43 protein-coding genes, 1 pseudogene and 1 riboswitch are annotated in these 48,341 nt (G+C 58.0%); of the genes and pseudogenes, 27 read left to right on the forward strand and 17 right to left on the reverse strand.

Annotated elements, in window-relative coordinates; genetic code table 11:
- Positions 1–560, reverse strand: a pseudogene (locus tag ACIQ0Q_RS02790) (hypothetical protein); the annotation flags it as partial.
- Between the two features lie 8 nt (positions 561–568).
- On the reverse strand, positions 569–2,173 hold the full coding sequence (locus tag ACIQ0Q_RS02795; protein WP_395771426.1) for a 4Fe-4S dicluster domain-containing protein: 1,605 nt from the start codon (positions 2,171–2,173) through the stop codon (positions 569–571).
- A gap of 64 nt (positions 2,174–2,237) precedes the next feature.
- Here ACIQ0Q_RS02795 and ACIQ0Q_RS02800 point away from each other — a divergent pair, with 64 nt between their 5' ends.
- Entirely contained in the window at positions 2,238–2,843 is a 606-nt protein-coding gene (locus ACIQ0Q_RS02800; RefSeq protein WP_395771427.1) for an alpha-ketoglutarate-dependent dioxygenase AlkB family protein, read from the forward strand.
- Between the two features lie 15 nt (positions 2,844–2,858).
- On the opposite strand, the gene ACIQ0Q_RS02805 is transcribed toward ACIQ0Q_RS02800, so the two are convergent.
- From ACIQ0Q_RS02805 to ACIQ0Q_RS02820, 4 genes are read right to left on the reverse strand one after another with little or no spacing between them, the layout of a single operon-like run.
- Entirely contained in the window at positions 2,859–3,485 is a 627-nt protein-coding gene (locus ACIQ0Q_RS02805; protein WP_395771428.1) for an ABC-type transport auxiliary lipoprotein family protein, read from the reverse strand.
- Positions 3,482–4,426 (reverse strand): MlaD family protein, encoded by a 945-nt coding sequence (locus ACIQ0Q_RS02810; protein WP_395771429.1) that lies wholly within the window; start codon positions 4,424–4,426, stop codon positions 3,482–3,484. Before ACIQ0Q_RS02810 ends, ACIQ0Q_RS02805 begins: the two co-directional genes overlap by 4 nt.
- The gene (locus tag ACIQ0Q_RS02815) at positions 4,426–5,202 is read right to left on the reverse strand and encodes an ABC transporter ATP-binding protein (RefSeq protein WP_395771430.1); all 777 of its coding nucleotides are present in this window, start codon (positions 5,200–5,202) and stop codon (positions 4,426–4,428) included. Before ACIQ0Q_RS02815 ends, ACIQ0Q_RS02810 begins: the two co-directional genes overlap by 1 nt.
- Positions 5,199–6,323, reverse strand: a complete 1,125-nt coding sequence (locus ACIQ0Q_RS02820; protein WP_395771463.1) for an MlaE family ABC transporter permease — start codon at positions 6,321–6,323, stop codon at positions 5,199–5,201. The genes ACIQ0Q_RS02815 and ACIQ0Q_RS02820 overlap by 4 nt, the downstream gene beginning before the upstream one ends.
- A gap of 101 nt (positions 6,324–6,424) precedes the next feature.
- Between ACIQ0Q_RS02820 and ACIQ0Q_RS02825 the strand changes: the two genes are divergently transcribed.
- Positions 6,425–7,684 carry a threonine/serine exporter ThrE family protein gene (locus ACIQ0Q_RS02825; protein WP_395771431.1) on the forward strand — a complete coding sequence of 420 codons (1,260 nt, stop codon included), beginning with the start codon at positions 6,425–6,427 and terminating at the stop codon, positions 7,682–7,684.
- 9 nt (positions 7,685–7,693) lie between these two features.
- Here ACIQ0Q_RS02825 and ACIQ0Q_RS02830 read toward each other — a convergent pair whose 3' ends face one another.
- Positions 7,694–9,394 carry a proline--tRNA ligase gene (locus tag ACIQ0Q_RS02830; RefSeq protein ID WP_395771432.1) on the reverse strand — a complete coding sequence of 567 codons (1,701 nt, stop codon included), beginning with the start codon at positions 9,392–9,394 and terminating at the stop codon, positions 7,694–7,696.
- 101 nt (positions 9,395–9,495) lie between these two features.
- Between ACIQ0Q_RS02830 and pssA the strand changes: the two genes are divergently transcribed.
- The 3 genes from pssA to rimI are packed head-to-tail and all read left to right on the forward strand — an operon-like array spanning position 9,496 to position 11,014.
- Complete coding sequence (pssA, locus tag ACIQ0Q_RS02835) at positions 9,496–10,272, forward strand: CDP-diacylglycerol--serine O-phosphatidyltransferase (protein WP_395771433.1); 777 nt, start codon at positions 9,496–9,498, stop codon at positions 10,270–10,272.
- Positions 10,273–10,274: 2 nt separating this feature from the next.
- Positions 10,275–10,532, forward strand: a complete 258-nt coding sequence (locus ACIQ0Q_RS02840) for a hypothetical protein (protein ID WP_395771434.1) — start codon at positions 10,275–10,277, stop codon at positions 10,530–10,532.
- Positions 10,529–11,014: a ribosomal protein S18-alanine N-acetyltransferase gene (gene rimI / locus ACIQ0Q_RS02845; protein WP_395771435.1), complete on the forward strand. Its 486-nt coding sequence runs from the start codon at positions 10,529–10,531 to the stop codon at positions 11,012–11,014. Before ACIQ0Q_RS02840 ends, rimI begins: the two co-directional genes overlap by 4 nt.
- A gap of 26 nt (positions 11,015–11,040) precedes the next feature.
- Here rimI and ACIQ0Q_RS02850 read toward each other — a convergent pair whose 3' ends face one another.
- Positions 11,041–13,803 (reverse strand): valine--tRNA ligase, encoded by a 2,763-nt coding sequence (locus ACIQ0Q_RS02850; protein ID WP_395771436.1) that lies wholly within the window; start codon positions 13,801–13,803, stop codon positions 11,041–11,043.
- Between the two features lie 176 nt (positions 13,804–13,979).
- Here ACIQ0Q_RS02850 and ACIQ0Q_RS02855 point away from each other — a divergent pair, with 176 nt between their 5' ends.
- Complete coding sequence (locus ACIQ0Q_RS02855) at positions 13,980–15,524, forward strand: YdiU family protein (RefSeq protein WP_395771437.1); 1,545 nt, start codon at positions 13,980–13,982, stop codon at positions 15,522–15,524.
- Here ACIQ0Q_RS02855 and pepQ read toward each other — a convergent pair whose 3' ends face one another.
- The 6 genes from pepQ to rph form a co-directional block, all read right to left on the reverse strand.
- The gene (gene pepQ, locus ACIQ0Q_RS02860; protein ID WP_395771438.1) at positions 15,525–16,823 is read right to left on the reverse strand and encodes a Xaa-Pro dipeptidase; all 1,299 of its coding nucleotides are present in this window, start codon (positions 16,821–16,823) and stop codon (positions 15,525–15,527) included.
- A gap of 69 nt (positions 16,824–16,892) precedes the next feature.
- The gene (locus ACIQ0Q_RS02865) at positions 16,893–18,692 is read right to left on the reverse strand and encodes a TonB-dependent receptor domain-containing protein (RefSeq protein WP_395771439.1); all 1,800 of its coding nucleotides are present in this window, start codon (positions 18,690–18,692) and stop codon (positions 16,893–16,895) included.
- Positions 18,693–18,823: 131 nt separating this feature from the next.
- Positions 18,824–18,986: riboswitch (cobalamin riboswitch) on the reverse strand.
- A 32-nt stretch (positions 18,987–19,018) separates the two neighbouring features.
- Positions 19,019–20,176: a radical SAM family heme chaperone HemW gene (gene hemW / locus ACIQ0Q_RS02870; RefSeq protein WP_395771440.1), complete on the reverse strand. Its 1,158-nt coding sequence runs from the start codon at positions 20,174–20,176 to the stop codon at positions 19,019–19,021.
- The gene (gene rdgB, locus ACIQ0Q_RS02875; protein ID WP_395771441.1) at positions 20,169–20,762 is read right to left on the reverse strand and encodes an RdgB/HAM1 family non-canonical purine NTP pyrophosphatase; all 594 of its coding nucleotides are present in this window, start codon (positions 20,760–20,762) and stop codon (positions 20,169–20,171) included. The genes hemW and rdgB overlap by 8 nt, the downstream gene beginning before the upstream one ends.
- Positions 20,759–21,148 (reverse strand): VOC family protein, encoded by a 390-nt coding sequence (locus tag ACIQ0Q_RS02880; RefSeq protein WP_395771442.1) that lies wholly within the window; start codon positions 21,146–21,148, stop codon positions 20,759–20,761. The genes rdgB and ACIQ0Q_RS02880 overlap by 4 nt, the downstream gene beginning before the upstream one ends.
- A complete protein-coding gene (rph, locus tag ACIQ0Q_RS02885) occupies positions 21,145–21,864 on the reverse strand; it encodes a ribonuclease PH (protein ID WP_395771443.1) in 720 nt (239 codons plus the stop codon). Before rph ends, ACIQ0Q_RS02880 begins: the two co-directional genes overlap by 4 nt.
- A gap of 73 nt (positions 21,865–21,937) precedes the next feature.
- Between rph and ACIQ0Q_RS02890 the strand changes: the two genes are divergently transcribed.
- From ACIQ0Q_RS02890 to ACIQ0Q_RS02930, 9 genes are all read left to right on the forward strand, one after another.
- The gene (locus ACIQ0Q_RS02890; protein WP_395771444.1) at positions 21,938–22,801 is read left to right on the forward strand and encodes a YicC/YloC family endoribonuclease; all 864 of its coding nucleotides are present in this window, start codon (positions 21,938–21,940) and stop codon (positions 22,799–22,801) included.
- Entirely contained in the window at positions 22,801–23,415 is a 615-nt protein-coding gene (gene gmk, locus ACIQ0Q_RS02895; protein ID WP_395771464.1) for a guanylate kinase, read from the forward strand. Before ACIQ0Q_RS02890 ends, gmk begins: the two co-directional genes overlap by 1 nt.
- Positions 23,416–23,511: 96 nt before the next feature.
- On the forward strand, positions 23,512–23,814 hold the full coding sequence (rpoZ, locus tag ACIQ0Q_RS02900; RefSeq protein WP_395771445.1) for a DNA-directed RNA polymerase subunit omega: 303 nt from the start codon (positions 23,512–23,514) through the stop codon (positions 23,812–23,814).
- Between the two features lie 143 nt (positions 23,815–23,957).
- Positions 23,958–26,093, forward strand: coding sequence for a RelA/SpoT family protein (locus ACIQ0Q_RS02905; RefSeq protein WP_395771465.1), 2,136 nt, complete (start codon positions 23,958–23,960; stop codon positions 26,091–26,093).
- A gap of 16 nt (positions 26,094–26,109) precedes the next feature.
- Positions 26,110–26,493 carry a RidA family protein gene (locus tag ACIQ0Q_RS02910; protein WP_395771446.1) on the forward strand — a complete coding sequence of 128 codons (384 nt, stop codon included), beginning with the start codon at positions 26,110–26,112 and terminating at the stop codon, positions 26,491–26,493.
- 9 nt (positions 26,494–26,502) lie between these two features.
- Entirely contained in the window at positions 26,503–28,593 is a 2,091-nt protein-coding gene (recG, locus tag ACIQ0Q_RS02915) for an ATP-dependent DNA helicase RecG (protein ID WP_395771447.1), read from the forward strand.
- A 9-nt stretch (positions 28,594–28,602) separates the two neighbouring features.
- Entirely contained in the window at positions 28,603–29,541 is a 939-nt protein-coding gene (locus ACIQ0Q_RS02920; RefSeq protein ID WP_395771448.1) for a nucleoside hydrolase, read from the forward strand.
- Positions 29,542–29,625: 84 nt separating this feature from the next.
- Complete coding sequence (locus ACIQ0Q_RS02925; RefSeq protein ID WP_297799530.1) at positions 29,626–29,868, forward strand: type B 50S ribosomal protein L31; 243 nt, start codon at positions 29,626–29,628, stop codon at positions 29,866–29,868.
- A 129-nt stretch (positions 29,869–29,997) separates the two neighbouring features.
- Positions 29,998–31,284, forward strand: a complete 1,287-nt coding sequence (locus ACIQ0Q_RS02930) for a citrate synthase (RefSeq protein ID WP_395771449.1) — start codon at positions 29,998–30,000, stop codon at positions 31,282–31,284.
- 64 nt (positions 31,285–31,348) lie between these two features.
- Here the strand turns inward: ACIQ0Q_RS02930 and ACIQ0Q_RS02935 are convergent, their stop codons facing one another.
- Positions 31,349–33,742, reverse strand: a complete 2,394-nt coding sequence (locus ACIQ0Q_RS02935) for a penicillin-binding protein 1A (protein WP_395771450.1) — start codon at positions 33,740–33,742, stop codon at positions 31,349–31,351.
- A 197-nt stretch (positions 33,743–33,939) separates the two neighbouring features.
- Between ACIQ0Q_RS02935 and pilM the strand changes: the two genes are divergently transcribed.
- From pilM to tkt, 6 genes are all read left to right on the forward strand, one after another.
- The gene (gene pilM / locus ACIQ0Q_RS02940; protein ID WP_395771451.1) at positions 33,940–34,995 is read left to right on the forward strand and encodes a type IV pilus assembly protein PilM; all 1,056 of its coding nucleotides are present in this window, start codon (positions 33,940–33,942) and stop codon (positions 34,993–34,995) included.
- Positions 34,995–35,591, forward strand: coding sequence for a PilN domain-containing protein (locus ACIQ0Q_RS02945; RefSeq protein ID WP_395771452.1), 597 nt, complete (start codon positions 34,995–34,997; stop codon positions 35,589–35,591). The genes pilM and ACIQ0Q_RS02945 overlap by 1 nt, the downstream gene beginning before the upstream one ends.
- Positions 35,588–36,214: a type 4a pilus biogenesis protein PilO gene (locus tag ACIQ0Q_RS02950; protein WP_395771453.1), complete on the forward strand. Its 627-nt coding sequence runs from the start codon at positions 35,588–35,590 to the stop codon at positions 36,212–36,214. The genes ACIQ0Q_RS02945 and ACIQ0Q_RS02950 overlap by 4 nt, the downstream gene beginning before the upstream one ends.
- A 2-nt stretch (positions 36,215–36,216) precedes the next feature.
- Positions 36,217–36,750, forward strand: a complete 534-nt coding sequence (locus ACIQ0Q_RS02955) for a pilus assembly protein PilP (RefSeq protein WP_395771466.1) — start codon at positions 36,217–36,219, stop codon at positions 36,748–36,750.
- Positions 36,747–38,852 (forward strand): type IV pilus secretin PilQ, encoded by a 2,106-nt coding sequence (gene pilQ, locus ACIQ0Q_RS02960; RefSeq protein ID WP_395771454.1) that lies wholly within the window; start codon positions 36,747–36,749, stop codon positions 38,850–38,852. The genes ACIQ0Q_RS02955 and pilQ overlap by 4 nt, the downstream gene beginning before the upstream one ends.
- A gap of 116 nt (positions 38,853–38,968) precedes the next feature.
- Entirely contained in the window at positions 38,969–40,969 is a 2,001-nt protein-coding gene (gene tkt / locus ACIQ0Q_RS02965; protein WP_395771455.1) for a transketolase, read from the forward strand.
- Between the two features lie 25 nt (positions 40,970–40,994).
- Here tkt and ACIQ0Q_RS02970 read toward each other — a convergent pair whose 3' ends face one another.
- Complete coding sequence (locus tag ACIQ0Q_RS02970; protein ID WP_395771456.1) at positions 40,995–41,744, reverse strand: sulfite exporter TauE/SafE family protein; 750 nt, start codon at positions 41,742–41,744, stop codon at positions 40,995–40,997.
- A 116-nt stretch (positions 41,745–41,860) separates the two neighbouring features.
- Between ACIQ0Q_RS02970 and gap the strand changes: the two genes are divergently transcribed.
- Both gap and ACIQ0Q_RS02980 read left to right on the forward strand, forming a co-directional pair.
- A complete protein-coding gene (gene gap / locus ACIQ0Q_RS02975) occupies positions 41,861–42,874 on the forward strand; it encodes a type I glyceraldehyde-3-phosphate dehydrogenase (RefSeq protein WP_395771457.1) in 1,014 nt (337 codons plus the stop codon).
- 134 nt (positions 42,875–43,008) lie between these two features.
- Positions 43,009–43,662, forward strand: a complete 654-nt coding sequence (locus ACIQ0Q_RS02980) for a sulfotransferase family 2 domain-containing protein (RefSeq protein WP_395771458.1) — start codon at positions 43,009–43,011, stop codon at positions 43,660–43,662.
- A gap of 11 nt (positions 43,663–43,673) precedes the next feature.
- Here the strand turns inward: ACIQ0Q_RS02980 and ACIQ0Q_RS02985 are convergent, their stop codons facing one another.
- Entirely contained in the window at positions 43,674–44,630 is a 957-nt protein-coding gene (locus ACIQ0Q_RS02985) for an L-threonylcarbamoyladenylate synthase (RefSeq protein WP_395771459.1), read from the reverse strand.
- Between the two features lie 213 nt (positions 44,631–44,843).
- Here ACIQ0Q_RS02985 and ACIQ0Q_RS02990 point away from each other — a divergent pair, with 213 nt between their 5' ends.
- The 4 genes from ACIQ0Q_RS02990 to ACIQ0Q_RS03005 all read left to right on the forward strand — a co-directional run.
- Positions 44,844–46,019, forward strand: a complete 1,176-nt coding sequence (locus tag ACIQ0Q_RS02990) for a phosphoglycerate kinase (RefSeq protein ID WP_395771460.1) — start codon at positions 44,844–44,846, stop codon at positions 46,017–46,019.
- Between the two features lie 152 nt (positions 46,020–46,171).
- The gene (gene pyk / locus ACIQ0Q_RS02995; RefSeq protein ID WP_395771461.1) at positions 46,172–47,641 is read left to right on the forward strand and encodes a pyruvate kinase; all 1,470 of its coding nucleotides are present in this window, start codon (positions 46,172–46,174) and stop codon (positions 47,639–47,641) included.
- Positions 47,642–48,157 carry a methylated-DNA--[protein]-cysteine S-methyltransferase gene (locus ACIQ0Q_RS03000; RefSeq protein WP_395771462.1) on the forward strand — a complete coding sequence of 172 codons (516 nt, stop codon included), beginning with the start codon at positions 47,642–47,644 and terminating at the stop codon, positions 48,155–48,157.
- Between the two features lie 64 nt (positions 48,158–48,221).
- Positions 48,222–48,341, forward strand: a 120-nt coding sequence (locus ACIQ0Q_RS03005) for a class I fructose-bisphosphate aldolase (RefSeq protein ID WP_395771467.1), incomplete at its 3' end; no start/stop codon positions are given.

Consider the following 48,341-nt stretch of genomic DNA (forward strand, 5'->3'; position numbering starts at 1 on the left):
AGCAGGGCGGTTTCGCCCGCGTCATCGACTTTGCTTAAGTAAGGTTGCAGCAGGGTGCTGCGATTTTTCAGCTGCAGGCGTTTGATGTGCATCAGTGCCGCATCGACATCCTCACGGCCGTAACGTTGGGCGTCTTTCGATCCGGCACCGACCGTGGGCTTGACCACGAATTCGGGGTGTTCAAAGCTATCGAGGAAGTCATGCAGACCGTCCTCGGCATGTTGCTCGGGCTCGATGAAGCGGCTAGGCACGGTATGGATGCCGATCTTGGCGAGCGCGTCGAGATAATGTTTGTCGGTGTTGCTGGTGATGACCTGCAGCGGATTCAGCAATTCGGTCTGCGCCGACACGCGGGCGGCCCAGTCCAAGAACTCCGGCAGTTTTTCGATGTAATCCCAGGGTGAGCGGATCAGCACGGCGCGGTAATGCGACCAGTCCACCGCGGGCTCATCCCAGTTCACGATGCGGTGTGCGATGCCGGCGACGTCCAGTGCTGCCGACAACGGTAGCAGATCTTCATCCAGGGCATGGGCGGCGGCAACAGAGACGAGCGCGAGCATGGCGGGTCTCAGAGGTTCTGGTAGTTCGGACCAGCACCGCCTTCCGGCGTGATCCAGTTGATGATCTGGTACGGATCTTTGATGTCGCAGGTCTTGCAGTGCACGCAGTTGGCGGCGTTGATCTGTAGACGCTTACCGGCATCGTCCTGCGTAATTTCATACACACCGGCCGGGCAGAAGCGCGTGCAGGGGTTGCCGTATTCTTCCGCACATTTCGTGATACAGATATCGGTATTGGCAACCTGAAGGTGAATGGGTTGGTCTTCGTCATGTTCCGTGGCGGCGAAATACACGCCGGCCAATCGGTCACGCGGGGCCAAGGTGCGATCCACATAATCGCGCACCGGACTTTCGGCGTCGCTCAATTTCTTCAGGCTCGACCAGTCCGCTTTCACTTTCAGGGTCCACGGTGAAAGACCACCGGTCAGTGTTTCCCAGCCGGCATTGATCAGGCCGAATAGGCGTCCCTTCTTGAACGCGGGTTTGAAATTTCGGACTTTCTTCAGTTCCGCGACCACCGCCGAAGCGCGCAGTACGGCATCCCAGCCGGCCGGATTATTGTTATTTTCGGCCAGGTATTCGGCAGCCAGCATGCCTGAACGCAGGGCCTGATGCACGCCTTTGATTTTCGGAACATTCAGCAGACCGGCGGCGCAGCCGATCAGCAGTGCGCCCGGCATCTCGACTTTTGGCAGGCTCTGATAGCCGCCGGTGACGATGGCGCGGGCACCGGCCGAGAGAATGCTGCCACCTTCGAGCAAGGGCTTCACGCTCGGGTGGTTTTTCCACTGCTGGAAGGCTTCATACGGTTGGTAATTCGGGTCGGTATAGTCCAGGCCCGACACGTAGCCGAGCGCGATACGGTTGCCGTCCAGGTGATACAGAAAACTGCCGCCATAGGTGGCGCTGTCCGCCGGCCAGCCCATGCTGTGCACGATTTTCCCGGGTTCGCCGACGCCTTCGCGCACCTGCCAGAGTTCCTTGATACCGATGGAATAACTCTGCGGATCGCATGCGGCATCGAGTTTGTAGCGGGCGATCAGTTGCTTGCTCAGATGACCGCGCGCCCCTTCGCCGAGCACGGTAGTTTTGGCCCTGATGTCGATGCCTTGGGTGTAGGTCGGTTTGTGTGTACCGTCCTTGGCCACACCCATGTCACCGATGCGCACGCCACAGACGGCGCCGTCATCGTCATAAAGCATCTCCGCGGCGGCAAAGCCCGGATAGATTTCCACGCCGGCCGCCTCGCAGTGGCCAGCCAGCCAGGCACACAGAGCGCCGAGTGAGACAATGCTGTTGCCGTGGTTGTTCATCTGCGGCGGATTGATCGGTGCCTTGAAACCCCCGGTCTTGCTGAGGAACCAGAACTCGTCGTTTTTGGCCGGTACGCAGATCGGCGGGGGACTACTGCGCCATTCGGGAATCAGTTCATCCAGCGCTTCGGTTTCGATGACGGCGCCCGACAGCGCATGCGCGCCGACACTGGAGGCCTTTTCAATCACGCAGACGCTCAATGCCGGATTCTTCTGTTTCAGGCGCAGTGCGAAGGCCAGACCGGCCGGGCCGGCGCCTACGGTCAAGACGTCGTATTCCATTACATCGCGTTCGGACATGGCATCACCTCGAAAATATCGCTCTATTGTCGCGGTTTCATGCGCTTTGGGCAATAATCGTGGGATGTTCGAGCAATCCGACCCGTCCGCCCTGCGGACCTTACCGCTACCGAGCGCCGATATCGCCTACGCGACCGGGTTTCTGCGGCCAGAGCAAGCGGATGTGCTTTTTGCGCAGTTGCAGCAAGAAATACCATGGCGGCAACCGAAACTCTACATTCATGGCCGGCATGTGCTGACCCCGCGTCTGTGTTGCTGGATGGGTGATCCGGGAGCCGTTTATCGGTATTCCAATACGCGCTTCCTGCCCGAGCCCTGGACGGCAGCGGTGCAGGCATTGAAATCGGCTGTTGAAGCGATGACCGGTAACGCCTTTAACAGTGTGCTGCTGAATTATTACCGCGATGGCCGTGATGCCATGGGCTGGCACAGCGATGATGAACCCGAACTCGGCCCGCAGCCGGTAATCGCATCGGTTAGCATCGGCGGCGTGCGCCGTTTCCTGTTGCGCCCGCGTTCGGGAGGAGCATCATCGGGCATAGCCTTGGCGCATGGCAGTCTGCTGCTGATGCGCGGTGATACCCAGAAAAACTACCAGCACAGCCTGCCACGTACCAGCAAGCCGGTAGACGGACGCATCAATTTGACCTTCCGTAAAATCCATCAGTAATCCGGCTCTGCCGGGTTATCTGGATTTGCTGCGACCGTTGGTCAGGGTAAAGCTGATGATATCCGCGCTGAGGCTGTTTAGACCGCTTTCAAAAGCCTGCACGACATCTGGGATGTCCTTGCTGGCTGATGGCGCGATGACACTGAAGGTTTGAGCGGCGATAACGCGGTTGCTCGGATATTCCAAAACCTTCACATGCATCTGAATGACAGCATCGGGTATCTTCGCGTCCGGTGCGTATACGGATTCAAATTGACGGATATCAACCAACATCGCGACTTCCGCAGGCACGCCACTGTTCTGGCGCGATACCGATTTGATGCGGCCAGAATTTTCGAGCGCCTGCACCAGATTGGCCTGTACCAAATCCGGAAGCGACTCCGACCAGTTTGCACCTTTATAGACTTGCAGCACATTCGGTTCGGGTCGGACGGCAATGCGGTTGGAGTCGAGGAACGCCACGGCATTCGGACGGATGACCGTGAGCGACCAGTTCACGGCGGGTAGAGTGGTGCTATCCGGAAGCTGCGGACGCAGTGCATAGACCGCGATGGGATCAGGTTCCTTAATCAGCGAAATGCAACCGACCAGCGGCAACACCATAAGCAGTGACAGCAGGATGCGCATCGGATAGTTGTTCATGGCTTGAATTCCTCGGTGGTGCTTTTTCCGGAGACCAGGGCATTCGGCCGTTCTTCGATTTCGGCCGCTACTCGCCGCAGCTGTTTCAGCAGGGTGCGTAACTCGGCGATGGCTGGGCCGACCTGGGCCAGACCCTGTTGTGAAAAGTTGTCGATGGCGTCGCCGTTGCTTTCCAGCAGGCGGTTGGCATTACGGCCGAGTGCTTCATATTGAACTAATGTTGTTTCCAGTTTGGCAATTAGATCCGGCAACTGTTCGGCTACGCCGTTGTCAAGTTTTTTAGCGATGCTTTCGGTGCTGGCCAGGGTATTGTCGAGTTTAGTGATAGCCGCGCGGGTATCGCGGATAATTGCACCGATATCGTCGCGTTCGGTGGCAATCGAACTGGAGATCTTTTCGAGGCTGTCCAGGGTCTTGCTGATGTTCTTGATGTTTTCATCGCTGAAAGCCTGGTTCAGGCGCAGCATCACATTGGTGGCAGTGGTGGTGATATCGTCGGTAGAACTGAACAGTTTCGACAGTGCCGATTCCTTGGCATAAATGCGCGGTACCGGCGTATTTTCGCTTGGCACCAACACAGGGCTTTTGGCATTGTAGGATTTCAGTTGGATCTGGGTGATGCCAGTCAGGCCGACAAATGCCAGCTTGGCTTCGGTGTCGACTTTAATCGGCGTATCCGATTTGATCCGCACTCGGACCAGAACCTTGTTGGGGTCGGTCGGATCGATTTCCAGACGTCGGACCTCGCCGACCGAGATGCCGTTGAACTGAACCGCACCTCCAATGCCCAACCCAGTCACAGCCTCCGAAAACACCACATCGTATTCGTTCCAGCTGCTGTCAGAAGCGAATTTGGCGGCCCACAACGCGAACCCGATTAAAAGCGTCAGTACCACCAAGGTAAAGAACCCGATCAGGACATGATTGGCACGAGTTTCCATTACAGCTTCTCCTGGGCTTTTTTGGCGGCCCGTCCACGTGGACCATGGAAGTACTCCTGAATCCACGGATGGTCGAAGGCAGCGACTTCATTGATCGGCGCGTTGACCAGAACCCGGCGGTCAGCCAGCACCGCGACGCGGTCACAGATAGTGTACAAGGTATCCAAATCGTGCGTAATCAGGAATACGGTCAGTCCCAGTGCGCGCTGGATGGACAGAATCAGCTGGTCGAAGCTGGCTGCACCGATCGGATCGAGACCCGCGGTCGGCTCATCGAGGAAAAGCAGTGCAGGGTCGAGTGCCAATGCGCGTGCGATGCCGGCGCGCTTGCGCATACCACCGGACAGTTCGGCCGGCAGCTTCAATGCGGCATCAGCACTCAAACCAGCCAGCTGGATTTTCACCATGGCCAGATCGCGCATGACCGGCTCCGGAAGAGTGCTGTGTTCCTTCAGCGGCACCATGACGTTTTCGAGCACGGTAAGCGATGAAAAAAGCGCAGCATTCTGGAATAGTACCCCGGTGTTGCCTTCGATGAACTCCCGACTGATGGCATTGACCGCGAGTGCATCCCGGCCCAGTACCCGGATGCGGCCCGCCTGCGGTCGGTGTAACGCAAGAATGCTGCGCATGAGAACCGACTTTCCGGAACCGGATCCGCCGACCACACCGATGATTTCGCCCGGACGGACCTGCAGATCCAAGTTTTCGTGCACAACCGAGTCGCCGAAGCAGTTACTGAGCCCGTCGACTTCGATGATGCCGTCGGTACTCACAGGTCGAGCTCCATGAAAAACATGGCGGCCAAAGCATCGAGCAGAATCACTAATGAAATGGACTGTACCACGCTGGAGGTGGTGTGTTCACCGACCGACTGTGCATTGTTTTTCACCTTGAAACCCTCGAGACAGCCAATTAGGCCGATGACCATGGCAAAAATCGGTGCTTTGCTCATGCCGACCCAGAAGTGCCGTGGCGACAATTCATTCTGCAGGCGGCCGATGAACATTTCCGGTGAGATGTCGAGATGCCAGACGCAGACCGCCATGCCGCCGAGCAGCCCGGCGATGGTGGCTAGAAAGGTCAGCAGAGGCAGCGTCAGCAATAGCGCCTTCAGGCGTGGCAGCACCAACAATTCAATCGGATCCAGACCCATGGTGCGGATGGCGTCGAGCTCTTCGCCACTTTTCATCGAACCGATCTGCGCGGTGAACGCACTAGCGGTGCGGCCGGCCAATAGGATGGCGGTCAACAATACGCCGAATTCGCGGAAGAATGCGACACCGACGAGCTCCACGACCCAGAGCTGCGCCCCGAATTCGCTGAGAACCGTGGCGCCCAGAAACGCGACGACCGCACCGACCATGAAGCTGAGCAACATCACCAGCGGCACGGCATTCAAACCGACTGCCTGCATATGGAAGACGATGGAGGTTACCCGCCAATGCCGAGGATTAAAAAAGCTTTCCATCAGGCTGAGCAGGGTGCGGCCGAGGAAGTCCAGAAATACCAGGATATTCCAATATGCATTTACCACCCATCGGCCAATGCTTTCCAGAATCCGAACCATCGAATTTCCGGTCGCTGGTGTTGAGGGTAACGGAGCCCCGGCATTACGGACGGCTTCGATCAGAGTGGCATGTTCAGGCTTGGCAAGTAATGCCGGTGCTGGCAAGCCGAGCTGCGCCATCAGGTTCAGCAGCAGCTTTGATCCGCTCGCATCGAGACGTGTGACGGCACACGCATCCACGGCCTGGATACCTTTGCCGGCACCGGCTATCAGTGCCAACAGGTGCTCAGCTTGGCGGAAAGTCCAGTCACCTGAGGCCAGTAACCGTTCGGTCTGTTGTGGATCCGGACGCAGTCCGGGTTCGGTATTGTCGAGCCATGTGGCCATCGGCATCACGGACATCCTATGGGATGTGCCCAGTTTATCGCAGATGGGCAAACAATAGCAGTTGTCCTACAATGCACTCTGGCCCAGAGAAGCGAATAGGCATGACCAGCCGCATTATCCACGACCGATTCGGTGAGCGTGTCGATTTCGTAATCGAGCTGGCGCGGCACCTGCATACCTCCGGGACCTCGGTCAACCGGCTCGAGGGTGCGGTCGATCGGGTTTCAAGCAAACTCGGCCTGCAGGTCAGCATCTGGTCGAATCCGACCGGATTCATCATCAGTTTTCAGGATCCGATGCTCGGGCCACCGCATACGGTGACTCGGGTCATGCGTCTCAAGCCGGGTGACACCCATCTCGGGCGTTTGTCCGATGCTGATGCCATCGCCGAGCAGGTCATGGCCGGAACCTTGGATATCGCCAGTGGATTATCCCAGCTCAAGGCCATGGACCGCGAACCGACCCCCGGCTACCGTATCGCATCGGTGGCCTGCTTCGGTATCGCTTCGGCGATGGTGGTCAGTCTGTTTCCCCGTACCGGCTGGAATGATTTCGGCATCGCCGCCCTGTTGGGCATGATGATCGGCCTGCTGGCCCACTATGGCGAGCGCAGAACGCAATGGCATGATGCGGTGGAGGCAGTCGCGGCGTTTCTGGTCACTTTGGCGGCATTCCTGATCGGCTGTTTCCTGGCGCCATTGAGTATCCAGCCGGTAGTCATTTCAGCGCTGATCATCATGATGCCCGGCATGATGCTGACTTCGGCCATCAATGAACTCGCCAATCAGCAACTGGTCTCCGGCAGCGCGCGTTTCGCCGGCGCGATGACCGTGTTGATGAAACTGACCTTCGGCACCATTCTCGCAGCACAGCTGGTCCAGCTTTCCGGCTGGCAACTGCTCAGCAACGCCGGATCCTCGGTACTGCCGGTCTGGATGCCATGGGCGATGTTGCTTCCAGGTGCGTTTGCGCTGGCCGTGCTGTTCAAAACCCATTGGCGCGATATTCCGATTGCGATGGCAGCGGTGCTTCTCGGCTATGGCGTGATGAAAGTCTGTGCTCTCCTACCGTCCTTGACCACGGGTGACATTCCGGTGAGTACATTTCTCGCCGCATTCACCGTAACCGCGGTGTCGAATCTGTATGCGCGCATTTTCAATCGTCCGGGCGCTCTGATCCGGGTTCCTGGCATCATCCTTCTGGTGCCGGGAAGTCTCGGCTACCGTACCCTTAACATCGCATTCGCACAGGATTTCGCCAGCAGCCTGGATCTGGCGTTTTCGCTATTCGCGGCCCTGATCGCGCTGGTCGCCGGCATTTTGTTCGGCAACCTTCTGGTTTCATCCCGCCGTTATCTGTAGGCTGTGAGATCAGACGCCAAGGCGCGCCAACAATTCTGATTCACTAATATTTTCAGAGGCTTCCGCGCTGCGGTGACGGTACTCTAGCGTGCCAGCCTGCAGGCCACGGTCGGAAACCACCACGCGGTGCGGAATGCCAATCAGTTCGATATCACCGAACATCGCGCCTGGACGTAGGCCGCGGTCATCGAGGCAAACGCCCAGACCTTTGGCCTGCAAATCGGCATAAAGTTTGTCGGCATAAACACTGACGGCGGAATCATTCTTCGGATTGATCACGCACACGGCGACCTGCCAGGGCGCCATCGCCTCCGGCCAGCGGATGCCGTTGGCGTCGAAGTTCTGTTCAATCGCGGCGGCGACGATCCGGCTGACACCGATGCCATAGCAGCCCATGAACATGATCTGGGCCTTGCCGTTCTGGTCGAGTACGGTGGCATTCATGGCCTCGGCATATTTCTGGCCGAGCTGGAATACATGCCCGACTTCGATGCCGCGGGCGATTGACAGAATGCCCTTGCCGTCCGGAGACGGATCACCTTCGACCACGTTCCGGATATCGGCGACAACATCGGGTTCTAGCAAATCACGATCCCAGTTCACACCCTGTAGATGGAAACCATCACGGTTGGCACCGACGATGAAGTCGGCCATCTGCGCGACTGTGCGATCGGCAATCACGTAAACCGGTTTCAGCGGTTTGACCGGACCGAGAAAGCCGGGCTGTGCACCGAGGTACTCGGCAATTTCGGCATCGTTAGCCATCCGGTAGTCGGTAAGCCCCGGCACTTTCGCCAGTTTGATTTCGTTGACAGCATGATCGCCGCGCACCAAGGCCAGTGTGAAGCCGTGCTCTGAAATGAGTGCGAGGCTTTTGACCGTCCGCGTTAGTGCGACACCCAGCAGTTCAGCAACGGATTCGCAGGTGGTCTGCGATGGAGTTGCTGCATCACATAGGTGCTCTGCGGCTGTTCCGCGTTCGCCGCCAAGGGCGAGAGCTTCCGCCATTTCAATGTTGGCCGCGTAATCCGACGTGTCGGAAAATGCGATGGCGTCTTCACCGGAATCGGCCAGTACATGGAATTCGTGCGAGGCACTGCCGCCGATAGCGCCGGTGTCAGCATTGACGGCGCGGAAGCGCAGGCCGAGACGGGTGAAGATGCGGCTATAGGCATCGAACATGACCTGATAGGTCTGTGCCAGGCATTCCGGGCTCAGATGGAAGGAGTAGGCATCCTTCATCAAGAATTCTCGGGCGCGCATGATGCCGAAACGTGGACGGATTTCATCGCGGAATTTGGTCTGGATCTGATAGAAATTCAGAGGCAGTTGTTTGTAGCTCCGCAGTTCCTGGCGCGCGAAATCGGTGATGACTTCTTCATGGGTCGGGCCGTACACATAATCGGCCTGTTTACGGTCCTTGATTTTCAGCAGTTGTCCGCCGAATTTCTGCCAACGACCGGTTTCCTCCCAGAGCTCCTTCGGCTGGATCGAGGGCATCAGCATTTCCAGGGCGCCGGCCCGGTTCATTTCCTCGCGCACCACCGTTTCGACGTGGCGCAGGACCCGCAGGCCGAGCGGGGTCCAGGTATATAGGCCGGATCCCAGTCGGCGGATCAGGCCCGCACGTAGCATCAGCTGATGGCTGACGATTTCGGCGTCGGCTGGGGTTTCTTTCGAAGTATGCAGATGGAACTGGGACAGGCGCATGGCGTAAATCACGTGTTTTCAAGTGTTTATTGTAAGGGCTAACGCCGGATTGCCCAAGTCATTTTTGGACAGTGGCCGCCGAAACTGGGTAAACTGGGCTCATGGAACCGAATCCCCTGCCGCAAAGTCCCCGCAACAAGCACATTTACCTGTTGCCGAACCTGCTGACCACCTGCGGCATGTTCGCTGGTTTTTATGCCATTCTCGCCGCCGCAAACGGCCGTTTCGAAGCCGCGGCAGTGGCTATTTTCATCGCCGCGGTGTTCGACGGTATCGACGGCCGGGTGGCGCGGCTGACCGGTACCAGCAGTGAATTCGGCGTGCAGTATGATTCGCTGGCCGATTTGGTCAGCTTCGGTATCGCACCCTCGTTGGTGATGTTTCACTGGGCCCTGAGCAGCATGAAACTGGATGGCACTCTGCTCGGAAAGGTCGGCTGGGCCGCGGCCTTCCTCTATGCCGTTTGTGCCGCGTTGCGTCTGGCCCGATTTAATACTCAAGTGGGTTCAGTCGACAAGCGCTGGTTCATTGGTCTGAATAGTCCGTCCTCGGCCGGCATGATGATGTCCTTCGTTTGGGCGATGAATGAATTCGGCTGGCAAGGTCAGGAGCTACGTTACCTTGCATTGGCGATGACCGTTGCATGCGGATTGCTGATGGTGTCGCGCTTCCGCTATGTCAGCTTCAAGGGTTCCGGGCAACCCAAAGAGCGCGAAGACCGCATTCCGTTCGGCATGGCTTTGGTCGTGGTCGCGGTTCTGGTCGCCCTGTTCATTGACCCGGCCCGGGTATTGTTACTGATGGCCGGCTCCTATGCCGTTTCTGGCCCGCTGTATTGGCTGTGGCTGAAACTCAAACCGAAATCCACTTCCGCCTGAGCATGTTTAGCCGTTTGGAACGCGAGCGTCTGCAGGCCATGGGATTGACCGTGTATCAATCGGTGGTGTCCACGTCTTCTGCGCCCTTGGCAACACCCGTCGCTAAAGCGGAATCTGGATTCTGGCAAACCCGCCTCGGCCTGAATATCAGAGCTTACGCGGAAGGTATTGATACCGCGGCCTTGCCGGACCCGGTGCTAGGAGCCGAGGGCAAGAAAATGGTCTGGCGCGCCATCCGGTCCTTGCGTCACGGCCGATGAATGCGCAAAAGGCCAGCGATCCGCAATTACGTCTGATCCGGCAGGCCGATGTCGATGCGGTGATGGCGGTCGAAAACCGTGCATATCCGTTTCCCTGGACGGCCGGCATCTTCCGGGACTGCCTCTATGCCGGCCATGAGTGCTGGATGCTGGAAGGACTGTCCGGGATCATCGGCTATTTTGTGATGAGCTGCGCGGCTGGAGAAGGCCATCTACTTAATCTCTGCGTGGCGCCCGAGCATCAGGGTCATGGACAGGGCCGGCGCCTACTGCGGCAGGTATTCGAAGTATCGCGCTGGCACCGCCTGCAGCGGCTGTTCCTCGAGGTTAGGCCCAGCAATCCGCACGCCATTGCCTTATACGAAAGCGAAGGCTTCAATGAAATCGGCAAACGCCCGAATTATTATCCAGCTGCCAAAGGTCGCGAAGATGGCATCGTGATGGCCATCGAGTTGCAGGGATTCGATTTCGGCACGCTTTGAGGCTGCGCCGAATTCGTCGCCAGGATTTACCCCAGTTTCTGCAGTTGACCGGCCAAGACCGTCTGCTGGGCCTGCCAGTCGGCCAGACGCTGGCGCTCCTGGGCCACCACCGCTTCCGGTGCATTGGCCACGAAGGTGTCGCTGGCCAGCTTGCCGCGGCATTTGCCGATCTCGATTTCAATGCGTTTGAGTTCCTTGCCCAAGCGCGACTTCTCGGCTTCCAGATCAATCAGACCGGCCAGGGGAATGAATACCTGTAGTTCGCCGATTAAAGCCGTCGCCGCGGCCGGCGCTTCGCCGGTAAGTTCATCGATGGATTCCACTCGCGCAAGGAATTTCAAGGCGGTATCGGCATTGGCCAAACGCTTGCGGTCATCGCTGTGACCGGACTGCCACAGCAACGGAATGGGTTTCCCCGGGGCGATGTTCATTTCACTGCGGATACGGCGGATGTTGCCGACCACCGCTTTCAAGTATTCGATATCGGCGACCGCTGCGGCATCGGTCGTACCGAAGTCGCTGACTTTCGGATAGGCGCGGGTGCTGATGGTATCGCCGGCCAAGCCGAGCTTTGGCGCGATGGCGTGCCAGATTTCCTCGGTGATGAACGGAATCACCGGATGCAGCAGACGCAGTGTGGCTTCCAGTGCGAATAGCAGGGTATGACGCATGCTGTCGGCGACGGCTTTATCGTCACCGGCCAGTGCCGGTTTGGCGAGCTCCAGGAACCAGTCGCAATAGGTGTTCCAAGTGAATTCATAGAGCGCCGTACTGGCCAGATCGAAACGGTATTCAGCGAAATGGGTTTCCACCTCGCGGCTGGTTTGGGCCAATTGCGCTAGCAGCCAGCGTTCGGCCTGCGATTGCGCGGCCGGGACGCCCTTGGCGTTGAAATCTTCGCAATGCATCAGCACAAAGCGGGCGGCATTCCAGAGTTTGTTGCAGAAGTTCTTGTAGCCTTCGGCCCGGTTGAGGTCGAACTTGATGTCGCGCCCGTGCGTGGCCAGCGAGGCAAAGGTGAAGCGCAGGGCATCGGTACCGAAGGCCGGAATACCGTCCGGAAATTCCTTGTGCGTGGCCTTACGGATTTTCTCGGCCATCTGCGGTTGCATCAGGCCCTGGGTGCGTTTTTCCACCAAGGCATCCAGCGTAATGCCATCGATGATGTCGATCGGATCGAGGATATTGCCTTTTGATTTCGACATCTTCTGGCCGTCCTTATCGCGCACCAGACCGGTGATGTACACATGCTTGAACGGCACACGGCCGGTGAAATGGTCGGTCATCATGATCATCCGGGCGACCCAGAAGAAAATGATGTCAAAACCAGTGACCAGCACCGAAGTCGGCAAGCGTTTGTCGTATTCCAGTGCGATCATGGCTTTTTCATCCGGCCAACCGAGCGTGGAGTGCGACCACAGCGCCGAACTGAACCAGGTTTCCAGTACGTCATTGTCGCGCATCAGTACAGTGGCTTCGGTAATGCCGTGTTTCAAGCGGACTTCGGCTTCATTGTGACCGACGAAGATGTTGCCCTCGGCATCGTACCAGGCCGGAATACGATGGCCCCACCAGAGCTGGCGCGAAATACACCAGTCCTGGATATTTTCCATCCAGTGCCGGTAGGTGTTGATCCAGTTTTCAGGCACGAATTTCACCGAGCCGTTCTCGACAAGTTCCAAGCCGCGCTTGCCGAGCGTATCCATCTTCACGAACCACTGGTTGGTGAGGTAGGGTTCAATCACCTGGCCGGTACGGTCGCCGCGCGGTACCTGCAACTTATGCGGTTTTTCATCGACCAGCAGTCCGGCCTCGGTCAAGTCGGTCAACACCGCTTTGCGCGCGGCCTTCACGTCCAACCCGCGGTATGTTTCCGGCACGGCATCGTTTAGATGCGCATCGGGCGTCAGGATGTTGATCATCGGCAGGCTATGCCGTTGGCCGACCGCATAGTCATTGAAATCATGCGCCGGCGTGACCTTGACCACGCCCGTGCCGAATTCGCGATCGACATAGTCGTCTGCGATGATTGGAATCTCGCGATCGGTCAATGGCAACCTAAGCGTTTTACCGATGAGATGTGCATAGCGTTCGTCTTCGGGATGTACCATTACCGCGGTGTCGCCCAACAGGGTTTCCGGACGGGTGGTGGCCACGGTCAGGGTGCCACTGTCATCAGCCAATGGGTAGGCGATCGACCACAGGTAACCATTTTCTTCTTCGCTGACCACTTCCAGATCGGAAATCGCGGTTTTCAGCACTGGATCCCAGTTCACTAGGCGCTGGCCGCGGTAGATGAGGCCTTCAGCATGTAGACGCACGAAAGTTTCGATTACCGCTTGCGACAGGCCGTCATCCATGGTGAAGCGTTCACGGCTCCAATCACCGGAGGTACCGAGCCGGCGCATCTGCCGGGTGATGGTGTCGCCGGATTGCTGTTTCCATTCCCAGACCTTCGCGATGAATTTATCCCGACCGAGCGTATCGCGGGTTTCGCCCTGTCCGGCCTGAGCGAGATTGCGGTTGACCACCATTTCGGTGGCGATGCCGGCATGGTCGGTACCCATTTGCCAATGGGTGTCATAACCGTTCATGCGGTGGTAGCGGATCAGTGCGTCCTGCAGGGTGTGCTGGAAGGCATGACCCATATGCAGGGTGCCAGTCACATTCGGCGGCGGCAGCATGATGGTGTACGCCGGGCCCCGGCCCGATGGTGTGAAGCAACCGGTGGTTTCCCAGTGGGCGTACCATTTGCCTTCGAACTGACTCGGATCGAAACTTTTATCCATGACGGGCGACAAGCAAATGCTTGTTTTTAGTAAAGAATGAGAGCTCTAGACTAGCAAATCCAGGGCTTTTCCGAAAGCCGTGCGTCTTCCCTGCCAGTAAAATCAAGCCACTATTGAGCCTTTACCGGGCGACTGCTACGCTTCAGGCTGCCCATTGCCGCCGAGTCCCGCGCTAGATGTTCGTATTCGATGACCGTTTCACCCGTCATTTTCCTGCCGATGCCAACACGGGCCGGCTACCGCGTGTGGTGCAGCAGGCACTGTATGCGCGGGTGGAACCCGAGCCGGTCAGCAACCCCAAGCTGTTGCTGTGGTCTGAGGAAACGGCAGCGTTGCTCGGCTTGCCGGCGGATGCGGCCTTGTCCGACGCGGTGCGCGATGTGCTTGCCGGTAATGCCGTGGTTCCCGGCAGTCGCCCGTATGCAACCGTTTATGGTGGGCATCAATTCGGGCATTGGGCCGGACAGCTCGGCGATGGCCGTGCTATCAATCTGGGTGAAATCGGAACTTATACCCTGCAATTGAAAGGCGCCGGCCGTACCCCGTTCTCGCGCCATGCCGACGGCCGTGCCGTGCTGCGTTCAAGCATCCGTGAGTTCCTGTGCAGCGAGGCCATGCATCATCTTGGCATTCCCAGCACGCGGGCACTGTCGCTCATCGGCACGGACAGTACGGTCGAACGTGATATGTTCTATGACGGTCATCCCGAGCCGGAGCCCTGTGCGCTAGTGTGCCGGGTTTCCCCGAGCTTCCTGCGCTTCGGTCATTTCGAACTGCTGGCCCAGCGCGATGAACGTGTGTTGCTGAAGAGCTTGGTCGATTTCACCCTTGCTGCGCATTTTCCGCAGATTGACGCCGAAGCGCCGGATGCCGTTGCCCGAATGTTCGATCAGATCTGCCGAAACACAGCCGAGCTGGTTGCGCGCTGGATGGCGGTCGGTTTCGTGCACGGCGTGATGAACACCGACAACATGTCAGTGCTGTCGGAAACCATCGATTACGGACCGTATGGCTGGCTGGAAAAATACGATCTGCAATGGACGCCGAACACCACCGATGCCCAAGGCCGGCGTTACAGTTATGGCAACCAGCCGGCCATCGCACAATGGAATCTGTCGCGGCTGGGCAATGTCCTGTATCCGCTGATCGGCGATGTCACGCCATTGCAGGACAGTCTGACGGCCTTCAATCAGGAATTCCATGCTGGATGGAACCGCCTGCTCGCGGACAAACTCGGTTTGTCTGCCGAGGTGCTGCAGGCCAATCCGCTGTGCTACCAGCAACTGGTGCATGTGCTCAGCGCGCTGGAGATGGACTTCAATCTGTTCTTCGATGCACTGACCCGCATTGCCGTCCGGGACGCGGACTGCAGCGAACCCGAATCCGTGCAGGCCTTGCTGGGGTGCAGCTATGCGGAAACCCCGGATGCTGCGCCCTTGCACGCGTGGCTGCAGCTTTACCGGAATCTGCTGGCGGAATCGGCGCTTGCCGACCGCGGGTCTTCGATGCGTGCCGTCAATCCGGTATTCATTCTGCGCAATCATCTGGTGCAGGATGTCATCGATGCGGCGCACGCCGGCAATCTGCAGCCGCTGCAGGACATCTTCATGCGCCTGAAGACACCCTATGCCGATGCCGTCGATGATGCCCGCTGGGTCCGCAAGTGCCCGCCGGAATCGATGCACCGGGCCGGTTGTTCGATGCTCAGCTGCAGTTCCTGATCAAAGCGCCGCGAAGGCATCGCGGCTGATGTTTTCCGGTTCGTCTTCGGTGCAGTGCACTTCGTCTTCGATGCGCACGCCGCCATAGGGCATCAACTGTTCGACCTTGGCCCAGTTCACGACTTTGGCTTCCGGACGGTTTTTCAAATCTGCCAGAAGCATTGGAATGAAGTAGATTCCGGGTTCGATGGTAACGACCATGCCCGGAGCCAGGGTGCGCGTCATGCGCAGGAACGGATGGCCATCCGGGCGCGGAATCAGCATGCCGTTTTCATCGCTGAAGCCGGCCACATCGTGTACCTGCAGACCAATCGGATGGCCCAGACCATGCGGATAGAACACCGAGCTCACCCCTTTCTCCAGCATGCTGCCCGGATCCATATCGACAATGCCCAAATCGCGCAGCACGCCACCAAGGCGCAGATGGGCCTGTAGATGCAGGTCACGGTAATCGGTTCCGGAACGGACCTGTGCACACAAGGCCTGCTGCTCGCTGTCAACGGCGGCAATCAGTTGTTCGTAAAGTTCGAAGCCGTTGCCGTAGGTGCGGGTGATGTCGGCGGCGTAGCCGTTGTACTCGGCGCCGGCATCGATGAGCAAGGAGCGCTGGTGGGCGGGCTTTTTGAAGCTCTTGTACTGGTAGTGTAGGGTCGCGCCGTTCTCGTTCAGCGCCACGATGTTGTTGTAGGGCACATCGCTGTCGGTATGGCCAGCGCCGGCAAGAAAGGCGGCATTGATCTCTGCCTCGGAACCTCCGGCACGGAAGGCCTGCTCGGCGGCGGCATGACCACGCACGGCTTTGGCCTGGGCTTTGCGCATCTGCTCCATTTCGTAAGGTGTTTTATAGGCGCGGTGGTAATGCAGATAGGCCAGCAAGTCTGCCGGGTTATTCGGAATGATTGTGCCGACAGCGGCTTCGGCTTCACCGATGATGGCGCTGCGTGCCGGATCGGGCAGATGTTTGGCAGCCTCACTGGCGTCACCGATGATACGGATATCGAAATGCTCGACCCACTCGCCCTGCGGAGCGCTGGGCGGCACGTGCCAGTAGTCGTCCGGCTGGAAATACACCAGGAGCGGTTTTTTACCGGGGGTGAATGCAATCCAGCTGTTCGGATGCTGGCACAGCGGCAGCCAATACTTGAACTGTGGGTTGGCTTTGAACGGGTAGGTGCAATCGTCAAGGAAGCGAAGCTTTTCGATGCCAGCCGCGATGACCAGATGGTCGTACCCGGAGCGGACCAATGCGGTCTGCGCGATACCGGTAATGGTCTCGAGATGCTGCTTGTAACTATTCAATGTGATATGCCTTTAGATGATGCCTGCCTAGCATAACCCAGGCCGTAAGGGTTTCAAGGGGGTGCAGAATCACTTCGGCAGGTAATTTAGACGCAGGAACAGACTGCGGCCGGGCGTGGCGTAGCCATCCACCAACCGGTATTCATGGTCGGCCAGATTCTCAAGACGTCCTTCCAACCGCCATTGTTTGGACATCGGCCAGCTGACGTTCAGATCGATCCGGCCGTAACCGGGCAGGTCATTGCCGAAGTCAGGCCGTTTGCCGGTACCGCTGACTTCCAGACCCAGTTCGGAGCCACCTTCGAATCGGTAGCGCACGTCGATCAGACCTTTTAACTTGGGCCGGCGCAGCAAGGCCTTTCCGGTGCGCTCATTCACGGCCTGCGTCCAGGTGCCCTGAGTACGCCAAAGCCATGCGCCCGCAGAACCGGACAGTTCCGCCTCGACACCTTCGATGCCGGCTTTCTGGATATTGATGGCTTGATTGTTGACGCCTTCGAAGGCAATCAAATCATCGATGCGGCTGCGGTAGGCCGAGAATTCAGCACGCAGCGCGTTGCTGAAACTGTGGCTGTAGCCCAATTCAAGACTCTGCGAGCGTTCCGGATCAAGATTCGGGTTGCCCCCGAAGCTGCCGAAAAAGCCGGGGTAGTACAGTTCGTTGAAATTCGGCGCGCGAAAACCCTGGCCCCAACTGGCACGCCAGCGGCTCTCGGGGGATGCCTGCATTGCCCAAGCACCACTGGAAGTGACCCGACTGCCAAACTGGCTGTTGTCATCCCATCGCGAGGCCAGCTCGATGGTTTGCCGGCCAAAGCTGCCGTTCCAGACGCCAAACAGTCCATGGTTATGGCGGTTTTCTTTGAACTCCGTTCCACTCCAGCTGTTCGAATACCCCGATTCATTGGAGGCATTCACGCCGAATGCCATCGTGCCCTTGTTAAGCGCCAGCGTATTGGACCAATCCAGACTATTCCGGCGACTGCCATAAATACTGGCGTAGGCGGGGGTGTCGAGCTTTTCGTAGGACTGCCCCAGACTAAGCCGGTGCTGCCACATCGGGCTCAAAGCACCGCTAAGGGCGAGATTCCAGCTGTGATTGTCGGCCTGCGTGCGACCCTGGTCGAACTCGACATCGCCGCGGGTAGCGATACCGGTGAAGTTGAGGTTCTGCGTGCCGAGCACGGTTCCGGTCTGAAGCGCAGCATGTTCATTGCGGTAGCCGTCCTTGTCCGGATCATAACTCCAGAGGTTGTCCGGGGTAGTCGCGGAGAAGCCATCGAAGCTATCAAAACCGGCGCTGATGGCGAAACGGCCGTTATCACCGGCGATGCCGGTGCCTGCATCTAGACCGGCGCGGCGGTAGCTGCCTAAACGCATTTCGGCGTGCGTGCTGTGCGGGGCCCGGGTGAAAATCTGGATGACGCCCGACAGGGCGTCCGAGCCCCAGACTGAAGCGCGCGGTCCGCGCACGATTTCGATGCGCTCGATCAGCGCCAGCGGTAGATGGGCGAAATCGAACAGGCCCTGCGTCGCGGAGTTGACGCGGATGCCGTCGATCAGGATCAGCGCATGGTTGGAATTGCCGCCGCGGATGAAAATCGAGTTCTGCGAGCCGCTGCCGCCGGTACGCACCACATCGATGCCGGTCTGCTTGCCGAGCAGGTCGATCACATCGACGGAGCGGCTGGCCTCGATATCGGCGCGTTCGAGCACGGTGATGCTGTGGCCGGCATCGCCGGCGCCCTGTGCGATGCGGTTGCCGGTGACCTGGACGCGGTCGAGATTACGGGCCGCATCGTCGGCGCTTGCCTGCAGCGTGAATAGAAGGGCGGAGGATATAAAGGTGAAGCAGATCGGAGATTTCATCAAGGTTCCTATTGTGGTGCGCACCCGCGCCGCACAGCGAAGAGGAGCCGACGAAACCATTGCACGGCAGAGCGCCGCAGACAATAATTCGGCCGCGCTGCCCTCCGCAACGTGCAAAAGACGGTGCATGGGCACCGCCGCTGTCTTCAAGCCGGTCTCCGGACTAGTCAGTACCGCCGCCATTCGCCTTCCCAGTTTCCCAGTGGCTTATTGAATGACTTACCTGACTTACCGTTGCGGGGGCAGTGTTGGATTCGCACCAACTTCCCGAACACTTGAAGCATATTTAGTTTAACAAGCGCTTCCGGAATTATCGAGCGGAATTTTCAGTGCAGAAATAAACCCATGACATCATTGGCAAAACGCATACCCAACTCAGTAGGCTTTGCCCGGTCACCCGAGATGTCCAACCAGCCACGTTCTGCGGCTTCATCCAATTGCGTTGCAATCGCTTCACGGCCTAGGCCAGTGCGTAATTCAAAATCAGCCAGCGAAAAGCCGTCCACCAAGCGCAGTGCATTGAGCATGTAATCGAACGGTCGATTTTCCGGCAACACGAATTCGTCGCCGCCGATGCCAGCTTGCGTGCCTGCGCTGGCGATGTAGGTTTCCGGGTGCTTCGGTTTCCAGCGCCGCAGGATGCGTCCGTCGTGCCCGCTGCTGATCTTGCCATGCGCGCCGGCGCCGATGCCAAGATAATCGCCGTAGGTCCAGTAATTCAGATTATGTTGGCAGCGCTGGCCTTCGCGGGCGTAGGCGGAAACTTCGTATTGGCTGAAGCCCGCTTCGGCCATGCGTGCGATGCAGGCTTCCTGCATGTCCCAGGCATCATCCATTTCCGGGATGCCGGCCGGCGGTTTGGCCGCGAACAAGGTGTTCGGTTCCAGCGTGAGCTGATAGTGCGACAGATGCTGCGGATTCAGCGCCAGGGCCTGTTCCACATCATTCAGTGCCATGGCCAAGGTCTGCTGCGGAAGGGCATACATCAGATCGAGATTGATGTTGCTGAAACCGGAGTCCTGAGCGTTGATCACCGCCGCCCGCGCCCGCTCGGCATCATGGATGCGGCCTAGACGCTGAAGGCAACCGTCATCAAAACTCTGCACGCCGAAACTCAGGCGATTCACGCCGGCTGAGAGATAACTGGCGAAGCGGTCGTGCTCGGCAGTGCCGGGGTTGCATTCTAGGGTGATTTCGCAATTCGGCGCGAAGCGTAGTCGCGAATTGGCCATGCTCAGGATGTCGCCGATGGCCGCGCCGGAAAACAGGCTGGGTGTACCGCCGCCAAAGAACACGCTGCTAATCGTGCGTCCCCACACCAGAGGCAGATCCTGCTCCAGATCGCGGGTCAGTGCTGCGATGTAATCGACTACCGGCAATTCACTTTTTTGCCCGTGCGAGTTGAAATCGCAGTAGGGACATTTCTTCACGCACCACGGAATATGGATGTACAGCGCCAGCGGCGGCGGCATCAGCTCAGGCATGCTTGGCCAAGCGCGCCTGCAGCGCGGCCAGGGCGCGAGCGCGATGGCTGATACGGTTTTTGAGTTCGGCCGGCACTTGTGCGGCGGATTGTTTCAGCTGCGGATCCCAGAAGATCGGATCATAACCGAAACCGTTTTCGCCCAAAGGCGCATCCAGAATTTCACCGTGCCAGACGCCTTCGGCGATCACCGGCTGCGGATCCTCGGCATGCGCGAGCAGCACGATGCAACAGTAAAAACGGGCCGTGCACACCGGATTGGAAAGCGCCGCCATCTCTGCCAGCACTTTGCCGATGTTGCCTTTGGCATCGCCGTGCACACCGGCGTAATGTGCGGAAATCAATCCCGGCGCGCCGCCGAGCGCGTCGATGATCAGGCCGGAGTCGTCGGCCAGCGCCGGCAGGCCGGTCTGCCGGCAGGCGTTGCGCGCTTTCAGCAGGGCGTTCTCGACAAAGGTATGACCGGTTTCCTCGGCATCCGGAAACCCGTAATGGCTCTGCGGAATGCCCTCGATGCCGGCCGCTCCCAGAATCGGCAGCATCTCGGCCAGCTTGCCTTTATTGGAGGTGGCGATGACCAGCTTCATGCGCGCCGTTCCAGAAGATCCCAGCGGTTGCCATATAAATCTTCGAACACCGCTACGCTGCCGTAGGGTTCATGTCGTGGTGATTCGCAGAATTTAACGCCACGCTCCAGAAACAGGGCATGGTCGCGTGCGAAATCGTCGGTATGCAGGAAATAGCCGACGCGGCCGCCGGTCTGTTTTCCGATGCAGGCCTGCTGCACATCATTGGCGGCTTGGGCCAGCAGGATTGCGGTCTGCGCGCCCGGTGGCGCGACCAGTACCCAGCGTTTGCCGTCTCCGCGCGGCGAATCCTCGCGCAGTTCGAAGCCGAGCATGCCGGTGTAATAGGCGATGGCGCGGTCGTAGTCATCGACGACCAGAGCGAAGGCGCCGATGTGCGAACTCATGCGTCCAGCGCGTTCTGCTGAAGCGCAAGCAGTTCATCGATGCCTTTGCCGGCCAGGCCGAGCAGGGCATTCAGATGCTCGCGCGAAAACGCCTCGCCTTCGGCCGTGCCCTGCAGTTCGATGAATCCGCCCTTACCGTCCATCACCACGTTCATGTCGGTATCGCACTGCGAATCTTCGGCATAATCCAGGTCCAGCACCGGCTGGCCTTGGTAGACGCCGACCGAAACCGCGGCGACCTTACCGGTGACCGGATTATCGGTGATCAGGCCTTTGCGCTGGCAGTGCGCGATAGCATCGCACAGCGCCACATAGGCGCCGGTGATGGCGGCGGTGCGGGTGCCGCCGTCGGCCTGAAGGACATCGCAGTCGAGGGTGATGGTGCGTTCGCCGAGTTTCTTGCGGTCCACGCAGCTGCGCAGGGCGCGGCCGATTAGGCGCTGGATCTCCAGCGTCCGCCCGCCCTGTTTGCCGCTGCTGGCTTCGCGGTTCATGCGGTCGTTGGTCGAGCGCGGCAGCATGCCGTATTCGGCGGTGATCCAGCCTTCGCCTTTTCCACGCAGGAAGCCGGGCACCCGGTTCTCGACGCTGGCGGTGCACAGCACCTTGGTGTCGCCGAAGCAGATCAGTACCGAACCTTCCGCATGTTTGGTGTAGTTCCGTTGGATGCTGACGGGGCGGAGTTGGTCGGCGGCGCGTGCGCTGGGTCGTGTCATGGGGTTCTGCAATTCGCATCAAAGGGGCAAATAGATTACCATTCTCCTTCATTCCCCAGCTGAAACGGCGCCCATGATCCGCAGCATGACCGCTTACGCGAACACCGAAAGTTCCGGCCCTGAGGGTGTGCTCAGCTGCGAAATCCGTTCGGTCAATCACCGCTATCTGGAGTTGGGCCTGCGGTTGCCGGAAGAGCTTCGCCCGCTGGAGTCGGCCCTGCGCGAGCGCGTCGCCCAGAAAGTGGCGCGCGGCAAGGTCGATCTCAGCTTCCGCTTCAAACCGGCTACCGCCGGCGTGGCGCAGATCCAGCTCGATGAGGCCATGCTGGCCCAGTACGCGACCCTCAGCCATCGCCTGCATGCGGCATTTCCCGATATGGTCAACTCCTTTGCAGACATCCTGCGTCTGCCCGGCGTGATGCGCGAACAGGAGGCCGATGGCGAGGCGCTGTTTGCCCTGGCCAAGACCCAGCTGGAATCCACACTCGAAGAGTTCATCGCTGCCCGTGGGCGCGAGGGCGGCAAACTGGCGCAGACCATCCTTGACCGACTGGACGCCATTGCCGGCATTCTGGCGCAGTTGCGCGGGTGGTTGCCAGAAATCCGGTCCGCGCTGAAATCCCGACTGCAGGCGAAGTTGGCGGATCTGCCCTTGCCGATCGACCCCGGCCGACTGGAGCAGGAGTTGGTGTTGAATATTCAGAAGATGGACGTCGATGAGGAGCTGGATCGCCTCGACAGCCACATCGCCGAAGCCCGCCGGATTCTGGCGCTGCCCGAGGCGGTCGGTCGTCGACTTGATTTCCTGTTGCAGGAATTCAACCGGGAAGCCAACACGCTCGGCTCCAAGTCGGTTGATCCGAAGACCAGCCAGGCTTCGGTCGAGCTGAAAGTGCTGATTGAACAAATCCGGGAACAGGTCCAGAATCTCGAATGATGCAAGGCACTCTCTACATCGTGGCGGCACCGTCGGGTGCGGGGAAATCCAGCATCGTCAATGCGGTGCTCAAGCGTGTGCCCGATGTCGCGCTGTCGATTTCCTACACCTCGCGCAGTCCGCGTCCCGGCGAACGGCACGCCCAGCATTACCACTTCATCGGCAAGGAAGAGTTCGAGCGGATGATTGCTGGCGGTGAGTTCTTCGAGTACGCATTGGTGCATGGCGATTACAAGGGTACGGCCCGGCAATCGGTGCTACCCCAGCTGGAAAAAGGTCTGGATGTGCTGCTGGAAATCGACTGGCAGGGCGCGCGGCAGGTGCGTGAACAGATTCCCGGCGCCCGAAGCATTTTCATTCTGCCGCCCTCGAAACAAGCCTTGGAAACCCGCATGCGCAACCGCGGCCAGGACAGCGAGGCGGTCATCGCCCAACGTCTGGCGGCGGCGCGGGAGGAAATGAGTCATTATCACGAGTTCGATTACGTGGTCATTAATGAGCAGTTTGACCAAGCCGTTCAGGAAGTTACGGCAATATTTACTGCACAGCGCCTGCTTGTGGGGCAGCAACGGCACCGCCATGCGTCGCTCATTGAACACCTGCTGAGCGACTAAATCGCCGTATTTGGCTTTGCCGGGCGTTTCGGCTATAATAATCCGTTCATTTAACTTATTGATTGCCGGAAGATTTGCCCGGTATCCGGAGACTGTATGGCACGCATTACCGTTGAAGATTGCCTGGAAGTGGTCGATAACCGTTTCGAACTGGTCCTGATGGCCTCCAAGCGTGCCCGTCAGCTGGCCAAAGGCGAGCCGAGCACCATCGAACATGCCCACATCGAGCACGAAAAACCGACCGTACTGGCGCTGCGTGAAATCGCCGACCGATCCATCGACAATGACGTCATCAATGCCGTTGACCGCGCCCAGCGCGAACGCCGTGAACGTGAAGCCCTGGAGTGGGCCGCTGCAGAAGTGGTGGATGACGATCTAGCCAAGGCTGGTGACGAATAATCGTCCCGCTTCCGACCCTCGAAAATGCCGGCCATGTGCCGGCATTTTTTTCGCATGGAATTCAGGAAATGCTTGTTCAGTAAGGCATTCTTGCGTAGGATTGAAGTATGAACTCCCCGCTGACACCGCCGCTCGACCTGGATATGCCGTGCCCGGACCCTTGTCCGGAAGTGGTGGCGCAGCTGTTGCAGAAAGCCGGCAGCTACCTGCCTCAGGACATCCTGGATAAAATCTTCCGGGCCTATCAGCTCGGCGCTCTGGCCCATCAGGGGCAGGTCCGCAATTCCGGCGAGGCTTACATCACCCACCCCTTGGCTGTAGCTCAGATTCTCGCCGATCAGCGCATGGATGGCGAAGCCCTGTGCGCGGCGATTCTGCATGATGCGCTCGAAGATACCGCATTGCCACGCTCGTTCATCGCCGACACCTTCGGCGAGAGCGTAGCGGAAATGGTCGAAGGGGTGACCAAGCTCGACAAAATTCAGTTCAACAACCGTCAGGAAGCGGATGCCGAGAGCTTCCGCAAAATGATGCTGGCGATGTCGCGTGACATCCGCGTCATCCTGATCAAGCTGGCCGACCGCCTGCACAACATGCGCACGCTGGACTCCAAGAGCATGGAATCGCGTCGTCGTATTGCCCGTGAAACTCTGGAAATCTACGCTCCGATTGCGCAACGGCTCGGTATCAATGTGGTCAAGGCTGAACTGCAGAACCTCGGGTTCAAAGCCCTGTATCCCCTTCGCTATCAGGTCATCGCCAAACAGCTTGCCAACCAGCCGGTTTTACGGCGTGAAGCGATGGCAACTATCGAGGCGCGTCTGGCCCAGCGCATCGCCGTCGAAAACATTCCATTCCGGCTGGTATCGCGGGTCAAGGGCCCGTGGAGCGTATATTCCAAGATGCGCAACGAGCACAAGAAGTTCAATGAAGTGATGGACGTGTTCGGTTTCCGGATCGTGGTCAAGAAGGTCATGCAGTGCTACCAAGCGCTCGGCGCCGTGCACACGCTGATGAAACCGCTGGACGGCCGCTTCCGCGATTTCATCGCCATTCCCAAAGCCAATGGCTACCAGAGCCTACATACCCTGCTGTTCAGTCCGATGGGTTCGCCGGTCGAAGTGCAGATCCGGACCGAGGAAATGGACATCGTGGCCGAGCGTGGCATCGCCGCCCACTGGATTTACAAGAACCGCGGTGCTGCCAGTAGTAATGCCCAAGCGCGCGCGCAGAGCTGGGTAAACGGTTTGATCAGCAGCGACGACTTTGCCTTGCCGTCACTCGAGTTCTTGGAAAATGTCAAGATTGACTTGTTTCCCGACGAGGTTTACATCTTTACACCGAAAGGCGAGATCCTGGCGTTACCCAAGAACGCCACTCCGCTCGACTTCGCCTATGCCGTGCATACCGATGTCGGCAACCATACCGTAGCTGCGCGCGTTGACCGCCGTCTGGTTCCGATCCGTACCAAGCTGCTCAGCGGGCAGACCGTCGAAATCATTACCGCGCCGTCGGCTAATCCCAGTCCGAACTGGCTGGAATTCGTGGTGACCTCGAAGGCCCGTACTTCCATCCGGCATTTCCTAAAACGCATCGAACACGAAGATGCGGTCAACCTCGGCCATCACATGCTCGACCGCGCCCTTGAGCTGCTGGAAACCTCACTCGATAATGTCTCCGCTTCCCATCTACAGCAGTTTCTCAACGACAACCGCTATCCGCGGCTGGAGGTGCTGTTGGCAGACATCGCGCTCGGCAACCGCATGCCGGATCAGGTCGCACGTGCCTTGCAGCCAAACCAGTCCTCGCTGCTCGGACCGGATACGCAGATCGTGCGTCAGGAGGAGATTCTGATCAACGGCAGCGAACGTGGCGTTCTCACGTTTTCGACCTGCTGCCACCCGATTCCCGGTGATGACATCATGGGGTACCTCACCGCCGGAAAAGGCGTGGTCGTGCACCGGCTTGACTGCCCGAACATCATCGACTACCGCAAGCATCCGGAGCGCTGGGTCCCGATCGCCTGGGACCGCCGTGTGGAAGGCGACTTCCGGGTCGAGCTGCGTTTTGAAACCGAAAATAAGCCCGGTGCTCTTGCCAAGATCGCGGCCGCCGTTGCGGAGTGTAATTCTAATATCGATTCGGTCAATTACAAGGAACGCGATGCCCGCATTTCGGTGATGGTATTCTGCATCGAAGTAAAAGACCGTAAGCATCTCGCCGAAATCATCCGGCGAATCCGGCGTTTGAACGTGGTGTATTCAGTTGAACGCCTCTAACCTCCAGGAAGCACCCATGTCACGTAGCATCATCCAAACCGACAAAGCTCCGGCCGCGATCGGTCCGTATTCCCAGGCCGTGCGCGTCGGCCAGACGGTGTATCTGTCCGGTCAGATTCCATTGCTGCCGGATCTGGGTGTATTGCTTGAAGGCGGTATCGAAGCGCAGACCCATCAGGTCTTCCGCAATCTGACGGCGGTCTGTGCCGCGGCCGGCGGATCGCTCGCTGACATCGTCCGGCTCGGCATTTTCCTGACTGATCTGGACGATTTTTCTGCGGTGAATGCGATCATGGCGGAATACATGCAGGTGCCATATCCGGCGCGCTCCACGGTGCAGGTGTCGGCGTTGCCGCGCGGTGCGCGAGTGGAAATCGATGCCGTGATGGTGCTAGGCTGATTTCCGGCAGTGAAACCTGAATTCGGCGCACAGGCTCGGCAACCGATTTCGGTATTGCATGGGGTCGGCCCGGCCATCGCCCGCAGGTTGCACGAACGCGGCATCGATACTCTGCAGGATCTCTGGCTTCAGTTACCCATTGCCTTCGAGGACCGTACGCAGATTTTCACGTTGGACGCCTTGCAGCTCGGACAGACCGCCCAGGTCGAAGTGCGTGTAGCGGCGGTAGAGCGAGGTTTCCGCTTCCGGCCGATGCTGAAAGTGACCGTGCAGGATGATTCCCTGCGTCAGCTCGGTTTGCGTTTTTTCCATTATTCGTCGAGTCAGGCCAGCCAATTCCAAATCGGCCGGCTGTTGCGCTGTTACGGCCAGGTGCGCCTGGGTGCGAACAGTTTCGAAATGGTGCATCCGAGTTACCGTTTCATTACCGAAGACCAAGCCGGCGTCTGCCGTGATCGTCTTGATCCGGTGTACAGCAACATCGATGGTATCGGCGCCGCCACGCTCGGGAAACTGGTGCGGCAGTCGCTACTGCATCTCCCACCGGAAGCCGATCTCGAGCTGATTCCCCAAGCAATGTTGAATGAAACCGGTCTACCCGGATTCGGTGCCGCGTTGCTGGCTATCCACGAGCCCACACCCAATACCACCTTGACCGAGCTGCGCACGGGCCGGCATCCGGCATTGCAGCGCCTGGCCCTCGAAGAGCTGCTGGCGCATCATCTTAGCCTGCGCAAGCAGCGCCTAGTGGTCAAAGCCAAGGCGGCACGCCGTATCGATCCGCCGCCCTGTGCTGCCGGAGCCTTCCTGCATGCCTTGCCCTATCACTTGACTGCTTCTCAGCAACGGGTGGTCGAGGAAATCCGTACCGATCTGCGCAGCGGACAACCGATGCTGCGTCTGGTGCAGGGCGATGTCGGCAGTGGTAAAACCGTAGTGGCGGCTTTGGCGGCGCTTTCCGCAATCCAGTCCGGTGGCCAGGCTGCACTGATGACGCCGACTGAGCTTCTGGCCGAACAACATGCACGCACCTTCACGGCCTGGATGGCACCGCTGGGCATCGATACAGTGTTCCTTGCTGGTAAGCAGACGGCGGCGGCAAGGCGGCATAATCTCCAGCGAATCGCCGATGGTGCCGGCATGGTGATTGGTACCCATGCGTTGATGCAGGATCACGTGCAATATCGCCGGCTGGATCTTGTCATGGTGGATGAACAACACCGGTTCGGCGTCGACCAACGTCTGAGTCTGCGCGATAAAGGTGAGTCCGATGCCCATTCGCCGCATCAGCTGATTCTGACCGCCACGCCGATTCCAAGGACCTTAGCAATGTCGGCCTATGCCGATCTGGATGTTTCCGTCATCGATGAATTGCCGCCCGGACGGACGCCGGTGCAGACCGTAGCATTGGCCAACAGCCGTCGAGATGAAGTGATTGCCCGTATCCGTGATTATTGCGGACAGGGCAACCAGATTTATTGGGTGTGTACCCTCATCGATGAATCCGAAGACATCCAGGCCCAGTCGGCACAGGCAGCCTACGAACTGATTGCCGGATCCCTTCCAGGTATCGAGGTCGCTCTGCTGCACAGCAAGATTCCGGCTGCCGAGAAAAGTCGCATCATGCGCGAGTTCAAAGACAACCGCATCCAGGTATTGGTCGCCACCACTGTCATCGAAGTTGGCGTGGATGTGCCGAATGCCAGCGTGATGGTGATCGAGAACGCCGAGCGCCTCGGGTTGGCGCAGTTGCACCAACTGCGCGGCCGGGTCGGGCGGGGCTGTACCGCCTCGCACTGTCTCCTGATGTACCAAGCTCCACTTTCATCCATGGCCCGCGAGCGCATCGAGGTGATGCGGCAAACCGATAACGGCTTCCTCATCGCCGAGAAGGATCTGGAGCTGCGTGGTCCGGGCGAATTGCTGGGCACGCGGCAGACCGGCGATACCGGTTACCGCATCGCCGATCTGTCACGTGATGCCAGCCTGTTGCCGGAGGTGCTGCGTCTGGCGGAGCATCTAATGCAGCGGTATCCAGAACAATCTGATCTGCTGGTCGCGCGCTGGATCGGCGCCGCCGCCCGTTTCGCCCACGCCTGAGAGCACGCTATGAACGATTCCATTCCGCTGCTGATTGACACCGACCCCGGCGTCGATGACGCGCTTGCGCTGCTGATGGCTTTCAACAGTCCGCGCCATCACCTGCTGGGTCTTTGCATCACAGCCGGTAATGTCGGACTCGACCATACCGTGGCCAATGCCTTGAAGCTGTCGGAAGTCGCCGGTATCAAGGTGCCGGTTTATCCGGGCTGCGAACGACCGCTGGTCTTTGCAGCCGAAGATGCATCCTACGTCCACGGCCGAGACGGCTTTGGTGATATTGACTATGAGCCGGCACATTTCCAAGCGGAATTAGAACATGCCGCGCTCGCCATTCTGCGGGAATCGCACACGCATGCCGGGAAACTGCTGTTGGTCACTCTGGGACCACTGACCAATCTGGCCTTAGCAGTGCGGCTCGATCCGACATTGCCGTCCCGGATCGGTCGCCTAGTGGTCATGGGTGGTGCGGTCACCGGCAAGGGCAATACCAGCATTGCCGCGGAATTCAATATCGCATTTGATCCCGAAGCGGCTGCCATCGTATTTGAAAGCTTTCCCGACATCATTCTGGTCGACTGGGAGGCAGTACTCCGGCATGGCTTTCGCCACAGTACGTTCGAGGGCTGGCTTGCAGGCGGTAGCCCGCGGGCTGATTTTTACGAGCGGATTTCCCGAAAAACCAGGTTATGGGCCGAGGGCAAGCGGGGCGATCACTGGCACAGCGCCGATGCATTGGCCATGATGGCTGCTTTGCATCCTGAGTATATTATTGAAAAACAAAGATATTTTATACATGTGGAAACTGCTGGCAACCAGTCCCGCGGGGCGACCATGGTGGATTGGCTCGAGCGATCCGGCAGGCCGGCACAGACCGAAATCGTCCTTAAGCTGGACCAGGCACGATTCGAGACCATGATTCAAGATGCTTTAGGCGCACGGGCCTGAATAAAAGTCCAACGCAGATTGCCAGCAAGGGCCGGTTTGGGCTATAATTTTGGTCTTTCTTCACGCACACCCAGTGGGTTCACCATGAAAGCCGATATCCATCCGCAATACAAAGACGTCGTGTTCCAGGACGTGACCTCCAATTTCGCCTTCCTGACCCGTTCGACCCTGTCAAGCAAAGAAACCATCAAATGGGAAGACGGCCAGGAATACCCGCTGCTGAAAGTCGAAATTTCGTCGGCTTCGCATCCGTTCTATACCGGCAAGCAGAAGTTGGTCGATACCAGCGGCCGCGTCGACAAGTTCCGCAAACGCTACGCCAAGTAATTTCTGAAAAACCACCTTCGGGTGGTTTTTTTTCGCCTTTTCGGGCGATGACGCGGTAATCACAGCTGTGCGATAATAATGCGTCCAAGCCAACATGCGCCCTTCGGGCCAATGTCACAGGAGCGAGCCGTGTCCAACAAATCCTTCACCCTGCAAGCCGGCGACAAGACCGTCGAACTTCCGGTGCTTTCTGGCAGCACTGGTGCGGACTGCGTTGATATCGGCAAGCTTTACAAGGAAACCGGCAGCTTCACCTATGATCCGGGCTTCATGTCGACCGCCAGTTGCCGCAGCGCAATCACTTATATCGACGGCGATGCCGGCGTACTGCAATACCGCGGCTATCCGATCGAGCAGCTGGCCAAACACTCCAGTTTCACCGAAGTAAGCTACCTGCTGATGAATGGCGAGCTGCCGGATGCTGGCCAGCTGGCCACGTTCGAGCACGAAGTGACACATCACACCATGATGCATGAGGCATTCCGTACCTTCCTTTACGGATTCCGTCATGATGCCCATCCGATGGCGATGCTGACCGGGATGCTCGGCTCCTTGGCCGCTTTCTATCACAGTGACCTGAACCTTGACGATCCGGAAGAGCGCCGTCTGGCGGCCATCCGCCTGCTGGCTAAAGTGCCGACCATCGCCGCTGCCTGCTATCGCTATTCCATCGGCTGGCCGATTCGCTATCCGAAGAATAATCTCGAGTACGTCGACCGCTTCCTGCACATGATGTTCGAGGTGCCCAGTGAGCCGTTGGTACTCAAGCCGATTGCAGCCAAAGCGCTCGACCTGTTATTCATCCTGCATGCCGATCATGAACAGAACGCCTCGACCTCGACCGTGCGTCTGGTCGGCTCGACCGGTGCAAACCCCTATGCCTGCGTCGCCGCCGGCGTGGCTGCGCTGTGGGGGCCGGCTCATGGTGGTGCCAACGAAGCCGTGCTGACCATGCTCAATGAGATCGGTCGTCCCGAACATGTCGGTAGCGCCATCGCCAAAGCCAAGGACAAGGAGTCCGGCTTCCGACTGATGGGCTTCGGTCACCGCGTCTACAAGAACTTTGATCCGCGCGCCAAAATCATCCGTGAAATGTGCCATGAAGTCTTGAATGAGCTCGGCGTGAACGATCCGTTGCTGGAAGTGGCGATGCGTCTGGAAGAGGCCGCATTGAAGGATGATTACTTCATCCAGCGCAAGCTGTACCCGAACGTCGATTTTTACTCGGGCATCATCTACAAGGCGCTCAACATCCCGACCGAGATGTTCACCGTTATGTTCGCCATCGCACGTACCGCCGGTTGGGTCTCGCACTGGCTCGAGCAGCAGAACGATCCGGAAAACAAGATCGGCCGTCCACGCCAGATCTACACCGGTGTCGTCAACCGCGACTACACCCCGCTGGCCAAGCGCTGATAGTCGCGCAGTGATGAAAAACGCCCCGTAAAGGGGCGTTTTTCATGGGAAACCGAAAGTGGACTCAGAAGATGTCGTAAGCCTGCTCGGTCTGCTGCTGGAAGGATTCGTCGGAGGGAGCCTGCATCATTTCCAGATCGTACTGTTCTTCTTTGAAATAATCGCCGTTCGCCGACTTGATGATTCCTGCTGGCGGATCCATGTTTTTCGGCGGCACCCCATCAAGTGCCACGCGCATGTAGTCGATCCAGATCGGCAGCGCGGCGCGGCCGCCGTATTCGCCATAACCCAGCGGTTTGTAATCGTCTCGACCAACCCAGACCGTGGTCACTAGATTGCCGCCGAAGCCCGAAAACCAGGCATCGCGGTGATCGTTGGTGGAACCGGTCTTACCGCCGATATCGGGTCGGTTCAATACGTTTGCCTCCACTGCCGTACCGCGCCGGACCACGTCCAGCATCATGTCGCTGATCAGAAAGGCGTTGCGCGGATCGATGGTCTGCGGCGCCAAGGCCGTTACCGGCGGGCCGACGAAGGCCGGATCGAACATGCCGGTATTCTGGGCGGTATCGTTTCTGCCGAGACCGTCCGCGCTGAGATCGAAACCATCGACCACCACCGCCTTGCTGACATCTCCGGCCAGGCGTTCCGGACACTGTGCACAGGCCCGTTTCGGATGCGTGTAAGCGAGGACGGTGCCGTCGGTATCGGTGATGCTGCGGATGAAATAGGGATCGACCAGATAGCCGCCGTTGGCGAACACCGTATAGCCGCGTGCCACCGACATCGGCGTCAGCGAGGCGGTGCCCAGTGCCATTGACAGGTTGGCCGGCAGGCTGTCCTTGCTGAAGCCGAAGCGGGTGATGTAATCGCGGGCGTAATTCACGCCGATGCCATCCAGCAGACGGACTGATACCAGATTGCGCGATTGCACCAGTGCTTCTCGCAGCCGAATCGGACCCATGAAGCCGCCGCGGTCGTTCTTCGGGCGCCAGACATTGCCTTTCCGGTCTTTGAATACCACTGGCGCATCCAAAACGATACTTGAGGGTGAATAACCGCGCTCAAAGGATGCAGTGTAAACAAAGGGTTTGAAGCTCGAGCCCGGCTGTCGTTTGGCGCTAGTGGCACGGTTGAAATTGGAAGCCGAATAGGCGAAGCCGCCGACCACCGCACGCAAGGCACCGTCTTCAGGATCCAGTGCTACCAAAGCCGCCTGGGCACGCGGAATCTGGGCGAGGCGCATGGTTTTATTCGTGAGTTCTTGGAGGCGCACCACGTCGCCGGCCTTGACCGCACCTGACAGACTTTTACCCGTGCCATCGGCAGCCGAGGGCCCGAGGCTGAGCGTACGCCCGTCATCCAGCAGGGCTTTCGCCGCGCTCCCATTGACCGACAGCATCAATGCTGCCGGCAGTCCGCTGATACGGGGGCGCTGCCGCAGCGCTTTCAGGAGCTCGCTGTCGGATTGACCGGCAAGAGGAATGGTCGCTTCGGCGCCGCGCCAGCCGTGCCGGCGGTCATATTGCATCAAGCCTTTGCGCACGGCGCTCTGCGCGGCCAGCTGGTCCTTGCTATTGACCGTGGTGGTGACCTTGAAGCCACTGTCAGTGGCTTTATCGCCGTAGCGGCGCACCATTTCGATGCGCACCATCTCCGCCAGATAGGGCGCATGCAATTCGGTGACCTGCTCATGGGCCTTGGCGGTGTTGGATTCGGCCTGCGCCGCACGCATCTCATCCTCGCTGATGAAGCCTTCCTCGGCCATGCGCTGCAGGATATAGTTGCGGCGGATCATCGAACGCTCCGGATTGCTGAGCGGGTTGCCGGAGGAGGGGAATTTCGGGATGCCAGCCAGTGTCGCCGATTCGGCAAGCGTCAGCTCTTCGAGTTTCTTTCCGTAATAGAAGTCAGCCGCTGCTGCAATGCCATAGGCACGGTTGCCGAAGAAGATTTTATTGAGATAAAGGCCGAGGATTTCATCCTTGCTCAATTCACGCTCCATCTTCAGTGCCAGCAGCATTTCCTTGAACTTCCGGAGGTAGCTGTATTCGTTGCTCAGAAAAAAGTTACGCGCTACCTGCTGGGTGATGGTGCTGCCGCCCGGAACGCGTTCGTCACGGGTGGTTGCAGTCAGCCAAACTGCCCGGGCGATGCCACGCCAGTCCAGACCGATGTGTCTATAGAAATGGGCATCTTCAATAGCGATGACGGCGTTCTTGGTTTGCGCGGGAATATCCTCGATGCGGGTCGGGTAACGTCGGTTTTCACCAAACTCCGCAATGAATTTGCCATCGCTGCTGTAAATCGTCATAGGCATCTGCCACTCGATGCGTTTTAATTCTGTGACGTCGGGCAAATTCGGCATGATGCTGTAAAAGGCGATGGTCAGGCCCAGTGCTAGACCAGAAACACTTAAAAAAGTAAAAACAATCAGCCACTTGATGATTTTTAACATGCCATTTACCACAAAAATACCATGATCGGAGGTTCATTGTAGCCTGTCCGGTGGATACCGTGCCGGACAGCCTGAGGCATCCGGGATTTGGGATGATATTCCGTAAAAACTTGCAAAATCCCTGAAATAGCCATATAACAAAGTAGTGTCACGCAATACAATAATAATTGAGTTCTATCGCGTAACTGGAGGGGACTGTGCAATTATTCGGGGAAAAATCAGCACCTTTGATCGGAATTGATATCAGTTCTGCAGCCGTCAGGGTGCTGCAGCTGAGCAAGAACTCGGGTCGCTACCGTGTTGAGCATTACGGCGTCGAACCGCTTCCAGCCAATCCGAGTGGCGACAAGTCCGCGGTGCAGACCGAAGTCATTGGGGCTGCCATTAAGCGCGCCGTCGCCAAGTCCGGTAGCAAATCCAAGCATGCTGCTGTCGCCATTTCCGGGTCTTCGGTTATTACCAAGGTCATTGTCGTGACCGGCGGAGTCGACGAGCAGGCTATGGAAGAGCAGGTCTTTGAGGAAGCCTCAAATCATATTCCCTACCAGATTGAAGAAGTCAGTCTAGATTTTGAAGTGCTCGGACCGATTCCCAATACCGAATCCGTTCAGGTGATGATTGCTGCCGCACGCACTGAAAACGTGGAAGCCCGCCAGGCCGAACTTGAAATTGCCGGGCTTGACGCCAAAGTGGTCGATGTTGAGGTGTTCGCGCTCGAAAACGCATTCAAACTCATTTCCAGCCAGCTTGATATTCCCAACGGCGGTCTGACGGCGGTGGTCGATATCGGCGCTAATCTGACCTCGTTGAACGTGATCAAGGAAGGACGCAGCATTTTCTCCCGTGAACAGGTCTTCGGTGGCAGACAGTTGTCCGAAGAAATCATGCGGCGCTATGGCCTGAGCTTCAGCGAAGCCGGTGCAGCCAAGAAACTTGGTGGTTTGCCAAAAAGCTATGAATCCGACGTGCTCGAGCCCTTCAAGAAAGAGGTTGCCCAGCAGATTTCGCGCTTACTGCAGTTCTTCTATTCCGGCAGTGATTACGCACATGTCGACCAAATCGTCCTGGCTGGAGGTGTTGCTTCTATTTTAGGCCTTGATAAGGCCGTCGAATCGCACATCGGCGTCAGCACCATGACGGCGAATCCGATCGCAAATATGACGGTAAGCCCTCGGGTCCAGGCGCATGCCCTGGCTGCGGATGCGCCGGCATTGCTTTTAGCGTGCGGACTTGCCCTGAGGAGTTTCGACTAATGTCCAAAATCAACCTCTTGCCATGGCGCGAAGATCGTCGAAAATTGCTGCAGCGCCAGTTCAACGGCATGCTGGTTCTGGCTGTCGCGGCTGGCGTGGCGCTAAGCACTCTGATTTATCTCTACTATTCAGGACAGGTCGCCGGACAGAACCAGCGTAACGAACTTCTACGTCAGGAAATCGCAGCAGTCGAAGTCAAAATCAAGGTAATTGAAGGGCTCGACAAGCGCAAGCAAGGCCTGTTGGCGCGAAAGAAGGTCATCGAGGAACTTCAGGGCAAGCGCTATGAAATGGTCAGTCTGCTCACTGAACTAGCTAAAACCATCGCCGATGGCACCCAGATTTCGACTGTCCGTCAAAGTGGCTCCGATCTGGTAATCCAAGGCCGTGCCCAGTCCAATGCACGCGTCAGTAGCTATATTCGAAACATCATGGCGTCGCCGGTCGTTTCCGACCCGGATCTGACCGTGATTGAAGCCCGTGGCAGCGACCGTGCGTTGCCCTATGAATTCATTCTCAATGCCAAGGTGAAAGCACCTGTTCCCGAGGCGGGTCAGAGCAGCGCGGTCGCACCGGCACCTGGGGGTGCGCAATGAAGAATATTAATCTCAGCGACATTGATTTCAAGGCTTCGGGATATTGGCCGAAGGAACTGAAATACGGCGTTTGCTTTTCCCTGGGGTTCCTGGTTCTTTTAGTTGCCTGGTTCTTCATAATTAAGGACAAGCGTGACGAAATGTTGCGATTAGAGTCGGATGAAACCGCATTACGTGCCGATTTTGAAAACAAACAGGCGCGCGCATCCAATCTGGAGCCGATTAAGCAGCAGTTGGTTCAAATGGAACTTATCCTACAGCAGATGCTGCGCCAGTTGCCTAGCAAGAATGAGATGCCTGATTTGATTGTCGATGTATCGCAGCAGGCGCTTGAGAGCGGTATCAGCAATGAGTTGTTTCAGCCGGGTCCTGAAACACTGCGTGAGTTCTACGCCGAGAAGCCGATTTCAATCCGGATGGTGGGAAACTACCACCAGTTCGGCACCTTCATGAGCGGTGTGGCTTCCTTGCCGCGCGTGGTCATCATGACTATGCATGATATATCGTTGAAGCCCCGCGGCACCAACAAAGAACTATTGGAAATGGCTGGCACCATCAAAACCTACCGTTATCTGGATCCGGATGAGCAGGCAGCAGCTCCGCTGGAAGAGGATGGGCCATGATGATATGGATGCGCTATGCCCGTGGGCTTCTGCTTGCGTCCGCATTGCTGACAGTTGCCGCCTGTACCAAGGGTGATTCCGATTTGCGTGAGTGGATCAATGTGGTGAAGAATAGGCCGGCACCTCCGCTGGATCCATTGCCACTGGTGCAGGAACCGCCGGTTGTGGTGTATTCATCGGAAGGTCTACGCGACCCATTTGGCATGCCGCCACTCAACCGTATGTCCAATGCAGGCGGTCCGAGCCCTGACCTCAACCGACGCCGACAGCCGCTCGAAGCCTACACGCTCGATACGCTCAGTATGGTCGGCAGCATCGGTACCGGTCCGGGGCTTTCCGCGCTGGTACTGGCGCCGGATAAAGTGACCTACCGGATTCGTCCGGGGATGTATCTCGGTCAAAGTGACGGTCGCGTGGTCGCAGTTTCGGCCAATCACATCGAATTGGTTGAGCTGGTGCCTGACGGCAACGGCGGTTGGCTTGAAAGACAGGCAGTTATTGCGTTGAAAGAATCAAATAGTGGGGAAAAGAAATGATAAAAATTTTCAACAGCAAACCGCTGGGCTTTGGCTTCAGGTCCGGGTTGCTTCGTACCGCACTCTGCCTTTTGTTCGCACAGACTGCTTGGGCCGATAATATCCTCAAGGATGTTAAAGCAGAAACGCAGGCAGATGGAAAAACAGCCATCACGCTGCAGTTTGCTGAACCTGTCGGGGACATTCAGGCCTTCAGTACTGATAATCCGCCTCGGGTTGCCATTGATCTGCCGGATACCAGTAATGCTTTTGCCCAGCGCAGACTTCAGCTGACAAACGGTATCGCTAAATCGGTGAATACCGTCGAGTCCGGTGGCCGGACCCGCGTCGTAGTCGATCTGGTTAAGAACGCCCAATACCGCACACAGGCCTTTGGTAATACTCTTGTGCTCACGCTCGATTCGAAATCCGCGGTTGGCCATGCCGTTAGAGTTTCCGCCATCGATTTCACGCGTGGCGATAAAGGGTCCGGCCGCATGATTGTTCGTTTCGACGGCGCCAATGCTGTACCGGTCATGAAAGAACAGGGTTCCGAGTTGGTCGTGGACATTGCCAATGCCAAACTTCCAGCAGATCTTCGCCGTCAGATGGATGTGTCCGGCTATGCCACGCCAGTCATGAACATAGATGCCCGTGATATGGGTGGTAAAACTCGTTTGGTGCTAAACACCAAGGGCAAGGCCGACATGATGGCTTATCAGACCGGAAACGAGTATGTTGTCGAAATCACGCCGAGAGCCTCTGCAGTTGGAGCGAAGACTGATCTTGCCCGAACCGGCGCCGTCTCCAGCGGTAAGAAAACCTCTGGCTATGCTGGTCGTCCGGTCACCTTTAACTTTCAGGATGTGCCGGTGCGTACCGTGCTGCAATTGATTGCCGATGAGTCCAATCTCAACATTGTCGCAGCCGATTCGGTCGGCGGAAATTTGACCCTGCGCCTGGTCAATGTGCCGTGGGATCAAGCGCTGGAAATCGTGCTGCGCGCCAAAGGTCTTGATAAGCGAAAGGACGGCAATGTCATCTGGATTGGTCCGCAGCAAGAGCTCGCCTCCTATGAACAGGCCAAGGAAGATGCCCGTATCGCTATCGAAACTCGAGAAGAAACCATCAGTGAGTACATTCAAATCAATTATGGCAACGCCGAGGCTATTGCCAAGCTGTTGACCGAGAATAGCAAATCCGGTGGCGGTACAGGTGTGGGTGCAAGTGCAGGCGCAAGTGTAGGCACAGGCCAACAGCGCGGCTTCCTGTCGCCGCGTGGCAGTGTCAGTTTCGATCCGCGTACCAACACGCTGTTGCTGATTGACATCCCCAAAAAAGTTTCCGAAATCAAGCAACTGCTCTTGATCCTTGACCGTGCGGTCGATCAGGTCATGATTGAGGCCCGCATCGTTGTTGCACAGGATTCCTTTGCCCGTGAACTCGGCGCTAAATTTGGCATTAACGACCGATACGGTATCGATGATACCAATCCGGGCGTGACCCGCGATTCCGGTTTCCAGGTCAATCTGCCGCTGAGTAATCCCGCCGGTATTCTGAATTTCAGCATCCTTGGCGCCAATACTTCCCTGGATATGGAGCTGCAGGCGCTGGAAACCAAAGGCAGGGGCGAAGTCATTTCCAATCCACGTGTAATCACATCTAACCAGAAAGCCGCGGTCATCCGGCAGGGTGATGAAGTCGGCTACGTGACCACTCAGGCCTCCGGTAGCACCACCGTTCCACAGGCCACCGTTGAATTCAAGGAAGTTCTGCTGGAACTGAAAGTCACTCCGACGATTACCCAGGACGGCCGTGTGTTCCTGGATCTAAGTGTCAAAAAAGACGAAATCAAGGATTTTCTATCGACTCCGACAGGTGACGTACCGCAGATTCAGAAGCGTGAAGTCAGTACGGCTGTATTGATTGATGATGGTCAGACCGTGGTCATCGGCGGTGTTTATGAGTTCAAGAATCGTGATGATGTCAGCAAAGTTCCATTTCTGGGCGATATTCCGTTCCTTGGAGCGCTGTTCAAGAAATCCAGCAAGGACATGGAGAAAGCCGAATTGCTGATTTTCGTGACGCCACGCATCTTGAAGCCGGCGCCACGCATCAACTGATCGCTTGCCACACCTTACTCTCGGAAATGGCCGCGAAAGCGGCCATTTTCTTTGCTGGCGAACCGGATAAATCGGCTTTCGGGTAAAATAGTGTATCCCCGCATCCGAGCTGCCCCATGAGCGCATCCCGTACCGAGCTGGCTAACGCCGTCCGATTCCTTGCTATCGATGCCGTGGAAGCGGCTAAATCCGGACATCCAGGCATGCCGATGGGTATGGCCGATATCGCGGAAGTGCTCTGGAACAAGTATTATCGTCACCATCCAGGCAATCCGGAATGGCCTAACCGCGACCGCTTCATACTGTCGAACGGCCATGGTTCGATGCTGCATTACGCGTTGCTGCATCTGTCCGGATATGATCTGCCGATTGACGAGCTGAAACGTTTCCGGCAATTGCATTCGCGAACCGCCGGCCATCCGGAAGCTGCGGAAACGCCCGGCGTGGAAACCACTACCGGGCCACTTGGCCAGGGCTTGGCCAATGCCGTTGGCTTCGCGTTAGCCGAAAAAGTTCTGGCACAGCGATTCAACCGTCCCGGATTCGAAGTGATTGATCACATCACCTGGGTATTCCTTGGCGACGGTTGTTTGATGGAGGGCGTCTCGCATGAAGCTGCTTCATTGGCCGGCACTTGGGGGCTGGGCAAACTGATTTGTTTCTGGGATGACAACAAAATCTCAATTGATGGCAATACCGACGGATGGTTCACCGACGATACCGCTGCCCGCTTCGAAGCCTATGGCTGGCAAGTTATCCGCCATGTCAACGGCCATGATCCGGTGGAAATCGACCAGGCCATCCGTACCGCGCAGGCCGAAACCGGCAAACCGACTTTGATCTGTTGCCGGACCGCGATCGGTTTTGGTTCGCCCAACAAGCAGGGCAAGGAGAGTGCACATGGCGCGCCTTTGGGCAAGGACGAAATCGCGTTGACCCGCGCCGCGCTGAACTGGCCGTACGCACCGTTCGAGATTCCTGCTGATGTTTATGACGGTTGGCGTGCGCTGGATGCCGGAATCGAGCGCGAAGCCGCTTGGAATGCTTTGTTCCAGGCCTATGCCAGCGCACATCCGGAAGCGGCCTCCGAGTTGCAACGTCGTCTGTCCGGAGCGCTGCCGGAAAACTTCGGCGAAGCCGCAGCCGACTATATCGCCAAGCTGCAGTCCGAGGGCCCGGTAGTAGCTTCGCGCAAGGCTTCCCAGATGGCCATCGAAACCTTTGCGCCGCTGTTGCCGGAACTGATCGGCGGTTCCGCCGATTTGGCGCACTCCAACCTGACCTTGTGGAAAGGCTCAAAGTCGGTCGCCGGCTCCGATGCCGATGCCAATTACGTGTATTACGGCGTGCGCGAATTCGGCATGAGCGCCATCGCCAACGGTATGGCGCTGCACGGCGGGTTTATTCCTTACGATGCGACCTTTCTGGTGTTCTCCGACTATTCGCGCAACGCGTTGCGCATGTCGGCATTGATTCCGGCCAATGTCATTCATGTGTTCACCCATGACTCCATCGGGCTTGGCGAAGACGGCCCGACCCATCAGCCGATCGAGCACATGGCTTCGCTGCGTTACATTCCCAACAACGATGTCTGGCGCCCCTGTGACGCCGTCGAATCGGCGGTGTCCTGGGCCGAAGCGATCAAGCGCCGTACTGGTCCGAGCTGTCTGATTTTCAGCCGGCAGAATCTGGCACACCAGTTGCGCAGTTCGCAGCAGGTCGCCGATATCGCGCGCGGTGCTTATGTCCTGTTTGAATCCAAGCCCGGCTTCTGCGATGTCATTCTGGTTGCTACCGGTTCGGAAGTGGAGTTGGCCGTTCAGGCCGCGAAGCAGCTGGCTGAGAAAGGCGTGGCCGTGCGTGTGGTGTCGATGCCGAGTACCACCGTGTTCGATCGTCAGGACGCCGCTTACCGCGAATCGGTGTTGCCATCCGCCTGCAAACGCCGTGTGGCTGTTGAAGCCGGTACGCGTGATTTCTGGTACAAATACGTGGGCCTGGAGGGTGCCGTCATCGGCATGAACTCCTTCGGCGCTTCGGCACCGGCAGACCAGCTGTATGTGCACTTCGGCATTACCGTGGATGCGGTGGTTTCGGCTGTTGAACATCTGAAGTGATGCGCGGATTGCATGTGTCCTGCAACTAGCTGAGCAGCAGTTTTCCGGCCGCTATCGCCAACACCACCGCCAGACTTTTGCGAAGCCGTTGTGCGGGCCAACGGTGAATACCGAGCTGTGTGCCGAGCACCGCGCCCAACGCAACTGCCATCAACCACAACGGCAATGCTTCTGGAAAGCTCTGATTGCTGCGTAACAGTCCGAGTATGGCCGCCAGCGAGTTCAGCCAGACGAAGGCGACCGACAGTCCGGAGGCCTCGCGCGTGTGCGCCCAGCCCATGGCCAGGATCAGCGGCGTCAGGAAGATCGCACCGCCGGTGCCGGTAATGCCTGATAGACTGCCGATGGCTGCACCAGCGGCCAGTGCGGCAGGCCATGGCACCGGTTTCGAGGACATGGATTCCCCAGTCTGCGCCAACTGCTGGCCGCTGCGCCAGGCGCCGATGGCGGCGGTCAGGAGTAGGGCGCCCAACAGCAGGCTATAGGTTTCCTTGGGAACTTTCCATTGCGCCGCCAGGAAAGCCATCGGAATCGAGGCCAGCACGAAGGGCAGTACTTTCCGCCAGGGCACCAGGCCGGCCCAGTGGAAGCGCCATAGACCAATACCGCCGACTAAAATATTCAGTGCCAACGCGGTCGGTCGCATCTGCTCCGGGGCAAAGCCTAGCAGTGTCATCGCGGCCAGATAGCCGCTGGCACCGGCATGACCCACCGAGGAGTACAGGGCGGCGACCAGAAAGAACAGGCCGGCGAGGGCGAGGATGTCTAAATCCATGGCATACCCAAGGAGATGCAGTCAGCTGCCATGATACGGCATCCCCCGTTTGCCTAGCCCAGTGCTCTTGCAAACTTTGCTAAAATAGCGCTTTCACCGCCCTTCGGGAGTCTGTAATGACCATCAAAGTCGCCATCAACGGCTATGGCCGCATCGGCCGCAATGTAATGCGCGCCCTCTATGAATCCGGCCGTACGAATGAAATCCAGGTGGTCGCCATCAACGATCTGGGCGATGCTGAAACCAATGCCCATCTGACCCAGTACGACACCGCCCATGGCAAGTTCCCGGGTACGGTCACCGCCGAAAGCGGCGATCTGATTGTCAACGGCGACCGCATCAAGGTCTATGCTGTGCGTAACCCGGCCGAAATTCCGTGGGGTGCGCACGATGTCGACGTGGTCCTGGAATGCACCGGACTGTTCACGTCCAAAGCCAAGGCCTCGGCGCATCTGGCCGGCGGTGCCAAGAAAGTCATCATTTCCGCTCCGGGCGACAAAGACGTCGACGGCACCTTCGTTTACGGCGTCAACCACCAGCTGCTGAAGGCCGAGCATACCGTCATCTCCAACGCGTCCTGCACCACCAACTGCCTCGCGCCGCTGGCCATGGCATTGCATGAGAAAATCGGCATCGTGCACGGCCTGATGACCACCATCCATGCCTACACCAATGACCAGGTGCTGACCGACGTGTTCCACAGCGACCTGCGCCGCGCCCGTAGCGCCACCATGAGCCAGATTCCGACCAAGACCGGTGCCGCTGCCGCAGTCGGCCTGGTGCTGCCGGAACTCAATGGCAAACTGACCGGGTTCTCGATGCGTGTTCCGACCATTAACGTATCGGTCGTCGATCTGTCATTCGTCGCTGCCCGCGAAACCACCAAGGAAGAAATCGATGCGGTGCTGAAGGCCGCTTCCGAGGGTCCGCTCAAGAATATCCTCGGTTACAACAGCAAGCCGCTGGTGTCGATCGACTTCAACCACAATCCGAACAGCTCGGTCTATGACAGCACCCTGACCCAGGTCATGGGCGGTACGCTGGTCAAGGTCTGCTCCTGGTACGACAACGAGTGGGGCTTCTCCAACCGCATGCTAGATATGACGGTCGCCCTGATGAATGCCAAGTAAGCACAATAAGACGAAGCAAGAAAAAGCCCGCGATTGCGGGCTTTTTCATATTGAAATGAATTGATTGTGGTGGGGTGTGCTAAATTGCTACTTATTGCTAATCTAGTTATAAGGTGTCAACAGAGAGCTAAAAAATGAAGTTTCCATTCATCGAAAAATTCAAAAATAGAATCGGGTTGCACTTTAATTCCCCATTACGCAAAGGTCCGAAACGGGAGTTCATTTTCATTCACATTAATAAGACCGCTGGTACCAGTATCGTCAGTTATACCGGAAAGCCTTTTAGGAAGCACCTAACGGCAAAGGAAGTTATCGATGTCATTGGAAATGAAAAGTGGAATGCCGCCTACAAGTTTACGGTTGTTCGGAACCCGTGGGATAAAATGTTCTCGCACTACAAACATAATATAAAGACTAAGCCTAAGACAATGATGAAAAATGGCGGAGTTGAGTTTATTTCATTTTCCGAGTGGTTAAAGTTTACATTAGGGCCGGATAAGGATAAGAAATTCTATAATCGCCCTCAGCATTTTTTGCCTCAGGTTGAATGGCTGAAAGATTACAATGGCCAAATCAAGATGGATAAAATAATCCATTTTGAAAATTTGGCGCACGAATATAAGTCAGTAGCAGATGATTTAGGGTTTCCTGAAGAACTTCCGCATTTGAATTCAACTTTAGCATCCACATACCATAAATTTTATGATGACTTCAGTGCGAAGTTAGTGGCAGATTGGTTTCAGGAGGACTTGAAGGAATTCGGCTACAGTTTTGATAGTCAACCGTAAGACTTTCAACGTTAACTGCCGGCGCCAGCTAGGGCGCGTTTGATGCGGTCATTCACCGCCAACCAGTCCGGTCCGGACGGGGGTTGTTCGATCAAAATGCAAGTGGCGTTTTGTGCGTCCAGTTGACGCAGGGCGGCATACAGACCTTGGGCATAGAGATCGGCATCAGCCGGCAGACTGAGCCCTTCCGTGCCGGCCGGAAGGGCTGTCAATGCCAGCAACAGGCAACGAGGACGGGTATCTTTGGCTTGGGTCAGGGCTTCGCGCGTCAACATACGCATCGGCGTGCGAGGTGCATAGTGCGCGTCCAGGCTACCTGAAACCCGTGGGCTGGTGTTGCCGATTTCGTTTTTAAGTTCGGGTAGAAATGGCAGCAATTGCGCATGCCGTATGTGGCCTTCACGCAGAATGCGTGGCGGACTCTGGCTCAGATCGATGATAGTGCTTTCGATGCCGATAGTGCAGGGACCGCCATCGAGGATTGACGGAGTATCCGCAGCGAACTCCGCCCTGACATGCGCGGCCGTGGTGGGGGATATGCGTCCGAAGCGATTGGCCGAGGGTGCGGCCAGGCCGCCGCTGAAGGCCGTCAGCAATGCAAGTGTCAGCGGGTGGTCCGGACATCGCAGGCCGACCGTATCCTGGCCACCGGTCACCACATCCGGCACGTCCGCACGTTTTTTCAGGATCAAGGTCAGTGGGCCGGGCCAGAAGGCGGCAGCCAGTTTGCGCGCGGCTTCGGGAATGGCCGTGGCCCAGTCATCGAGCTGGTCGGCGTCTGCGATATGTACGATCAGGGGGTGATCCGCGGGTCGGCCTTTCAGGGCAAAGATTCGCGCAACGGCATCGACATTGCGGGCATCGGCGGCCAGCCCGTAAACGGTTTCGGTCGGAATCGCTAAGAGGCCGCCGCCCTGGAGCAGATCGACGGCTTCGGCAATCGTTGGTGACGACGGGTTGTCTGGCATGCGAAGGACCCAGGGGTTCGGGCTATTTTCGCATACATAGCGTGGCCCGACACCCTGATAGCAGCGGATTAAATCCCGGTCGAAAAGGGAGGCTTGGCTTATGTCCGATATCCTAAATGCTCCCGCTCTAACAGGCTTTGATTCAAGTCAAAGGATTGGGAAATGCCCTGAAAAATGCGAGAATAGCTTTTATATTCAACAGGAAGCTAAGCCATGTCCGTACTCCGGATGACTGACCTCGATTTGTGCGGCAAACGCGTGTTGATCCGTGAAGACCTCAATGTTCCGGTGAAAGAGGGGCGGATTACTTCCGAGCAGCGGATCAAAGCCGCATTACCGACCCTGCGCTTGGCCTTGGAGCAAGGTGCGGCGGTGATGGTGACCTCGCACCTGGGCCGACCTCTGGAAGGCGTCTGGTCGGAAGCCGATTCATTGGCGCCGGTGGCGGCACGTCTGTCGGAACTGCTCGGCCTGCCGGTGCCCCTCAAGCGTGACTGGCTGGATGGCGTGGAGGTCCAGCCGGGACAGCTGGTGCTGTTGGAAAACTGCCGGATGAATGTCGGTGAAGGTGCCGATGATGCGGTCTTGTCCCAGAAGATGGCCGATTTGTGCGATGTGTATGTCATGGATGCCTTCGGAACCGCGCATCGCGCACAGGCCAGTACCCATGGTGCGATCCGTGCCGCGAAAATCGCCTGCGGCGGTCCGCTGCTGATGGCGGAGCTGGATGCCCTGGCCAAAGCCCTGCAGGCGCCGCAGCGGCCCTTGCTGGCCATCGTCGCCGGCTCCAAGGTCTCGACCAAGTTGGCCCTGCTGGCCAATCTGGTCGGCAAGGTCGATCAACTCATCGTCGGTGGCGGCATCGCCAATACCTTCATGGCCGCGGTCGGTCTGCCGGTTGGTAAATCCCTTTGCGAACCGGATCTGCTGGACACGGCCAAGGCCATTCTGGCCGATGCCAAGGCCCGTGGTGCCGACATCCCAATTCCCTCCGACGTGGTTGTCGCTAAAACTTTCGCAGCCGATGCTAAGGCTACGGTGAAAGCCGTCGCGGACGTGGCGGCGGACGACCTAATTCTGGACATCGGGCCGGACACGGCGGCGGGTTATGCGGTCCTGATTGAAAAGGCTGGGACCGTCATCTGGAATGGCCCGGTCGGCGTGTTTGAATTCGACGCCTTCGCCAAAGGCACCGAAACCCTGGCGCTGGCCATCGCACGCTCCAAGGCTTTCTCGATTGCCGGCGGCGGGGATACGCTGGCAGCCGTCGATAAGTTCGGCATCGAGGCTGATGTCGGATACATTTCAACCGGCGGCGGCGCTTTCCTCGAGTTCTGCGAAGGCAAACCGCTTCCGGCAATCACGGCATTGCTCGAACGCGGCGCATGAGCGCTCGTCCCCTCGCGCGGCGCAAACGTATGCAGATGCCTTCCCGAAGCGTGCCGGGTCAAACTGTGTCAAGCTTGAACGGCTTTCCTCAAGCCCTGCCACTGCGCCGCCACTGAATCCGCATCGCCACCCCGAAACGAGAACCAAGCCCGATGACCGCCACCAATTTCCGACGCACCAAAATCCTCGCCACGCTCGGCCCGGCGACCGATCAGCCCGGCGTTCTGGCGCAGATCATCGAAGCCGGCGTCAACGTGGTGCGCATGAACTTTTCGCACGGCACCGCCGAACAGCATGCCGAGCGGGTGACCCGCGTGCGCGAGATTGCCGCCAGTCTCGGTCGGGAAGTCGGTATTCTGGCCGATCTGCAAGGTCCCAAGATCCGCATCGAAAAATTCGCCCAGGACAAGGTCCATCTGGTTAACGGTAGCGAATTCCGCCTGGTCTGCCGCGCGGATGCGCCGCTGGGCGACGAAACCCAGGTCGGTGTCAGTTACCTCGGTCTGGTCAAGGATGTCATGCCCGGCGACACCCTGCTGCTGGACGACGGACTGGTCGCGCTGATGGTGAAGACCCTCGACGGCGACACCATCGTCACCGAAGTGTTGGCCGGTGGCGCGCTGTCCAACCGCAAAGGCTTGAACCGTCTCGGCGGCGGGCTTTCGCTCGATGCCCTGTCCGAACAGGACAAGGAACACATCGCCATCGCCGCCAAACTCGATGTCGATTTCCTGGCGGTCTCATTCTGTCGCAGCGCGGCCGATATCGAATTGGCCCGCTCGATTGCGCTCAGTCACGGATCCTATGCCCACATCGTGGCCAAAATCGAACGTGCCGAAGCCATCGAGCGCTTGGTGGAAATCACCCAGGCCAGTGATGTGGTCATGGTCGCCCGCGGCGATTTGGGCGTGGAGATCGGCGATGCCGAGCTGCCCGGCCTGCAGAAGCTGATCATCAAGACTGCGCTGGAATGCAACAAGGTGGTGATCACCGCGACCCAGATGCTGCAATCGATGGTTGATAATCCGATACCGACGCGTGCCGAAGTGCTGGACGTCGCCAATTCAGTCATCGACGGCACTGATGCCGTCATGCTGTCCGCCGAGACCGCCTCCGGTGCCTACCCGGTCAAGGCCGTGGAAGCGATGAACCGGATCTGCCTCGGCGCCGAGCGCCAGTTCAAGCACGACACCGACTTCGAAGCGGCGCCGCGCGATCTCGAGCGCGTCGATCAGGCCATTGCGATGTCGGCCATGTTCATCGCCGAGCATATCCAGTTGCGCGGCATCATCGCCCTGACCGAATCCGGCGGCACTGCGCGCTATCTGTCGCGTTTCCGCGCCAATGTGCCGCTGTTCGGGCTGTCGCGTTTCGGCTACGCCCGCCGGCGCATGGCCTTGATGCGCGATGTCGCACCGGTCAACTTCGATTCCGAAGGCCAGTCCATGCGGGTCGCTGCCCGCAAAGCCATTAAACAACTGTTTGATCTGGGCTATCTGGCGGTCGGTGACCGCGTTCTGATCACCAGCGGCGACCACATGGAGCAGCACGGTGCCACCAACACCCTGCGCCTTCTGGCGGTGGGCGAGGGTGGCAGAACCGAGGGCCTGGGGGATTTGTAAATGTCAATTTACATCCAATATTTAAAAACGCCCTATGGCGAGTTGGTTCTGGGTTCCTTCGACGAGCAACTTTGCCTGTGCGATTGGCGCTACCGGAAAATGCGCAGCACAGTAGATGGACGAATTGCGCGTGGCTTAAACGCCGAGTTCATCGAGGGCGAGACGGCTGTACTTTCTGAAACCAAGCGGCAGTTGGACGAATATTTCCGAGCGGAACGAAAACGCTTCGAGCTGCCTTTGTTGCTGGTCGGTAGCGATTTCCAGAAACGCGTTTGGGATGCATTACTGGGCGTAGCGTATGGTGAAACCAGCAGTTACCTCGGTCTTGCCGAGAAGGTGGGCAACAAGAGCGCGGTCAGGGCGGTGGCCAGTGCCAATGGTGCGAATGCCATTTCAATAATCGTTCCCTGCCATCGAATTATCGGCAGCAAGGGTGAGCTAGTGGGCTACGCGGGCGGCTTGAGAGCCAAAGAAAGACTGCTGGCTTTGGAATGCGGCTTGTTTGCCTTGGTCTAGCCGTTGGGCAGTCTGTGGTCATGGGTTATAATATGGTCACCCCAACCACCCCCGGATCGCCCTCATGAGCATCGACCAACTCCCCGAAATCGCCCAAGCCATGGTTGTCCGCGGCAAAGGCATCATCGCCATTGACGAGTCCAACGCCACCATCAAGAAGCGTTTCGATACCGTGGGGGTGGAA

The sequence above is a fragment of the Arenimonas sp. genome (assembly GCF_044348765.1).
Taxonomy (GTDB): Bacteria; Pseudomonadota; Gammaproteobacteria; order Xanthomonadales; family Xanthomonadaceae; genus Arenimonas.

Bases quoted from the DNA above. Each gene is read 5' to 3' on its own strand.
- hemW (WP_395771440.1), bottom strand. From the start codon at position 20,176: ATGCCTGAGCTGATGCCGCCGCCGCTGGCGCTGTACATCCATATTCCG.
- gmk (WP_395771464.1), top strand. From the start codon at position 22,801: ATGCAAGGCACTCTCTACATCGTGGCGGCACCGTCGGGTGCGGGGAAA.
- tkt (WP_395771455.1), top strand. From the start codon at position 38,969: ATGAGCGCATCCCGTACCGAGCTGGCTAACGCCGTCCGATTCCTTGCT.
- ACIQ0Q_RS02805 (WP_395771428.1), bottom strand. From the start codon at position 3,485: ATGAACAACTATCCGATGCGCATCCTGCTGTCACTGCTTATGGTGTTG.
- ACIQ0Q_RS02890 (WP_395771444.1), top strand. From the start codon at position 21,938: ATGATCCGCAGCATGACCGCTTACGCGAACACCGAAAGTTCCGGCCCT.
- rpoZ (WP_395771445.1), top strand. From the start codon at position 23,512: ATGGCACGCATTACCGTTGAAGATTGCCTGGAAGTGGTCGATAACCGT.
- ACIQ0Q_RS02795 (WP_395771426.1), bottom strand. From the start codon at position 2,173: ATGTCCGAACGCGATGTAATGGAATACGACGTCTTGACCGTAGGCGCC.
- pilQ (WP_395771454.1), top strand. From the start codon at position 36,747: ATGATAAAAATTTTCAACAGCAAACCGCTGGGCTTTGGCTTCAGGTCC.
- ACIQ0Q_RS03000 (WP_395771462.1), top strand. From the start codon at position 47,642: ATGTCAATTTACATCCAATATTTAAAAACGCCCTATGGCGAGTTGGTT.
- ACIQ0Q_RS02905 (WP_395771465.1), top strand. From the start codon at position 23,958: ATGCCGTGCCCGGACCCTTGTCCGGAAGTGGTGGCGCAGCTGTTGCAG.
- ACIQ0Q_RS02880 (WP_395771442.1), bottom strand. From the start codon at position 21,148: ATGAGTTCGCACATCGGCGCCTTCGCTCTGGTCGTCGATGACTACGAC.
- rimI (WP_395771435.1), top strand. From the start codon at position 10,529: ATGAATGCGCAAAAGGCCAGCGATCCGCAATTACGTCTGATCCGGCAG.
- ACIQ0Q_RS02990 (WP_395771460.1), top strand. From the start codon at position 44,844: ATGTCCGTACTCCGGATGACTGACCTCGATTTGTGCGGCAAACGCGTG.
- ACIQ0Q_RS02865 (WP_395771439.1), bottom strand. From the start codon at position 18,692: ATGAAATCTCCGATCTGCTTCACCTTTATATCCTCCGCCCTTCTATTC.
- ACIQ0Q_RS02935 (WP_395771450.1), bottom strand. From the start codon at position 33,742: ATGTTAAAAATCATCAAGTGGCTGATTGTTTTTACTTTTTTAAGTGTT.
- ACIQ0Q_RS02800 (WP_395771427.1), top strand. From the start codon at position 2,238: ATGTTCGAGCAATCCGACCCGTCCGCCCTGCGGACCTTACCGCTACCG.
- ACIQ0Q_RS02985 (WP_395771459.1), bottom strand. From the start codon at position 44,630: ATGCCAGACAACCCGTCGTCACCAACGATTGCCGAAGCCGTCGATCTG.
- ACIQ0Q_RS02920 (WP_395771448.1), top strand. From the start codon at position 28,603: ATGAACGATTCCATTCCGCTGCTGATTGACACCGACCCCGGCGTCGAT.
- ACIQ0Q_RS02850 (WP_395771436.1), bottom strand. From the start codon at position 13,803: ATGGATAAAAGTTTCGATCCGAGTCAGTTCGAAGGCAAATGGTACGCC.
- ACIQ0Q_RS02980 (WP_395771458.1), top strand. From the start codon at position 43,009: ATGAAGTTTCCATTCATCGAAAAATTCAAAAATAGAATCGGGTTGCAC.
- gap (WP_395771457.1), top strand. From the start codon at position 41,861: ATGACCATCAAAGTCGCCATCAACGGCTATGGCCGCATCGGCCGCAAT.
- ACIQ0Q_RS02950 (WP_395771453.1), top strand. From the start codon at position 35,588: ATGAAGAATATTAATCTCAGCGACATTGATTTCAAGGCTTCGGGATAT.
- ACIQ0Q_RS02925 (WP_297799530.1), top strand. From the start codon at position 29,626: ATGAAAGCCGATATCCATCCGCAATACAAAGACGTCGTGTTCCAGGAC.
- pyk (WP_395771461.1), top strand. From the start codon at position 46,172: ATGACCGCCACCAATTTCCGACGCACCAAAATCCTCGCCACGCTCGGC.
- ACIQ0Q_RS02910 (WP_395771446.1), top strand. From the start codon at position 26,110: ATGTCACGTAGCATCATCCAAACCGACAAAGCTCCGGCCGCGATCGGT.
- ACIQ0Q_RS02820 (WP_395771463.1), bottom strand. From the start codon at position 6,323: ATGGCCACATGGCTCGACAATACCGAACCCGGACTGCGTCCGGATCCA.
- ACIQ0Q_RS02855 (WP_395771437.1), top strand. From the start codon at position 13,980: ATGTTCGTATTCGATGACCGTTTCACCCGTCATTTTCCTGCCGATGCC.
- ACIQ0Q_RS02945 (WP_395771452.1), top strand. From the start codon at position 34,995: ATGTCCAAAATCAACCTCTTGCCATGGCGCGAAGATCGTCGAAAATTG.
- rph (WP_395771443.1), bottom strand. From the start codon at position 21,864: ATGACACGACCCAGCGCACGCGCCGCCGACCAACTCCGCCCCGTCAGC.
- ACIQ0Q_RS02840 (WP_395771434.1), top strand. From the start codon at position 10,275: ATGTTTAGCCGTTTGGAACGCGAGCGTCTGCAGGCCATGGGATTGACC.
- ACIQ0Q_RS02810 (WP_395771429.1), bottom strand. From the start codon at position 4,426: ATGGAAACTCGTGCCAATCATGTCCTGATCGGGTTCTTTACCTTGGTG.
- ACIQ0Q_RS02830 (WP_395771432.1), bottom strand. From the start codon at position 9,394: ATGCGCCTGTCCCAGTTCCATCTGCATACTTCGAAAGAAACCCCAGCC.
- pssA (WP_395771433.1), top strand. From the start codon at position 9,496: ATGGAACCGAATCCCCTGCCGCAAAGTCCCCGCAACAAGCACATTTAC.
- rdgB (WP_395771441.1), bottom strand. From the start codon at position 20,762: ATGAAGCTGGTCATCGCCACCTCCAATAAAGGCAAGCTGGCCGAGATG.
- ACIQ0Q_RS02825 (WP_395771431.1), top strand. From the start codon at position 6,425: ATGACCAGCCGCATTATCCACGACCGATTCGGTGAGCGTGTCGATTTC.
- ACIQ0Q_RS02970 (WP_395771456.1), bottom strand. From the start codon at position 41,744: ATGGATTTAGACATCCTCGCCCTCGCCGGCCTGTTCTTTCTGGTCGCC.